The organism is Corynebacterium yonathiae, assembly GCF_027570195.1.
Taxonomy (GTDB): domain Bacteria; phylum Actinomycetota; class Actinomycetes; order Mycobacteriales; family Mycobacteriaceae; genus Corynebacterium; species Corynebacterium yonathiae.
The window spans coordinates 1-47,193 of the sequence record NZ_JAKMUZ010000020.1; the positions used below are offsets into that span (position 1 = coordinate 1).

General features: G+C 61.0%; 42 protein-coding genes, 2 tRNA genes and 1 other RNA gene. 15 read left to right on the forward strand and 30 right to left on the reverse strand.

Annotated elements, in window-relative coordinates; genetic code table 11:
• Nucleotides 1–264: 264 nt before the first annotated feature.
• Entirely contained in the window at nt 265–1,713 is a 1,449-nt protein-coding gene (locus tag L8V22_RS09890) for a hypothetical protein (RefSeq protein WP_269966489.1), read from the reverse strand.
• An 85-nt stretch (nt 1,714–1,798) separates the two neighbouring features.
• Here L8V22_RS09890 and L8V22_RS09895 point away from each other — a divergent pair, with 85 nt between their 5' ends.
• On the forward strand, nt 1,799–2,386 hold the full coding sequence (locus L8V22_RS09895) for a hypothetical protein (RefSeq protein WP_238800636.1): 588 nt from the start codon (nt 1,799–1,801) through the stop codon (nt 2,384–2,386).
• A 90-nt stretch (nt 2,387–2,476) separates the two neighbouring features.
• Here L8V22_RS09895 and L8V22_RS09900 read toward each other — a convergent pair whose 3' ends face one another.
• The gene (locus tag L8V22_RS09900) at nt 2,477–4,027 is read right to left on the reverse strand and encodes a catalase (protein WP_238800637.1); all 1,551 of its coding nucleotides are present in this window, start codon (nt 4,025–4,027) and stop codon (nt 2,477–2,479) included.
• 105 nt (nt 4,028–4,132) lie between these two features.
• Between L8V22_RS09900 and L8V22_RS09905 the strand changes: the two genes are divergently transcribed.
• Nucleotides 4,133–4,675, forward strand: a complete 543-nt coding sequence (locus L8V22_RS09905; RefSeq protein WP_269966490.1) for an RNA polymerase sigma factor — start codon at nt 4,133–4,135, stop codon at nt 4,673–4,675.
• A gap of 284 nt (nt 4,676–4,959) precedes the next feature.
• Complete coding sequence (locus tag L8V22_RS09910) at nt 4,960–6,366, forward strand: YkvI family membrane protein (protein ID WP_238800639.1); 1,407 nt, start codon at nt 4,960–4,962, stop codon at nt 6,364–6,366.
• Between the two features lie 108 nt (nt 6,367–6,474).
• Here L8V22_RS09910 and L8V22_RS09915 read toward each other — a convergent pair whose 3' ends face one another.
• Both L8V22_RS09915 and L8V22_RS09920 read right to left on the reverse strand, forming a co-directional pair.
• Nucleotides 6,475–7,506 carry an aspartate-semialdehyde dehydrogenase gene (locus tag L8V22_RS09915; protein ID WP_238800640.1) on the reverse strand — a complete coding sequence of 344 codons (1,032 nt, stop codon included), beginning with the start codon at nt 7,504–7,506 and terminating at the stop codon, nt 6,475–6,477.
• Nucleotides 7,507–7,539: 33 nt separating this feature from the next.
• On the reverse strand, nt 7,540–8,805 hold the full coding sequence (locus L8V22_RS09920; protein WP_238800641.1) for an aspartate kinase: 1,266 nt from the start codon (nt 8,803–8,805) through the stop codon (nt 7,540–7,542).
• 262 nt (nt 8,806–9,067) lie between these two features.
• Here L8V22_RS09920 and L8V22_RS09925 point away from each other — a divergent pair, with 262 nt between their 5' ends.
• Nucleotides 9,068–9,910 carry a DMT family transporter gene (locus tag L8V22_RS09925; RefSeq protein WP_238800642.1) on the forward strand — a complete coding sequence of 281 codons (843 nt, stop codon included), beginning with the start codon at nt 9,068–9,070 and terminating at the stop codon, nt 9,908–9,910.
• Here L8V22_RS09925 and L8V22_RS09930 read toward each other — a convergent pair.
• On the reverse strand, nt 9,907–11,034 hold the full coding sequence (locus L8V22_RS09930) for a mannosyltransferase family protein (protein ID WP_238800644.1): 1,128 nt from the start codon (nt 11,032–11,034) through the stop codon (nt 9,907–9,909). The two genes, L8V22_RS09925 and L8V22_RS09930, sit on opposite strands and share 4 nt — an antisense overlap.
• Nucleotides 11,035–11,252: 218 nt before the next feature.
• Here L8V22_RS09930 and leuA point away from each other — a divergent pair, with 218 nt between their 5' ends.
• The 7 genes from leuA to L8V22_RS09965 all read left to right on the forward strand — a co-directional run bounded on the left by leuA (nt 11,253) and on the right by L8V22_RS09965 (nt 20,698).
• The gene (gene leuA / locus L8V22_RS09935; protein ID WP_269966491.1) at nt 11,253–13,070 is read left to right on the forward strand and encodes a 2-isopropylmalate synthase; all 1,818 of its coding nucleotides are present in this window, start codon (nt 11,253–11,255) and stop codon (nt 13,068–13,070) included.
• A gap of 54 nt (nt 13,071–13,124) precedes the next feature.
• A complete protein-coding gene (locus L8V22_RS09940; protein ID WP_238800647.1) occupies nt 13,125–13,901 on the forward strand; it encodes a hypothetical protein in 777 nt (258 codons plus the stop codon).
• Nucleotides 13,902–14,010: 109 nt separating this feature from the next.
• Nucleotides 14,011–15,987: a hypothetical protein gene (locus L8V22_RS09945; protein ID WP_238800648.1), complete on the forward strand. Its 1,977-nt coding sequence runs from the start codon at nt 14,011–14,013 to the stop codon at nt 15,985–15,987.
• Nucleotides 15,988–16,038: 51 nt separating this feature from the next.
• Nucleotides 16,039–17,445, forward strand: a complete 1,407-nt coding sequence (locus L8V22_RS09950; RefSeq protein WP_238800650.1) for a DNA polymerase III subunit epsilon — start codon at nt 16,039–16,041, stop codon at nt 17,443–17,445.
• Between the two features lie 27 nt (nt 17,446–17,472).
• The gene (locus L8V22_RS09955) at nt 17,473–18,750 is read left to right on the forward strand and encodes a Mur ligase family protein (protein ID WP_238800652.1); all 1,278 of its coding nucleotides are present in this window, start codon (nt 17,473–17,475) and stop codon (nt 18,748–18,750) included.
• Nucleotides 18,743–19,516: a type 1 glutamine amidotransferase gene (locus tag L8V22_RS09960; protein WP_238800654.1), complete on the forward strand. Its 774-nt coding sequence runs from the start codon at nt 18,743–18,745 to the stop codon at nt 19,514–19,516. The genes L8V22_RS09955 and L8V22_RS09960 overlap by 8 nt, the downstream gene beginning before the upstream one ends.
• 108 nt (nt 19,517–19,624) lie before the next feature.
• On the forward strand, nt 19,625–20,698 hold the full coding sequence (locus L8V22_RS09965; RefSeq protein WP_238800656.1) for an HNH endonuclease signature motif containing protein: 1,074 nt from the start codon (nt 19,625–19,627) through the stop codon (nt 20,696–20,698).
• A gap of 39 nt (nt 20,699–20,737) precedes the next feature.
• On the opposite strand, the gene recR is transcribed toward L8V22_RS09965, so the two are convergent.
• The 6 genes from recR to ffs form a co-directional block, all read right to left on the reverse strand.
• The gene (gene recR / locus L8V22_RS09970) at nt 20,738–21,394 is read right to left on the reverse strand and encodes a recombination mediator RecR (RefSeq protein WP_005323161.1); all 657 of its coding nucleotides are present in this window, start codon (nt 21,392–21,394) and stop codon (nt 20,738–20,740) included.
• Between the two features lie 72 nt (nt 21,395–21,466).
• Complete coding sequence (locus tag L8V22_RS09975) at nt 21,467–21,835, reverse strand: YbaB/EbfC family nucleoid-associated protein (protein WP_005327377.1); 369 nt, start codon at nt 21,833–21,835, stop codon at nt 21,467–21,469.
• A gap of 62 nt (nt 21,836–21,897) precedes the next feature.
• Complete coding sequence (locus tag L8V22_RS09980; protein ID WP_238800659.1) at nt 21,898–24,234, reverse strand: DNA polymerase III subunit gamma and tau; 2,337 nt, start codon at nt 24,232–24,234, stop codon at nt 21,898–21,900.
• An 18-nt stretch (nt 24,235–24,252) separates the two neighbouring features.
• Nucleotides 24,253–24,834: a hypothetical protein gene (locus L8V22_RS09985; RefSeq protein ID WP_238800661.1), complete on the reverse strand. Its 582-nt coding sequence runs from the start codon at nt 24,832–24,834 to the stop codon at nt 24,253–24,255.
• Nucleotides 24,797–26,068, reverse strand: a complete 1,272-nt coding sequence (locus L8V22_RS09990; protein ID WP_238800665.1) for an aspartate aminotransferase type Ic — start codon at nt 26,066–26,068, stop codon at nt 24,797–24,799. Before L8V22_RS09990 ends, L8V22_RS09985 begins: the two co-directional genes overlap by 38 nt.
• A gap of 60 nt (nt 26,069–26,128) precedes the next feature.
• An RNA gene (gene ffs / locus L8V22_RS09995) (signal recognition particle sRNA small type) lies at nt 26,129–26,227 on the reverse strand.
• A 178-nt stretch (nt 26,228–26,405) separates the two neighbouring features.
• On the opposite strand from ffs, the gene L8V22_RS10000 reads away from it, so the two are divergent.
• Nucleotides 26,406–26,494 (forward strand) — tRNA-Ser (locus L8V22_RS10000).
• Between the two features lie 105 nt (nt 26,495–26,599).
• On the opposite strand, the gene L8V22_RS10005 is transcribed toward L8V22_RS10000, so the two are convergent.
• From L8V22_RS10005 to gluQRS, 3 genes are read right to left on the reverse strand one after another with little or no spacing between them, the layout of a single operon-like run.
• Complete coding sequence (locus tag L8V22_RS10005; RefSeq protein WP_238800666.1) at nt 26,600–26,935, reverse strand: hypothetical protein; 336 nt, start codon at nt 26,933–26,935, stop codon at nt 26,600–26,602.
• Nucleotides 26,936–26,945: 10 nt separating this feature from the next.
• Entirely contained in the window at nt 26,946–28,526 is a 1,581-nt protein-coding gene (locus tag L8V22_RS10010; RefSeq protein ID WP_238800667.1) for a cation:proton antiporter, read from the reverse strand.
• A gap of 11 nt (nt 28,527–28,537) precedes the next feature.
• Nucleotides 28,538–29,431, reverse strand: a complete 894-nt coding sequence (gluQRS, locus tag L8V22_RS10015; protein WP_238800669.1) for a tRNA glutamyl-Q(34) synthetase GluQRS — start codon at nt 29,429–29,431, stop codon at nt 28,538–28,540.
• Between the two features lie 33 nt (nt 29,432–29,464).
• On the opposite strand from gluQRS, the gene L8V22_RS10020 reads away from it, so the two are divergent.
• Nucleotides 29,465–30,139, forward strand: coding sequence for a queuosine precursor transporter (locus tag L8V22_RS10020; RefSeq protein WP_420839996.1), 675 nt, complete (start codon nt 29,465–29,467; stop codon nt 30,137–30,139).
• On the opposite strand, the gene tgt is transcribed toward L8V22_RS10020, so the two are convergent.
• The 9 genes from tgt to L8V22_RS10065 all read right to left on the reverse strand — a co-directional run bounded on the left by tgt (nt 30,124) and on the right by L8V22_RS10065 (nt 41,752).
• Nucleotides 30,124–31,368 (reverse strand): tRNA guanosine(34) transglycosylase Tgt, encoded by a 1,245-nt coding sequence (gene tgt, locus L8V22_RS10025; protein WP_238800673.1) that lies wholly within the window; start codon nt 31,366–31,368, stop codon nt 30,124–30,126. The genes L8V22_RS10020 and tgt overlap by 16 nt on opposite strands.
• Nucleotides 31,369–31,370: 2 nt before the next feature.
• The gene (locus tag L8V22_RS10030) at nt 31,371–33,950 is read right to left on the reverse strand and encodes an MMPL family transporter (RefSeq protein ID WP_269966492.1); all 2,580 of its coding nucleotides are present in this window, start codon (nt 33,948–33,950) and stop codon (nt 31,371–31,373) included.
• Between the two features lie 229 nt (nt 33,951–34,179).
• Nucleotides 34,180–35,040 (reverse strand): HtaA domain-containing protein, encoded by an 861-nt coding sequence (locus tag L8V22_RS10035; RefSeq protein ID WP_238800675.1) that lies wholly within the window; start codon nt 35,038–35,040, stop codon nt 34,180–34,182.
• Between the two features lie 86 nt (nt 35,041–35,126).
• The gene (locus L8V22_RS10040; protein WP_238800677.1) at nt 35,127–35,768 is read right to left on the reverse strand and encodes a biliverdin-producing heme oxygenase; all 642 of its coding nucleotides are present in this window, start codon (nt 35,766–35,768) and stop codon (nt 35,127–35,129) included.
• Nucleotides 35,769–35,945: 177 nt separating this feature from the next.
• Nucleotides 35,946–36,995 (reverse strand): HtaA domain-containing protein, encoded by a 1,050-nt coding sequence (locus L8V22_RS10045; protein WP_238800679.1) that lies wholly within the window; start codon nt 36,993–36,995, stop codon nt 35,946–35,948.
• Nucleotides 36,996–37,005: 10 nt separating this feature from the next.
• Nucleotides 37,006–37,782: a heme ABC transporter ATP-binding protein gene (locus tag L8V22_RS10050; protein WP_238800686.1), complete on the reverse strand. Its 777-nt coding sequence runs from the start codon at nt 37,780–37,782 to the stop codon at nt 37,006–37,008.
• Nucleotides 37,782–38,831 (reverse strand): FecCD family ABC transporter permease, encoded by a 1,050-nt coding sequence (locus L8V22_RS10055; protein WP_420839997.1) that lies wholly within the window; start codon nt 38,829–38,831, stop codon nt 37,782–37,784. The genes L8V22_RS10050 and L8V22_RS10055 overlap by 1 nt, the downstream gene beginning before the upstream one ends.
• Nucleotides 38,812–39,858 carry a heme/hemin ABC transporter substrate-binding protein gene (locus tag L8V22_RS10060; RefSeq protein ID WP_238800689.1) on the reverse strand — a complete coding sequence of 349 codons (1,047 nt, stop codon included), beginning with the start codon at nt 39,856–39,858 and terminating at the stop codon, nt 38,812–38,814. The genes L8V22_RS10055 and L8V22_RS10060 overlap by 20 nt, the downstream gene beginning before the upstream one ends.
• 10 nt (nt 39,859–39,868) lie before the next feature.
• Nucleotides 39,869–41,752 carry an HtaA domain-containing protein gene (locus L8V22_RS10065; RefSeq protein ID WP_238800691.1) on the reverse strand — a complete coding sequence of 628 codons (1,884 nt, stop codon included), beginning with the start codon at nt 41,750–41,752 and terminating at the stop codon, nt 39,869–39,871.
• 120 nt (nt 41,753–41,872) lie between these two features.
• Here L8V22_RS10065 and L8V22_RS10070 point away from each other — a divergent pair, with 120 nt between their 5' ends.
• A complete protein-coding gene (locus L8V22_RS10070) occupies nt 41,873–42,376 on the forward strand; it encodes a hypothetical protein (RefSeq protein WP_238800693.1) in 504 nt (167 codons plus the stop codon).
• A 39-nt stretch (nt 42,377–42,415) separates the two neighbouring features.
• Here the strand turns inward: L8V22_RS10070 and L8V22_RS10075 are convergent.
• The 4 genes from L8V22_RS10075 to L8V22_RS10090 all read right to left on the reverse strand — a co-directional run bounded on the left by L8V22_RS10075 (nt 42,416) and on the right by L8V22_RS10090 (nt 43,781).
• Nucleotides 42,416–42,503 (reverse strand) — tRNA-Ser (locus L8V22_RS10075).
• Between the two features lie 89 nt (nt 42,504–42,592).
• Nucleotides 42,593–42,793: a CsbD family protein gene (locus L8V22_RS10080; protein WP_238800695.1), complete on the reverse strand. Its 201-nt coding sequence runs from the start codon at nt 42,791–42,793 to the stop codon at nt 42,593–42,595.
• A gap of 51 nt (nt 42,794–42,844) precedes the next feature.
• Nucleotides 42,845–43,276, reverse strand: coding sequence for a nucleoside deaminase (locus L8V22_RS10085; protein WP_238800752.1), 432 nt, complete (start codon nt 43,274–43,276; stop codon nt 42,845–42,847).
• A gap of 25 nt (nt 43,277–43,301) precedes the next feature.
• Nucleotides 43,302–43,781: a tRNA adenosine deaminase-associated protein gene (locus L8V22_RS10090; protein WP_238800696.1), complete on the reverse strand. Its 480-nt coding sequence runs from the start codon at nt 43,779–43,781 to the stop codon at nt 43,302–43,304.
• A 39-nt stretch (nt 43,782–43,820) separates the two neighbouring features.
• On the opposite strand from L8V22_RS10090, the gene L8V22_RS10095 reads away from it, so the two are divergent.
• Entirely contained in the window at nt 43,821–44,849 is a 1,029-nt protein-coding gene (locus tag L8V22_RS10095) for a prephenate dehydrogenase (RefSeq protein WP_238800698.1), read from the forward strand.
• Here the strand turns inward: L8V22_RS10095 and L8V22_RS10100 are convergent.
• The 3 genes from L8V22_RS10100 to L8V22_RS10110 form a co-directional block, all read right to left on the reverse strand.
• On the reverse strand, nt 44,846–45,883 hold the full coding sequence (locus tag L8V22_RS10100) for a trypsin-like serine protease (protein ID WP_238800700.1): 1,038 nt from the start codon (nt 45,881–45,883) through the stop codon (nt 44,846–44,848). The two genes, L8V22_RS10095 and L8V22_RS10100, sit on opposite strands and share 4 nt — an antisense overlap.
• Nucleotides 45,884–45,885: 2 nt before the next feature.
• The gene (locus L8V22_RS10105; protein WP_238800702.1) at nt 45,886–46,809 is read right to left on the reverse strand and encodes a DUF418 domain-containing protein; all 924 of its coding nucleotides are present in this window, start codon (nt 46,807–46,809) and stop codon (nt 45,886–45,888) included.
• Between the two features lie 181 nt (nt 46,810–46,990).
• Nucleotides 46,991–47,193: hypothetical protein (locus L8V22_RS10110; protein WP_269966493.1), on the reverse strand; the 203-nt coding region annotated here is incomplete at its 5' end.

Genomic DNA, 47,193 nt, shown 5'->3' on the forward strand with positions numbered 1-47,193 from the left:
AAAACGGCAGCCGTAGTGCACGGATTCTTGCACAGAAAATGCAGCTAAACACCCCACATATGGGAAACGACGCGGTGCCCCTACAGCGCCGCGTCGTCCCTATTCCCTATCACTCACAACGGATTGGAGAAACCGTTCGCCTACCCCCTAAGTAGGCTTTGTGAGCAAAGACAACTGTAGCATTCGCACAATACAAACGGTAGCGGACGCTAAAATTCCCAGTTTCCACCAATGTTTTTTATTCTTAGGTCTGCTTTTTCAGACCTAATTAAACGAATTTTTAGTTTTTGCTGTGGACAAGGCCCACCATTTTGCACTTAACCCAATGAGAGTGACGGCGAGCAAAACCGCAATCCCGGTCCACAGGACGGCCTGTTCGCCTTCGTTTCCCGCCGCCGTTACTGCCGCGGTAGTCCAATTCAAGGGCAAAAGATTAGAAATAACCTGCCAGACCTTAGAAACGCCGGCAATCGCCGCGGATTTCCATAGCCATCCCACCAGCGCAGTCTGACCGATACCAAAGAGTGCCGCAAGAATGCTGCCGGCAGTAATCCCGCACAGGCCTAGCAGGCCACGCGTGATGGCCGCCATAGACAGCGCACCCAGAAGCAATGCCGCCCCAGCCCACGCTGCCGCCACGGGAGTAAACCCGGTGGCAAACACAAAGAGGAGGATTTCCCCGATAGCTACAGCGGCCAGCGTACCGCCCACAACCGTCAGCCAAGGGCGGAATCCCACCTGCCAGGCCACGCCCGCCACGGCACCTGCGAGCAGCACCAAGGCGGAGACCAACATCGCCACGATGGGGCTCAGCAGATGTGCCGAGCCGTTGGAAGCGGTATGCGCCGGCGGCAGGGCACGCTGAATATCGCCCACGTTGGTCTGATTTTGAGCTGCCATGGAGGAGAGCCTGCCAGCGCCGTCGTCAAGCTTGTCTACGCCTTCTTGCGCCTCCCCAACGCGCTTATTGAGCTCCGCAATGCCCTCATTGAGCTCTTGTGCACCAGACACTGCCTGATTCACACCATCGTGATAGGCATAGCCGCTAACCGCCAGCTGATTGGACAGATCGCGCGAGCCATCCTTGAGCTTTTTGAGCTGGTCAGTTACCGAATTATCCAGGCGGAAATTATTTACCTGCGCACGAAGATCACCTAGCTGCGCGCGAATGTCCTTGGCTTCTTTGGACTTATTGCCTTCCAGATCGTGCATCGTGCCATCGATGGCCTGCAAAATCTGCCCCTGAACAGCACCGAGGCCGACCACCTGGTCCACGGCGCCGCCTACGCCATTGGCCAGCTCCATTGCTCCGCCACCGAGCGTATTGGTTCCAGACTGCAGCTGATTGAGGCCGGCTAACAGTTCTTGAGAGCCCGTCGCCAGCTTGTCGACGCCCCCTCCCAACTCATCGGCTCCTTTGTTTAGCTCCCCCGTGCCGTCGTCAAGCTGCTTGGCGCCCGATTTAAGCATGCTTGCCTGTGCCTGGGCGCGGCTGGCTGCCTCGGCGGCTTCCTTTACCTCTGGAGTGGCAGAGTTTTCTCGCGGCGCGCCAAACGGCTGCGCGGCGTTAGACCAGGCATGGGCGGGTTCCCACTGCGCAAGGCCCGCCACCGCAGCGCCGATAATCAACGGCAGGGCAAGCAACAAGATTAAGAGGACGCTGCGCCACCTAGAGGGAGACGTAGCGTTCGGGGAAGCAAGGCGTGAGGTCATGGTAATGAACCTATCCTTGCAGGTCACTCCCCTGCTGCAGGCGCGCCGAGCACGCCACATAGCCAATTACCCTAAGATATATGGCATGTCCCACATCTATTCCCTAACCCCTTCCCGCCACCTTGCCACTGCGGCCCTCGTACCGCTGTGCTTTGGCCTTGTTGCCTGCTCCAACGACGCCGATACGTCCGCAGAACCAGAATTCTCCGACGCCACCGCTCTCAGCTCTTCTGCCGAGGAAACCTCGTCCGAAGAAACCACGAGTGAGGCCACCACGTCGGAAGCTGAAGATACCTCCGCCGCGGCTGAACCCACTTCCGTAGAAGCAGCTCCCTCCACAGCCCCCACGGAATCCGACAACGGGGGAAGCGAAGACCAAGCCGCCATGCCTGCCGATACCGGTCGTGGCGATTGTTCCCCAGAAGCGCTACAGCCCGCGACCCCAAGCATGGCAAATATCCGGGTCAGTGACTGCGATGGTCAATGGGCGCACTTTGGCAAGGACAGCACGGACTGGACGGCTTGGGCGCGCTACGACAATGGTCAGTGGGTCGCCATTGAGCCCATCGGCGAAGCCACCTCCGGACTAGCCGCCCCGTGCTACGACGTAGACAAGTGGGCCGCCGAGGGAGCTCCCGCTTTCCTTACCGAAAATATGCGCCGCTGCGACTAGCTGCACAGCATGACTTCGCCCCCGTACCGCGCTTTATAGCTGCGCGAGACGGGGGCGGCGTTTTAGTGCGGAGGAACTGCCGCAAAAGGTTTACTTCTTTTCGGCGTAGACCTCACGCACGCGCTGGCCAAGGGCTGGGTGCACCTTAGTCCAGTAGTCGTAAACTCGCTCCTCGGTTTCCTCAGATACACCTGCCATAGCATTGGTGATATTGGTAACCAGGCGCTCCTTGGCGGCATCATCGTAGACGTTTTCGTACAGGTCGCGCGCCTGGACAAAGTCATCGTCCTCGGAATGACGAACGTACGGTGCACGCACCAGATCGCTGCCGTAGGACTCCGGATTAATGTAGAGCTCGGCCGCAGTGGTGGTCTCGAGCTGGGAGCGGTCGTTCACAGCGGCATCGTCAAGCACGCCCGTGCCCTTTTCATAGCGATTCGGTGAGTAAACCGGATCCGCAGGGGCATTGAAGTGGAATTGCATGCTGCCCTCGTGCTGATAAGTATTAACCTCATCCACATTCTGCGGCTGGTTGACCGGCAACTGCTGGTAGTTGGGGCCAATGCGGTAGCGCTGCTGGTCAGCGTAGGCGAAGACACGAGCCTGCAGCATCTTATCTGGGGACAGGCCAACGCCGGGCACGATATTAGACGGATCGAGCGCCACCTGCTCAATCTGCGCAAAGAAGTTACGTGGGTTGCGGTTAAGCACGAAATAGCCCACATCATGCAGCGGGTAGTCCTTCTTAGACCAGACCTTGGTTAGGTCGAAAGGATTGAACCGGTAGTTTTCCGCCTCATCCAGCGGCATGATCTGTACCTTGACGTCCCAGACCGGGTAATTGCCCTCCTCAATGGCGGTATAAAGATCCTCGCGGTGGCAATCCGGGTTCTGACCGGCGGTGGTGGTGGCCTCTTCATCGGTGAAGTTCTCCACGCCCTGGCGGGTCTTAAAGTGGTACTTCACCCAGAAGGCCTCACCCTCTTCATTGACCCACTGGAAGGTGTGAGAGCCGTAACCGTTCTGGTGGCGAGTCGACTTCGGCGTGCCACGGTCACCCATCAGGTAGGTGACTTGGTGGGCAGATTCTGGATTACGGGTCCAAAAATCCCACTGCATATCCGCATCGCGCAAACCATTGGTGCCCAGACGCTTCTGGGAGTGGATGAAGTCAGGGAACTTCTGACCATCGCGAATGAAGAAGACTGGGGTGTTATTGCCCACGATGTCCAAGTTGCCTTCCTCGGTATAAAAACGCAGCGCAAAGCCGTGTACATCGCGCCAGGTATCCGGGGATCCCTGCTCACCAGCGACGGTGGAGAAACGCCCCATCATCGGGGTGACCGTGCCCTTCTGGAAGACCTTGGCCTTGGTATAAGCAGAAACATCTTCCGTAATGTGCAGCTCACCGAAGGCGCCGTGCCCCTTAGCGTGCGGGGTGCGCTCTGGCACGCGCTCGCGGTTGAAGTGGGCAAGCTTTTCAATGAGGTGAATGTCATTGAGCACCACCGGGCCCTGCTGACCGGCAGTCACCGAGGTGTTCTCGGAAGGAACTGGCTGGCCAGACTGGCGGGTGGTATTGCCCTTGCCGGCGGGGCGCTGGCCTCGATCCAAAATGTCATCAGCAGTGAAATCAGTCATTTTGCCTCCTGGCAATCAGTAGATATGTACTACCAGTGTGGCAAAAGAATCACCGGTTGTCAGGGGTCTAAAAGGAGTGTAGGGGCTACTGGTAAATTCATTCAGGTGACTCACCACTCCGCAGCAGATGACGCCCGCGTCACCGACCTTGCCCTTCGGGCCGGCCGCGGCGACCGTGCGGCGCTGACGGAGTTTATCAAGGCCACCCAGGATGATGTGTGGCGTTTGCTAGCGCATTTGGGTGGGCCCGAAATCGCCGACGACCTCACCCAAGAAACCTACCTGCGCGTCATCAGCGCCCTGCCGCGCTTTGCTGCGCGGTCCTCTGCACGCACGTGGCTACTCTCCCTGGCGCGGCGCGTATGGGTGGATAATATTCGCCACGATATGGCCCGGCCACGCAAATCTGTCACTGAATATGAAGATGCAATGGGAGCATCGCCGGAAAATTCCGCAGCGTGGAGCGAGTGGATAGACGCCCGCGCTCTTATCGACGCCCTGCCGGAAGACCGCCGCGAAGCTCTCATCCTCACCCAGGTGCTGGGCTACACGTACGAGGAGGCGGCCAAGATTGCTGGCGTGCGGGTAGGTACTATCCGCTCCCGCGTCGCGCGCGCCCGCAAGGATCTGATCGCAGGGACAGGTTAATACCCCCATACCGGCCCCTTGAGGCGGCGAGATAATTTCACCTGCAAATTGTTACGTTCTGGTTACCTTGCACCCCAAGAGCCCCAGTTTTTGGCATTTAGCTGCAGATTGAGCACCAGACGCTGGGTGAAGGAGGCCACAATTAGGGCGATTCTTGCCCGAAGTATTTGTCCAATGTGTGGTTTATTAGATCTGTACACACGTGATAAATCGACCGTCGATCCGGGCCCGCGCGATCCCAATGCCGGGCCCGGCGCGTGTGAGTAAGAGAGTTTCTCCCTTTCATGTTAAAACGCGCAATCGGAATTTCCATGGCGTTTATCGGCGTCGTCGTGGGCGCGGGTTTCGCTTCTGGCCAAGAAGCTATGCAGTTCTTCGTGGCCTTTGGCAAGTGGGGCTTGTGGGGCATCGCCCTAGCCGCTGGCTTGATGATGATCACCGGCGTGTCCATCCTGCAGCTCGGCTCGTATTTCCAGGCCGAGGAACATACCGCTGTCTACGACAAGGTCGCATCGCCGTTTACCGCCAAGATTTTGGACTGGTCCACCCTGGTGACCCTGTTCGCCATCGGCTTCGTCATGTTCGCCGGCGGTGGTTCTAATATCAATCAGCAGTTCCCGTCCATACCTGTATGGGTAGGCGCCACCGCGATGCTGATTCTGGTGCTGCTCGTCGGCCTGATGGATGTTGACCGCGTGACCGCGGTCATTGGTACCATCACCCCGTTCATCATCATCTTCGTGGTGCTTGCCACCGGCTATACCATTGTGAACGCGGACGTAGACTTCTCCGCCATGAATGACTGGGCGGTTAATAATGTAGATACCTCGCTGCCCAACTGGTGGCTATCCGCGCTGAACTACACCGGCCTAAACGTGATGACTGCAGTATCCATGTCCATCGTCATTGGCGGTAACTTCCTGGATAACCGTGCAGTGGGCATTGGTGGCCTCATCGGTGGCCTGCTCTACCTCATCCTATTGGCCCTGCTGGTCTTCGCCCTGTTCTTCGAAGCTAAGGACGTCAACGGTCAAGATCTGCCGGTGCTGGCATTAATCACGGGCATCCACCCGGTACTGGGTGTGCTCATGACCTTTGTTATTTACGGCATGGTCTTTAATACCGCTATCGGCATGTTCTACGCGCTGGGCAAGCGCTTGACCCGCAATAACCCTAAGCGCTTCTACCCTGTCTACGCTGTTTGCTGCATCGTCGGCTTCGTCCTGTCCTTCGTGGGCTTCCAGACGCTGGTCAGCAATGTCTACCCGATCTTGGGTTACTTGGGCCTGCTGATGATCGCGGTGATGGTCTTCAACCGCATCAAGAACGGCAGCAAGCTGGCCGATGAGTCCGACCGCCGCATGCGCGCACACGAGCTGGTTTCCCGCCGCCTGGATCCGCGCAAGCGCTTTACCAAGAAGAATGAGCGCGAGCTGCGCAAGCTGGCTGCGGCATCCAATATGGAAACCACCGAGTTCGTCACCAATATCGCAGAAGAGATCCACGAAGAGCTCGAAAACGATGACGATCTTGATTACGACCGTGAAGATCCGGAGCCATCCGTGACCTACGTGCAGCACACGAAGCCGGAGGTTCCGTCCTCCGATAGCGACCTTGACTTTGGCAAGAAGGGTTCTGCCGCTGATAGCGGCAAGGCTACTGGCACCGCGAAGCCGGTCTCTGAGGACTAGCCTCCTCGCCTAAGGCACACAACCCAAAAGCTCGGCGCCCTCCTTATCCCGTAACGAGGAAGGAGGGCGCCGAGCTTTTAGTGCAACCTGCGGCGACGCGGCGCCTGCTTAGACGAGCAGCTCTGCAATCTGGATGGTGTTAAGCGCGGCACCCTTGCGCAGGTTATCGCCGGCGACAACGAGGACAAGGCCCTTGTTATCGTCCACCGTCTGGTCTTGGCGGATGCGGCCCACCAAGGATTCGTCGATGCCGGTGGCGGCGAGCGGAGTGGGGACGTCGGCAAGCTTAACGCCTGGGGCGCCGCTCAAAAGCTCGGTGGCCTGCTCCGGGGTGATTGCCTTATCGAATTCGGCGTGGATGGTCAGGGTATGGCCAGTGAATACCGGAATACGCACGCAGGTACCTGCAACCTTCAGCTCCGGAATATCTAGGATCTTGCGGGACTCGTTGCGCAGCTTTTGCTCCTCATCGGTCTCTAAGGAACCGTCATCAACGAGATTGCCTGCCAGCGGCAGGGCGTTATAGGCGATGGGAGCGACGTATGGGCCAAAGTCCTCGTCATTGAGTGCGGAGCCATCGTGGACCAGGTCCACACTGTGCTCGCCGATGGAATAGACCTGCGCTGCCAGCGCCTGCACGCCGGCCAGGCCGGAGCCGGAGACCGCCTGGTAAGAGGAGACATGCAGCTTATTGAGGCCCGCGGCCTCATGGAGGACCTTGAGCACCGGCATGGCAGCCATGGTGGTGCAGTTTGGATTCGCAATGATTCCCTTGGGGGTGTTTTTGGCTTCCTGCGGATTAACCTCGGACACGATGAGGGGAACCTCTGGGTCCTTGCGGTATGCCGAGGAGTTATCCACCACGGTCGCACCAGCCGCGGCGAATACTGGGGCCCATTGCTTGGAGGTGGAACCACCGGCGGAGAATAAGGCGATATCAACATCGGCAACTGATTGCTCAGTGACCTCGGCAAGGTCCTCTACGGTAATCTGCTCGCCGCGGAATTCCAGCTCGGTTCCAGCGGAGCGGGAAGAGGCGAAAAAACGCACCTTATCCGCCGGGAAATTGCGTTCTTCCAAGATGGAGCGCATAACGCGGCCAACCTGGCCTGTAGCGCCTACGACTGCAACAGTGGTCATGACAATAAATCCTCTGTAGTTGCTTTTGGGTGTTTAACGTCCGGTTCCAGCATAAACCGTGGCCTCATCTTCGCCACCGAGCTGGAATTTCTCGTGCAGCGCACGGGCGGCCTTATCCAGGTCAGCCTCGCGCGTGAGCACGGAGATGCGGATTTCGGAGGTGGAAATAAGCTCCATATTGACATCCACGTCGCGCAGGGCCTCGGTGAACTCAGCGGTCACGCCCGGGTGGGATTTCATGCCAGCGCCGACGAGGGAAACCTTGCCCACCTGGTCGTCGTAAAGCACATTGGCCCAGCCACCCTCAGACTTCAATTTGCTCAAAAGCTCCATGGCTCGCGGGCCGTCCGCACGCGGGCAGGTGAAAGTGATATCGGTGGTGCCGTCCTCCAGGGAGGAGACATTTTGCAAGACCATGTCGATATTGATCTCTGCATCGGCAATGACGCGAAAGACCTTCGCAGCCTCCCCCGGGCGGTCTGGGATGCCTAGGACGGTGACCTTTGCTTCGGACTTATCGGTAGCTACACCAGTTAGTACTGCTTCTTCCACGGGGATATCCTCCATCGATCCGGTAACTAGGGTGCCGGGGTCATTTGAATAAGACGAGCGAACTCGCAAGGGTACATTGAATGCGCGGGCGTACTCCACGCTGCGCAGGACCAAAATCTTGGAACCTACCGCGGCCATCTCCAACATCTCCTCGAAAGAGAGCTTGTCTAGCTTCTGTGCGTCTGGGACGATGCGCGGATCTGCGGTGTAGACGCCGTCGACGTCAGAATAAATCTCACACACATCCGCATTCAGCGCCGCAGCAAGGGCTACCGCGGTGGTATCGGAGCCACCGCGACCCAAGGTAGTGACATCGCGCGATTCCTTATTAACGCCTTGGAAACCGGCCACAATACAAATCTTGCCTTCGTCCAAAGCCTCGGTCAGGCGCCCTGGAGTAACGTCCACGATGCGGGCATTACCGTGGCGCTCGGTAGTGAGCACGCCGGCCTGGGAACCGGTAAAGGACTGGGCCTGGGCGCCTAAGGATTCCACGGCCATAGCCACCAACGCATTGGAGATGCGCTCGCCCGCTGTAAGCAGCATGTCCATTTCTCGCCGTGGCGGCACGGGGTTGACCTGGGCGGCGAGGTCGAGCAGCTCATCAGTGGTATCGCCCATGGCGGAGCACACCACAACTACGTCGTTGCCCTGCTTTTTGGTGGCCACGATGCGCTCCGCAACGGCGCGGATGCGGTCTGCGGATTCGAGGGATGAGCCGCCATATTTTTGCACGATCAGGGCCACGGTAAAGATGCCGCCTTTCGTCTTTTAAGGCATCCCCGGCGCCCGCATGTGCGCGCCCTGAAATACCTGTCGATCATTAGTCAAATACCCATGCTACCCCGCAGGGGCCTAGTCCTCATCATAATTCCTAGACAATGCCTGCTTTTTATTCACACGCCTCTAGCATGAAGCGGACCATACGCTAGCCACCCCCACGGATAGAAACACACGCCATGCAGCGGAGAATATGCATATAACAGGAATCTTTACTACCGTTGAGCGGGTGTTAAGCAACCTTCTCGCCATCTTTTTCGCGCTCGCATCCGCGCTGACGGTTGCTTGGGGGACGGTCATCCGCCACCGCATTGCCCTCGACGCCGATGATTCGGTCATGCGCGCCGCCATGTCCAACCCCTTATGGTGGGTAGGCACCGCTGCCGCCATTGGTGCCTACGGCCTGCAGGTTATTGCGCTCGGCTTTGGCACCTTGCTGGTAGTCCAGCCCATCTTGGTGCTGTCCTTGATGTTTACCCTGCCGCTTTCGGCCTGGTATTCCGGCCGCAAAATGCCCTTTCACGAAGTTTTCTGGTCTATTGCGCTGACCATCGCGGTGGGCATCATGGTCGTTTACGGTCGGCCGGTTGCCGGCAACCCTCGCCCAGAGTGGAGTGATTGGTGGCCAGCACTCCTCGTGGGGTTGGTCACCCTCGCAATCTTGGGCGCAGCAGCCACGAAGCTACCGGAGCAGCGGCCTTTAGCCTTGGGCACGGCCTGCGGCGTTATCTACGGCTTCGTCGCTCTGCTTTCGAAGGCCGTGGTGGATATTTTCACCCACGAAGGCCTCACCACGTTGCTGGCAAGCTGGCAGTTCTATGGCCTCATCGGCCTCGCGCTCACCGGCACGGTGGTGCAGCAATATTCCTTCAACGCCGGCCCCCTGGCCCACTCCTTGCCGGCCATGACCATCTTTGAGCCCATTGTGGCCTTTGGTTTGGGCTATATGGTGCTGGGAGAGAAATTCCTCATCGACACGGCCGTCGGTTGGACCATCATGCTCATCGCCCTTACCGTCATGATACTTTCCACCATCGTGCTCTCCCGCAGCCCCATAAGCCAGCGCACCTAAATGGCCCACTCGAATACGCCGAGCATATAGGCGGAAAACCACGCACCGAACAGGGCCCAGGCAATAACCGCCACGCTTGCCGACGCCCCCTTTTTCACCCACGGCAACAACACAATCACCGCCGGCAGGAGCAGCCGAGGCCGCGAGTGCATGATGCCATCAGAAAGCAGCACATTCGCCATCAGCACCGCAGAGAATAACCAGGCCGCTAGCGGCAGGCGGCGCCACGCTAGCACCAAGCATATGGGAGCGGCAATCATTACTCCAGCGCTGAGCAGGTAGCCACCGTTGGTGGCCCCGGTAAGCGTCTCCCATAGCCAGATAACCGTCGCTTTGCCGCCATCGAAGCCGGAATTCCAATGCTCCTTTTGGATACCAAAGTAGCCACCGACCTCTGTCAGGTGACTGCTTGACCACCACAAGTACCCCACCAGCGGAACAACAGAAAACGCCACCGCGGCCCAGACCCGCCAGTCCTTTCGCGCCCGCAACAGCACCATAAGAGCAAAGACCGCAACGAGGTCTACCGCGGTAAGGCGCACCAGCCCGGCCACAAAAATATACGCTGCAGCGGCCCACCAACGCTCGCCCACCAGCGCCACCACTACCCAGATGGCAAGCGCTCCAAAAAGCGCCTCGGTATACGGCATGGAAAATACTATGGACATCGGCGCGCTGGTCACTACCACTGCGCTGAGCACTTGGGCCCACTTACCCATGCCCATGTGCGCAGCCAAGGCCATCACACCGGCAGCCAGCGCGATGCTAAAGAGCACATTGAGTGCAATGGCCGTACCGGCCTCGCCGGTCCCTAGGATGCTGCTTACCCCACGCACCAGGAAAGGAAACCCCGGAAAAAAGGCCATGGTCGTCTCATGGACCGGCCCGTCCGTAGAGATATCCGCGCCGAAGTACCCACCGCGGGCGATTTCTACATAGTGCTTGGCGTCCCACTTATTGAGCAGCCCCCAGAGCTTATCGTCCTGCGCAGCGGCCACGGCCGCGAGCACGCCTACGCGCAGTGCAGCGCCGATGAGCGCGACGAGTGCGGCAGGAGCCCACAAGGAGCGCAGCAGGGATGGTGAGTTAAGTGCAGCATGGCGGGATTTCGACACGACAGGCATAGTACCCCACCGCCACCATTTCTCATTGAATGAAATTTCTTGCCACACAGTGAGAGAGCCTGTAGTGTGACCGGTATGACACAGCGGATTGACCTACTCCTTATCTGCCGCGGCGGGATTTCGGCCTAAGCACTGGCCAGCGGCCCGTCGCGGAGTCCGGCTCCCAAGCCCAGCTGGCCGTCTCCCACAGACACCACAGACAAGGAAACCGCACCACCATGTCCCCCACTGACTCTTTCATCAGCGCCCCGCGCGATATCACCACCCCCACCGGCCCACGCCGCGAAGGCCAGCCCGCATGGAATAAGCAACGCGGATCCGCCATGCCCTACGAGCGCTACCAGCCCTTCGCCGTGGAGGTAGAAGACATCGACCTGCCGGACCGCACCTGGCCCAGCAAGAAAATCACCCACGCCCCCCAGTGGTGCGCGGTGGATCTGCGCGATGGCAACCAAGCGCTGATTGATCCCATGAGCCCAGAGCGCAAGCACCGCATGTTTGACCTGCTGGTCAAGATGGGTTACAAGGAAATCGAGGTTGGCTTCCCGTCCGCTTCTCAAACCGATTTCAACTTCGTCCGCGAAATCATCGAGGGCAATAAGATTCCCGATGATGTCACCATCCAGGTGCTAGTCCAAGCCCGCGAGCACCTCATCCGCCGCACTTTTGAGGCCTGCGAAGGCGCCAAGAAGGTCATCGTGCACTTTTATAATTCCACTTCGAAACTGCAGCGTCGCGTGGTCTTCCGCAAGGATAAGCCTGCCATTAAAAAGCTGGCTACCGATGCCGCCGCACTCATCAAGTCCATCGCGGCCGACTATCCGGATACCGCGTGGCGCTGGGAATACTCCCCCGAGTCCTTCACCGGCACCGAGCTGGATTTCGCCCGCGAGGTCTGCGATGAGGTAGTAGAGATCATGGACCCCTCGCCGGATAACCCGATGATCATCAACCTGCCGTCCACCGTGGAAATGATCTCGCCCAATATCTACGCCGACTCCATCGAGTGGATGCACCGCAACTTGTCCCGCCGCGAGGATATCTTGCTCTCGCTGCACCCACACAATGACCGCGGCGAGGGAATCGCCGCCGCCGAGCTGGGCTTTATGGCCGGCGCGGATCGTATCGAGGGCTGTCTCTTTGGCAACGGCGAGCGCACCGGCAACGTCGATCTCATCACCCTGGGTCTGAACATGCTTACCCAAGGAGTGGACCCACAGATCGACTTTTCTGATCTGCCACAGATCCGCGAGACCGTCGAATATTGCAACCAGCTGCGCGTGCCGGAGCGCCATCCCTATGGCGGCGAATTGGTCTTTACTGCCTTTTCGGGTTCCCACCAGGACGCCATCAACAAGGGACTGGATGCGCTGGCGGCCACCATTCGCCCGGGCGCGAATAATACCGAGGTCTCTTGGGAAGAACTGCGCGAGGCCATCTGGGAGGTTCCCTACCTGCCCATCGATCCGAAGGACGTGGGCCGCGATTACCAGGCGGTCATCCGCGTCAACTCCCAGTCCGGCAAGGGTGGCGTTGCCTACATCATGAAGACCGATCACGGCATCAATATGCCTCGCGCCATGCAAGCGGAATTTTCCACCGTGGTCCAGGAAATCACCGACTCCGAAGGCGGCGAGGTCAATTCCAAAAATATGTGGGATATCTTCGCCACCGAGTTTTTGGACCGCGAGACTCCGCTGGCCCTGGAGTCTTTCCATATGGACAATGCCCCCACAGAAGACGGAGACGCATCCGTGACCGCCACCGTGTCTTTCCATGGGGAAAAATCCACCGTCTCGGGCACCGGTAACGGCCCCATTGCTGCGTATGCCAACGCACTGGAATCCCTGGGTATCGACTTCGAGGTCATGGAATACTCCCAGCAATCCCGCTCCGCCGGTGACGACGCCGAGGCCGCCTGCTATATCGCCGCCGACGTCAACCAGAACAAGGTCTGGGGTGCCGGCATCGCTGGGTCCACCACGCGGGCATCCATCAACGCGATTAATTCCGCCGTCAACCGCGCCTTGGCCTAAGCCTGCCCGAGCCTGCCCGCCGGCCCGGCTCCCCGGCGTGGTAGAAGGGTGGGTATGCCTTCTTCTACCTACCTCATTCCACACCGCGGTTTGGGCGCCGTGCAGGCCCTGCCCATCTATGGTGCGCAGACGAAGGAAAACCGAGAGTTCACCGTCACCCTGTCACCCCGCCCGGACGGCGGCTTGGAGGTGCGCGCTGACTCCGTCCTCGGGCACATCACCAGCGCCGACCGCGCCGAGTATCCCGAATTAGATCTGCTCTTTCGCGCCGGGCTCACCCCTGCAGCCACCGCCGCACCACAGCCCGATGACTCCCTGGCACTACTCCTGCCTCGGCCGGGCCTGTGCCTTCCCGCCAATAACCCGCCAGCTGGTCCGTGGACAATGCTGGGCTATGCCCCGCCCATAGACATCACCGATCTGCCCGCGGATCTGGATATTCCCGCCCAGGCCCGCATGCACCTTTTGGTTACGCTCTCGCCCAGCACCACCGGTTCCGGCGCCGATGCCTATTTAGGCCCACGGTGGGTGGGGCGGCTGGAAGGGGTGGACGTCGCCAAGCAGGGCACAACCCTGGCCCACGCCTACCATGCGCCGCGCAGCACCGGCCGCGTACTCAGCATCTACGCGGGGGAGCCGCTGCCAGATTCGGAGGAAGCCTCGCTTGCCGACGCCACCCCTACCTCCCCCTCCTCCACAGAAACCTTCGAAACCACAAGCTTTCGCGCCGTGAGCAACGATGCACCCGCGCCCCCCGGGCGATGGGCACCTGCCCTCATTGCCCTATTGGTGATTGCAGCACTTATCGCCGTACTCATTTTTCTTCTGTAGAAACTTTTGGGCAGGATATCAACCCTTGTTCACCGGTCGGGGAAATTGGAAAAGCCCAAGGCAGGGCCTAAAATACGGTGTTACCATTCCCTCGTATCGAAAGGCTCTCATGACTTCGCTGGATTCCGCCACCTACGTGGTCCCTGACCACGGCTTCGGCGCGATCCATAATCTGCCCATCGGGGATGTTCCGCCAGAAGTTTTCAGCGAATTGCTTGAGTCCACCGCCGCGGAAGACGGCTACCTTTCCGCGGAGCTCGGCCCCCGCACCGCCCAGAAAGGCTTCGCGGTCCGGATTGGCGACACCCTCGTCGGCCACCTCAGCGCCGCCGATTCCCAGGCCTACGCACTCTTTGACTGGGTTCTTAGCGCCGGCCTACGCCCACGCGCCACCGCTCATGTGAGCATGACGGATGCCTCCGGCGAAGAATGGCCCACGCTCAACCTGCTCCTGCCGGCACCGCACCTGTGCATCCCCGCTAATAACCCACCGGCACAGCGCTGGGCCATGCTGCCGGGCGAGGCTGCGGCCACGATGACGGAGTTTTCCAAGGACGTCACTGCCTTTCCGCAAACCGACGAGCACTACCTCGTTACTTTGCGCACCCGCGGTTTCCTGCGCCGCAATACCGTTGATGTCTATATAAATAGCACCTATTTAGGCTCCCTTCCCAGGGAAGCCGCCCGCGAGATTGCCCCCGCCGTGCTCGACTGCACCAAGACCGGCCGCCTCGCCATTGCTCACGGCTACTTCCGCTACAACGCCGATGACCGCCCCGCACTCACCATTTATGCGCACAACGCCGCCAATCGGCACCACACCGGCTTGGTTTTGGGAGTGGTCGCCGGTGGCACCGCCGTCATATCCGCTGCTACCGCAGCCCGCGCACAGGCAGCATCCGCTGCGCCCCGTGGCCTCGCTGGTGTCTCCGCACCGAGTGGCTTTAGCGTCACCTCCGCCGCCGGTGCTGCCGGAGCTTCCGGCGCTGTGACCTCGAACCTGTTGGCTGCAGCCGGCGTCGCCGTGCTTGTGGGTGGCGGCGCCACCGTGGCTACCAACCTGCTAAGCGAGGATGAAGCTCTTTCCGACACCCACACCCATTCCACCGCGCCCGCCCCGGAAGACAACCACTCCGGTCTCGATTCTTCCCATTTCGATGGCACTGGCCCCAAGCGCCCCGCGCACCCCGCTACGCCCCGCCTCCACGATGCCGACCCCACCAGCGGTACCGCCGCGCCATCCCGCGCGACGTCCTCGGCCCAGCGCCCGCTTGCCGACGCCTCCGCGCCGCAGCCGTCTAAGCCGTCGCAGCCGATGCACGCACCTCATGCCGACCGTGCCAAGGCCCCTGCCGCAGGCCACCACGGCAAGCACCGCGGCGAACACCGTGGCGAGCACCAGGGCATTGATTCCCAGGCAATTTCCCGTGCCGCCTCCGCCGCAGCCACTGCCGCTGCTGCCGCTGCGTCTAATAACGTCGAATCGACCCCGGCCTCGGCGCCATCCTCCAGCTCTGAGCCGGCGCCGCAGCTAGCGGCGAAGGAACCTGCCGAACCGTCCGACCTACCTACTTCCAGTACGCCTGGCTCGGAAAAGACGACGTCTGAGACGACAGCACCTGAAACCACCGCCGCCACCTCGACGGATAAGCAGACGGCACTGCCCGAACCAGAGTCCTCGGAACCAACGCCTTCGGAGCCGACTGCGCCTACAACGACGTCTTCGTTGCTAACCTCGGAGCCCCAGGCTGAGCCGACGCCGGATGCCACCGTGCCAAGCACCACTATCCCGGGTTCCGAACTCGAGCCAACGCCAGAGCCAGAGCCGGAAACTACTGCCCCAACGACGACGATCCCTGGCTCAGAACTCGCGCCTACCCCGGAACCAGAACCGGAGGCCGAACCGGCACTGCCCACGACAGACCGCAGCGCGCCGGATGGCCCGGAACGATCACTCGAACCAGAAAAGCCGGCAGAGCCGGAGGAGCCGGCAGAACCGCAGCAGCCAGAGACGCCGGGGCGCCCTGAAGAGCCTGAGGAACAGACAACCCCGCCGGACGTCATTGTCATCGTTGTGGAAGATTAAGCGGCGCGCCCTGTCCCCCTGCACGAAATGCGGGATACTAGACTGAGTTTAATGAACAACAAACCTGGCCCCTCTCCGCAGCACCCGTCGGCGTCGGCCCCAGCGCCGTCACCCGCGACGGTAGCTTCGCGCCATGCGGCCAGGTTTTCAGCACCCAAACCAGGCACGGAACAGCGCCATTCTAAGCAGCGCCGCGCGGTCCGTCCTTCCGGAGAGCCAGACGTCCCGAAGCCCAAGCCGACACCGAAGCCGAAACCGCACCCACGGGCCCAGCAACAGCCACAGCAGTCCGACTCGCCCCACGCGGCAGCGGACTTTCCCTATGTGGCCCTGACCATCCAGACCACCGGCATTCACCCCAGCACCGGACGCATCGTTACTATCGACGCCATTGCTTTCAACGACGCCGGCGATCAAGGCCAGCAATTCCACGCCGTCCTCAAGCCCGATATCGATGCCGGTCCGCGCCACCTACACGGGCTGAGCATCACCGATATTGAACAGGCGCCAGCTTTTGGCAAGATCCTTAAATCGCTGGATAAGCTTCTCGACGGCCGCACGCTCATCGTCCACGATCTCCCCTACACCTGGGGTTTTCTTGTCGCTGAGGCCCGCCGCGCCATGATGGCCGCCGCCCGCCAAAATCGCGCGCGCAACCGCGGCCGCAATAAAAACCGCCGGCGCCGCCAGAAGGTCGGACATGTCCCCACCCCCGTTCGCATCATCGATACCTTGGCCACCTCCTATGCGCAGCAGGTGCGGTCGAATGATGTGCGCTTGGGGGGCGTCGCCAAGCAGAGCGGCTTGGACGCTTCGCCCAAGGCCTCGGTGGAGCGCGCCGGCCGGCCCGAACCCGAGACCTCGCGCGCGGAAACCGAACTACTCATCGCGCTCTACCGCAAGCAGCAAGGCGGCACGGTGCGCAGCTATGCGCCGGAGGACGTGCGCGCCGACCGCTTCGGCCTACAGCGCTCCCACGTGCGCGTCGACGCCGCCGAGGCCCCCGTCCAGCACCACAACCCCGGCAAATACGAGCCCGGCAAGGAGCTGCGCCGCGGCATGGAAATCGTAGTCGCCCCGGAAATCCTCGAGGATCCGGACACCATCATCGCCGCACTAATGCGCGAAGAGCTCAATTATTCCGAGAAACTCACCCGCGAATCCTCGCTGGTCGTGTGCAATGTGACCACTGACCTGGTGGGAAAACCCATGCATGCCCACCGCAAAGGCATCCCGCTGATGTCGGATGCCGCATTTCTTGATGCCCTCACGCGCATCGAAGACGCCGAGTCCGAACCCGAATCCTCCAAGCCGGCGCCGCGGTCCCAACCCTCGCCCCAGAACAACAGAAAAGGCGGCGGCAAGAACCACAAGCGTCGCCGACGCCGCGGCGGCCGTGGTGGCCGCGGCAGAGGACGACGAAATTCTGGCGGCTCGGCGGGGAAAAAGAACGACTAAGCCGCCCGCACGACTACCCTAGGGGACATGAGTTTTAGAGTCCCGGGTGCGCTGAGGAAGTTGCGCACCACCACCGCCACTACCGCCGCGAAGCTGGCTACCACCGCTTCCCGCGCCACCGGCCGTGGCGCCGGCGGAATGATCGGTGGTCTAATCGCCAATGCCATTGATCCTTCCATCATGACCAACCTGGGCGGTGGGCGCCCGGCCGTACTGGTTACCGGCACCAACGGCAAGTCCACCACCACCCGCATGCTGGCCGCCGCAGTCCGCGCCGAGCACACCGTAGCCACCAACGACGGCGGTGACAACATGGATGCCGGCATCATCTCCGCACTCATGGCCGGTAAGGACGCCTCCCACCTCGTACTCGAGGTAGACGAGCTCCACGTGCCCCACGTAGCCGATAATCTGAACCCGCAGGCGCTGGTTCTGCTCAACCTCACCCGCGACCAGCTCGACCGCGTGGGCGAGATCAACAAGATCGAACGCGCTCTGCGTGGCGCTGTCGAGGCCCACCCAGACATGCTCGTCATTGCCAACTGTGACGACGTGCTCATGACCTCCGTGGCTTATGACGCCAAGAATGTCATTTGGGTCTCGGCCGGTGCCGGCTGGCTCGGCGACTCCGTTACCTGCCCGCGCACCGGCGGGCACGTCGTGCGCACCGAAGATGACTGGTACGCCGTCAAGCCGCTTGCCGATGGCCGCGAATTCCGCCGGCCACAGCCTACCTGGGGCGTCGATAAGCATGGCATCATCACCCCCACTGCCAAGCGTCCACTGAACCTGGCACTGCCTGGCCGTGCCAACCGGGGCAACGCTGCCCAAGCCATCGCTGCCGCCGTCGCAGGCTTTGGCGTGGACCTCGACAAAGCCATTGCAGCCGCCGAGAGCATCGATGATGTCGCCGGCCGCTACTCCACCATCCACTGGCGCGGCCGCGAGATTCGACTCCTGCTGGCCAAGAACCCGGCCGGCTGGCAAGAAGCGCTGTCCATGGTGGATCGCAGCGCCGATGGCCTAGTCATCGCCACCAACGGCCAGGTAGCCGATGGCATCGACATGTCCTGGCTGTGGGACGTGAAATTCGAAGGCTTCAATGGCCTAAGCGTCAAGGCCGCCGGCGAGCGCGGCACCGACCTGGCAGTGCGCCTAGTCTATGCCGATATCTCCCACGAGCTCATCCCGGATCCGCTAGATGCGCTCGCCGCCTGCCCGGAGGGTCGCATCGAGGTCCTCGCCAACTACACCGCCTTCCGCGATTTGAAGAAGGCGCTTTCCAAGGAGGCCACCAATGCTTAATATCGGCCTAGTGCTTCCCGACGTCCTCGGTACCTACGGCGACGACGGCAACGCCCTCGTCCTGCGGCAGCGCGCCCGCATGCGCGGCTTCGAAGCGGAGATTCACCCGATCCGCTTGGGCGAACCCGTGCCTGAGACACTGGATATCTACACCCTCGGCGGCGGCGAAGATACCGCGCAAATCCTAGCCGCGGACCACCTCATCGCTGACGGCGGCCTCAGCCGCGCCGCTAACGCCGGCCGCCCCATCTTCGCCATTTGTGCTGGCTTGCAGGTCTTGGGCGAGTCCTTCCGCGCCTCCGGTCGCATCATCGACGGCGTCGGGCTACTCGATGCCACCACGGCCGGCATGCAGGACCGCGCCATCGGCGAGGTTGCCTCCGAGCCCACCCGCGCCGGTGTTACCGCGGACCTCACCGAGCCGCTCACGGGCTTTGAAAACCACCTGGGTGCCACCATCCTTGGCCCCTCCGCGCAGCCTCTCGGTACGCTCACCCGCGGCAATGGCAATGCCGACCAGGCCGCCACCGCTGACCTCAGCGACGGCTCCACCCAGCGCACCTTCGAAGGCGCAGTCCAAGGAAGCGTCATCGCCACCTATATGCACGGACCGGCGCTGGCCCGTAACCCGCAGTTGGCCGATCTCCTCCTCGCCCAGGCGATGGGCGTGGCCTTCGCGGACCTCGAACCACTCGATATTCCGGCCGTCGACCGTCTGCGCGTCGAACGTTTCAACGCCTCCGAGCCCCCGCGCTCCCAGAGATAGGTCCAAACCTGTGGATAACTTCACCGGACAGCCCTAACCCCCCGAGTTATCCACAGGCCCGGCCGCCGCCCCTTGTAGCTACCTGCTCCCGCACTTAGGCTGCGGGGCATGACGTTATTGGAGCAGCTGGGCGACATCGCTAAGCGCGGCGTGGACCTTCTCGAAGAGGCCCACGCCGCCTCCAGCCTACCTCTGCCCGCGGACCAAGCGCGCATGGTGCGCCGCACCGCCGCGGCCTTCCTCTCGCCCACCAGCCACTCGCGCTACCAATCCCGCGCACTGGCCGCCGCACGCCGCAATCAACACAGCCTAGAGACCCTCGCGCTTATCGCCCGCCGCTCGCGCGGCATTAGCGAGCCCACCAAACGCTGGCAATTCCGCGAGAAGCTCTGCGCTACTGCAGGCACCACCGCGCAGATTTCGCGCGCGGCTACCCGGCTACTGCGCGAACTCAACCCACCGCCCGAGCGCGAAGACGGCGGCCGCCGGATTATGCACGGCGAGAAAACCACCCTGAGTTTCACCGGCCCCGCCGCAGAAATGGCCGATATCTGGGCCGCCGCCAAATCCGACCCGCTGGCCTGGCTCACCGGTTCCCGCGCCGCCGCGCCCGCTACCGTGACCACCAATGTCATCATCGAACTGCCGGATTACCTGAAAATCCTGACCGGCGACGGCGATGACATCCGCCTCGCTATGACCAACGGTGCCACTATCAGCGGTGCCGAGTTGGTCCGCCGCACGCTAGCTGGTGCCGGCCTTTTTACGCTCATCCACCCCGAGCGCGGCCCGGTCAACCTCTACCGCACCCGGCAGGCCTCCCCAAAGCAGCGCCGCATGCTCGAGGCCGAAGGCGCCCGGTGCGCCTGGCCCGCTTGCCGACGCCCCGCCTCCGAATGCCAAGCCCACCACCTCCTGGAATACTCCCGCGGTGGCCTGACCCACCCCGAAAATATGGCGCTGCTGTGCCCTTATCACAACTCCATCAATGGACTTCCGGGTCGCGGCCGGATGGCGCGCATTCGTGGCCGAATCGCCTGGCTACCGCCTGTTAGACACCATGCTGACAAGGATAGCAATGACAAAAATAGAAATTTTGCGACGGGCACCAAAGCACGGGCTCCTGGGCCGCCGGTGTTCACCGGCCGCGCGCGAACCGGGCCCACGGCCGCGGTGCCGTAGTTTTGCGCTCGCCCGCTACTAGCCGAGGCGCTCAGGGTGCTAAATGGTTAGGCGGCCAGAGAGCGCACGAGACAAGGTGAGCTCGTCTACGAACTCCAGATCGCCTCCGAGCGGCATGCCGGAGGCCAATCTGGTGATCTTCAAATCAGGGAAGTCGCGTAAAAGCCGCACAAGGTATGCGGCGGTCGCCTCGCCCTCCGTATTGGGGTCGGTGGCGAGGATTACTTCGTGGATGGTGGGGGTGGCGTCGTAAAGCGGGGCTTCGGGGGTGGAATCTGCCAACTCGCGGTCCGGCAACACGCCGCCCAAGCGCTGCAACAGCGTGGAGATATTTAGATCGCGCGGGCCCACATTCGCCAGCGGGTCCAACGCCCCACCCAAAACGTGATAGCGGCCCTCATATTCGCCGGTGCGCTCGATGACCTGGATATCCTTCGGCTCCTCCACCACGCAGATGGTAGAGGCGTCGCGCTGCGAGTTAATGCAGATGCGACAGACATCCTCACGGGAAATATTGCAGCAGATCCGGCAGAAAGTCACGCCATCGCGCACCGCGCCCAGCGCGTTCTGCAGCCGCTCAATGTCTTCGGGCTCCATGTGCAAAACGTGAAACGCGATGCGCTGCGCCGACTTCGGGCCGATTCCCGGCAGGCGCGAAAACTCGTCGATGAGGTCTTGCAGAGGTCCTTCAAACATCAATTACTCCCAAAATCAGCAAAAGGCCGCGGCCCCAACGCGGGGCAACGGCCTTATATCGTATCGCGCGGACTACTGGTTGCCGCCGAAGACATCCTCAAAAGACGGGCCACCCTGGCCGCCCATGCCTTGGGACAGCGGGCCAATCTTTTCCTGCGCCAGGCGGCCGGCCGCAGCGTGGGCCTCCTTGAACGCGCCCATGACGAGGTCCTGCAGGGTGTCAACGTCCTCCGGATCCACGACGGACTTATCGATCTGTAGGTCCACGAGCTCCGCACCGCCGGTCATGGTCACCTTAACCAGGCCGTTGCCTGCCTGGCCCTCAACGTTGGTGGCGAGGATTTCTTCCTGCGCCTTCTGCAGATCCGCCTGCACCTGCGCGGCCTGTGCGATGAGGTCGTTCATGTCATTTGCCTGCTGCATTGGGTCTTGGTCAGCCATGGTGTTTCCTTTCTAAATCAACTTTAAATTTCGCTACCGCCCGAGTGTACCGTGGTTGTCGCTTAGGCACGCCGTGCGCCTAGCTCGCGTTCCAATAGCTCCATCGCTACCTCGGTAGCGCTGCGATGATCCATTTCACCGGTGGACTGCGCGGCCTCCATCATGTCGCGTTCTTCGTCATCGCGGGTATAGGCCGGCGGTTCCTCGGGCGGTACCTCATCGGGCTCCGGCTCGGGTTCGGGCGGCAGCGGCACGCCGTTGCTGAACTGCGATTCATCGCGCTGCTTGGCGGCCTGCGTCGCCCGTGCGATGCGCGAGCGCCACCCAGGCGTGCGTTCTTGCTTACTCTCCGCCTCCTGGTCGTCGGCAGGCTCGCGCGCTGGCTGGTTCGGCGTCCACGCTTCCTTGCGCTGCGGCGGCCGCGGGGCATCGAAGCCGGCAGTTTTCGGGTCGGTACCCACCACGCAGGTCACGGCCACATCGCGCTGGAACTCCTCTTTGAGCACCTCCACGATGACGGAGTTATTAGCGGGTGCGTTGATGCGCTCGGCCAGTGCGCCGGTGGTGTGCCCCAGTGTCAGGGTGCCATCGCGGAAGCCAAGCACGCGGGCTTCGGCCAGCATGATTTCGGCCACCTTATTCCGCTTTCCGACGCTCTCCCTCAACGCCACCCACTTCTCCCTCACGGCCGCTGCGAAGTCGCCTGCCGGCTCCTCCGCCGCTTGTGCGGTCTCGGCCGTGGGCTGCGCCACGGTTTCTGGCGTATTTTCCGGCGCGGTTTCCTTTGCGGATTCCGCTGCGCGGGCCGGCACAGGCTTTTCTAATGGCTCGCGACGCCCCTCCGGCGCTTGTTGCGGCTCTGGCTGCTGTGCCTGGCGCTCGGGCGCTTCTGCCTGCGGAATTTGCCGCTCGCGCTGCCACGGGCCATCGGACTCCTGTTGCGTCGGCTGCGCTAGTTGCGTCTGCTGCTCTTCCGCCGCAGGCTCAACCTGCTGCGACTGCGCCTGCGGCTTGTGCGGCTCAGGCTCGGCGGCTGGTTGCTCGGTTGGGGACGGAGCTTGCGGCTGGGCGGCGGACGCAGGCGCGGATGCGGATGCGGACGAGGATGCAGATGTGGAGCTAGAAGTCTGCTGCTCCTGGGACTTGGCGCGGCGGCGCGCAATGATGGCGGCGGCAGCGGACTGGGGGTCTTGGGCACCGGCGACGGCAGGGGTCGCGGGATCAGCCGGGGCAGACGGGGCCGCGGCAGCGTTGGCGGCTGCGCCGGGAGCGGGGGCGGGGGCGGGCGCAGCCGCGGAAGGGCCGGTGGAGCCGATTAGCAGATGCGCGCACATGATTTCCAACAGCAGGCGCGGCGAGGTCGCGCCGGTGAGTTCGCTGATGCGATCGTTGACCGTAGAAGCAAGATAGGTCAGCTGAGGTCCGGAAAAACGCTGCGCTTGGGCGGTAAGCACAGAAGCGCGGTCCGTAGGAGCAGAGACGAGGCCGGCTTCGATGGCGCCCGGCACGGCCTGCAGGATCATCAGATCGCGCAGGCGGTCGAGCAGATCGATGGCGAAGCGTCGCGGGTCGTGGCCGGCCTCGATGACGTGGTCGACCATGGCGAAGAGGCCGGGTTTGTCTTGGTTGGCGAGGGTTTCGATGGCGTCGTCAAGCAGCGAGACATCAGTGACGCCCAAAAGCGGCCGCGCGAGGTCATAGGTCAGGCCATCGGGTCCAGCGCCGGCTAGCAGCTGGTCCAGCAAGGACAAGGTATCGCGCGGGGAACCACCGCCCGCCTCAATGACCATGGGGTACACGGCGTCCTCGACATGCACGCCCTCGGACTCCACGGTGCGCTGCAGCAAGCCTTTCATGGCCGGCGGGGTGAGCAGGCGGAAAGGATAGTGGTGGGTACGCGAGCGAATGGTGCCGATGATTTTTTCCGGCTCCGTGGTCGCGAAGATGAAAATGACGTGCTCCGGCGGCTCTTCTACCACTTTCAACAAAGCGTTGGCACCGGAGGGCGAAATCATATGCGCCTCGTCAATGATGAAAATGCGGTAGCGCGATTCGGCCGGCGCATAGTAGGCGCGGTCGCGCAGCTCGCGCATATCCTCCACACCGTTGTGCGAGGCGGCGTCAAGCTCCGTCACGTCCAAGTTTCCGGGGCCGCCCGGGGCCAGGGAGACGCAGGAATCGCATTTGCCACACGGCGTCGAGGTCGGCCCGTGCTCGCAATTGAGCGAACGGGCCATAATTCGCGCCGAGGAGGTCTTGCCGCAGCCGCGCGGGCCGGAAAAGAGGTAGGCGTGGTTGATGCGCCCTGCATCAAGGGCGGCGGATAGCGGTGCGGTGACCTGCTCTTGGCCCACGACCTCCGCGAACGTTGCTGGACGATATTTCCGGTATAAAGCCACGGTTAGCCAGTCTACCGGCTAACCCTCGCGCGACCAGTCCAGCAGGTCAATGCCCTGCTCGGCCACTGCCCCTTGCAGCTTGCCGACGCCCTCTTCTACCCCAAACGCATATTCCGAATCGGTCAGCATGACCAACTGCAGGATGAGGGTCAGGCGGCCCTCTTCGCGAAATTGCGGGGTCTGCCCTCCCCACAGGTACGGCGCAATGAAGAGGCCGTGGTGCACGGTGATGTCTGGGACGTCGAGGATGGACGGCAGCATTACACCCGGCTGCGCCGGTAGCAGGCCGTCGGCCTTTTCGAAAGTATCGGCCGCAGCGTTAATGGCGGCAGCCACCTCAGGCTGCCCGGTGCGTGCCACCGTCAACAGCTCGCAGCGCACATCGGTACCGTCCTCCTGGCTCTGCAGGCCGGTGTCGGTGTTGTTGAAGGTGGTGGTGAGGGCGAGCGATTGGGCGTCGGCAAGCGCGGCAAGACCAAGCCGACGTTCATCGACGTAGCGGAACTCCAGCGGCGCCGGGATAATCTCGCTCAGCCACAGGGCAGACTCGTCGGCGTTGATTTTAGGCTCCCAGCTTCTCCACGGCGGCAAGCAGCACACAGGTAGCGACGCCGTCCATCGCGGCCTCGACCTCCTCCTGCGGCGGCAGGGTTGGGGCGAGGCGGATATTGCGGTCATTATCGTCCTGACCATAAGGGAAGGCCGAGCCAGCCTGGGTGAGCAGGATACCGGCATCGCGCGCAAGCTCCCAGACGCGGTTGGCGGTGCCATCGACGACGTCGAGCGAGATGAAGTAGCCGCCCTTCGGGTTGGTCCACTGCGCCACCTCGTACTCGCCAAGGCGCTTTTCCAGGATGCGCAGCACCGCATCAAACTTCGGCTTAATCAGCGCGGCGTGGCGACGCATCACCGCGCGCACCCCTTCTGCGGAGCCGAAGAACTCGTGGTGTGCCAGCTGGTTGATCTTATTGGGGCCGATGCCACGAATGCCGGCGTGCTCTAGGTACCACTCGAGGTTATCCTCCGAGGTGCCGAAGAAACCCACGCCCGCGCCCGCGAAGGTAATTTTCGAGGTGGAAGACATGGCCCAGAAGCGGTTCGGGTTGCCTTCTTCCGCGGCGATGTCCAGGATTGGCAGGATTTCCGGGAAGTCCTCGGTCAGAGTATGCACGGCATAGGCGTTATCCCACACGATGCGGAAATCCGGTGCGCCGGCCTGCATGCGGGCGAGCCGGCGGGCCTTGTCCTCAGAAATCACGGCGCCGGTGGGGTTAGCGAACATCGGCACGACCCACATGCCCTTGACTGTCGGGTCCGCCACCAGCTTTTCGACGGCCTCTACATCCGGCCCGTCTTCCTCCATCGGCACCGTGACCAGTTCGAATCCGAACTGCTCCGTGATGGCAAAGTGGCGGTCATAGCCCGGCACTGGGCAGATCCACTTGAGCTTTTCTTCCTTGCTCCACGGCTGCGCGGAGTCATTGGTGCCGAAGAGAAATGCCCACGAAATCAGGTCGAACATGATGTTCAGCGAGGAAGAGTCTGCGGCTACAAGCAGCTCCGGGTCCATGTTGGTCAGCTTGCCCCAGATGTCGCGCAGTTCCTTGATGCCCTTTTGGTTGCCGTAGTTACGCAGGTCGTTTCCGGCCGCATCGGTGTAATGGCCCAGTCCGGGCAGGGCGAGGAGATCATTGGAGAGGTCCAGCTGCGCCTTGGCTGGCTTGCCGCGGGTCAGGTCCAATTTCAGGCCCTTAGCCTTAAGATCCTCGTAGTCTTTACGGACCTGGGCAGCGAGCTCAGTTAGTTCGGACGATTCCAAAGTAAGAAGCGACATGCGTATGTCTACCTTCCATGTATAGGGCGACTTTTAGCCCCCAATAGTAACGCACGCCATACAAAAAGGGGACCCCGCGCACCCGCCAGAGCCTCCTGACCCTTGCTGCATTCCTGCCCTGGGGGAGTTCAGAGGATGGACGCCACGCGGAATCCTCCCCTTACTTTAACGCCCGAGCGCCGGTTTAGCCAAATGGACCTCCGCGCACACGACCAGACGCCGGCTTCCGGAGCACGAACCAACACCCAACCGCCACAAAGCCTCTATAGTTCCCTAAAAATTAGCTCTGACCTGGCGATTGGTAAAATAATTGCCACGGCTGCTAATGTTTCTTCTCGGAGGATTCGACTAGCGGCCTATGTCACACGCCTGGAACGCGTGCGGGGTTCACGCCCCTCGTGGGTTCAAATCCCACATCCTCCGCCAGAGGAAATCCCGGTTCCTGCTTTTATAGCAAGGAGCCGGGATTTTTGTTATATCTGCTCGGCGCGGGCGGGCGCTCGGCCGCACTAGCCGACGCCGCGTTAACCGCTAATCGATGACCGGCGGTTCGTAGCCATCCGCCTTAAGCCAAGCAACGTGCGGCGGCGTATTCATCCCCCACTCGGTACGCGCCCAAAGGAAGGCCTGGGAAACCTCGGCCTCAGAATAGCCCCCATCGCGCAGGTATTGCCGGAAACCATTGGGGCCAGGGTCTTTGATCCAGAGCCAGACGTAGTCGTCGAGGGAGTCGTCGGCAAGCAAGCCCTCCATCCCTTCTGGAACGTATTCACGCTCGGCGCGCACGCGGTCCACTAGGTCTTGGTCGAGGAAATCATAGAGATAATCCAGCGCATCCTCGAGCTGGGCATAATCGAAGGCGTCCATGCCGCCTAGCCTAGTGGCGCTTGGTGCCCAAGACCATGCGGTCAATTTCCTCGAGCACCTCGTCTACGATGGCCGGATTATAGGCGCGGTAGCCGCGCATGCGCAGCAGTTCCTCCTGTGCGGCCGTCAGAGCCGTCCGGCGGGCCTCCAAAGCCACGTGGCGGAACTGCCAGGCGCGTTGCTTGCGGGAGTCTTCGGAAACATCCTCGCCATCGCCTAGGCGGTCTTCGAACCACTGCATCACGTTGGCAGAAATCTCGGGGTCGACCTTTTCGGCGTCGGGCGCTATATGCCCATCAGGCCGGAAGTGCGACAGTGCCTCGATGCTGGCAGCACGCGCACGGGCAACAACGGCAGCGCGCATCTTATCGCTGGCAATCTGGGAGGCCTCCGTGAGGTCCAGGCGCTCCATCAGCCATGGCAGCAGCAAACCGGGAACCACCATCGTGACCAGCAAGACGGTGAGTGCGATGACCGCGAGCTCGTGGTGGAAACTGAACACACCGGCCGGGATGGACAAAACCAGCGCTAAGGTGACGAGGCCGCGCATGCCGGACCACGTCATCAGCAGCACCTCCTGGAGACGCAGCGGCGCAACCCGCGGGCGGCCGCGAGAGACATTGATGCGGTAGTAGATGTACATCCACACCAAACGGACGATAAAGGCCACAAGGGACAAGATGACGCCCACAACCACCGAGTGCCACAGGTCCGAGCCCACTTCCCCGATGGCGGTATTGACCGTCAGGCCAATGAGCCCGAAGGCCACGCCGGTAAAGAGCAGCTCGATGGTCTCCCAGAAAGACTGACCGGAAAGACGGTCCTCGGCCTGGATATCGGCGCGAGAATTTAGCTCCACGGCTGCAATGACCACGGCGATAACGCCGGAGGCACCGAGTTCCTCCGCGATGAGGTAGACGGCGAACGGCGTCACCCAGGTCAGTGCGTTGCGCGCGGTGACGTCGTGGACATGAGTGATAAACAGCGCCACCAGCCGGCCGACGACCCAGCCCAGGCCGCCCGCGACGAATGCGGAGTAGAAGAAGTTCAGCACGCCGCCACCGAAGGAGAGCTCATCGCCTTGGGTTACCGCCGTCAAGGCAAGGTTGAAGGCGACGATAGAGGCGGCATCGTTAAACAGGCCTTCGGTCTGCAAGGTAGTGATAATACGCCGCGGGATGCCGGCGGGTTCGGCCACAGCATCAACTGCGACGGGGTCCGGTGGCGCGATGGCCGCACCGATAAGGATGGCCGCTGCCAGACTAATGCCCGGCAGGAAAGCATAGGCCGTGGCACCAACGGCCAGCGTGGTGGCGACAACCAACAGCACGGATAGGCTCAGGATGGTCACCCATTGCTCGCGGATAACGCCCCACGAGGTACGCCGGGCCAGCGCCCACAGCAGCGGCGGCAGAAAAATCGGCAGGATGAGTTCGGTGGGCGGCTCAAATCTGGGTAGCCCCGGCACGAAGACGGCGCAGGCGGTGATGATAGTCAGCAACGCCGGCCACGGCAGCCCAATCTTGTCGCCGATGGCGACGACGAATACGGTCAGCAGCATGAGCCCAATGAGCACCAGAAGAACGTCCATGGGCCTAGATTTTACCCCCGCCAGGTATAGGGCTTTGGGCTTAAGCGGTCGGGCTCGAATTGCGCTAGCAGCTCTGCGGCACTGACGGCTTCGTATCCCAGCGAGACTGCCAATTGCTTTACGACGTCCCCCACCTCCCCCATCTCCCGCATGGTCACCGCCCCATCGCGCTTGGCCAGACGCTCGCCGGATTCATTGAGCACGAGCGGGACGTGGATATACTCCGGCGCTTCGATGCCGAGCAATGAGGCGAGGTAGGCCTGGCGCGGCGCGGAGGAGAGCAAGTCATCGCCGCGGACCACCTGGTCAATGCCCTGGAAGGCATCGTCGACGACGACGGCCAAGTTATACGCCCAACCGGTGTCCTGGCCGCCGCGGCGCAGGATGAAGTCATCGACGTCGCCGGTATAGGTGCCGTGGAGGGCGTCGTGGATGGTGAAAGTGGGGACGTCGGCAAGCAGGCGCAGGGCGGGCTGGCGATTCTGGGCAGCAAGCTCGGCACGCTTGACCGCCCGCTGGTCCTCGGTGAGGTTGCGGCAGGTGCCCGGGTACTGGCCAGGGATGGCGTGTGGGGCGCGGGAGGCCTCGCGGATGTCCTTACGCGAGCAGTAGCACTCGTAGGTGGGCAGCTGGGCCAAGGCCTGCTCATAAGCGGCGTCACGATCCTGCTGGTAGATGACTTCGCCGTCCCAATCCAGCCCGAGCGCGCGCAGGTCCGCGAGCTGGCGCTCGGCCGCCTCCGGGGAAGAGCGCTGCTTATCGATGTCCTCCACGCGCACCACAAAGCGCCGACCCGTCGACCGAGCGAAAAGCCACGCTAGAAGCGCCGTGCGGAGGTTGCCAAAGTGCAGATCGCCCGAGGGACTCGGCGCGTAGCGGCCGGCGCCGGTAGTCGCAGAATTCATGCCCACAGTCTACGGGCTGGCACAATGGCGGGCATGGAAAAACCAACCAGCGCTGAGGTGCGCTTCATTCCCGTCCGCTCCACCCTCTACCCCTGGCTGGTCACCGTGTTTGTGGTGACCTTCCTGATTTCCAATATCAATGCCACCAAGGGTGTACAGCTCGGCCCGCTGGTAACCGACGGCGCCTTCTTCCTGTTCCCGCTGGCCTATATCGTCGGCGACGTGCTCTCCGAGTGCTATGGCTTTAAATCCACCCGGCGCGCGGTCTATATCGGCTTCGCGATGGCCATCTTGGCGGCCGTGTGCTTCTATATCGCCATCTGGCTGCCGGCGGCCGATTTCTACGAGGGCCAAGAAGCATTCGCAGCCACGCTCGGCCTGATGCCGCAGATTCTGGCCGCCTCGCTAGCCGGCTATCTCGTGGGCCAGCTGCTCAACGCTTGGACGCTGACCGCAATGAAGAAGCGCTCGGGCGAAAAGGGCCTCTTTTCGCGCCTTATCGCTTCTACCGTGGTGGGCGAATTTGGCGATACATTGCTGTTTTGCGCCATCGCCGCGCCGGTAATCGGCGTGGATACCGTGGGTGGTTTCATCAACTACGTCATCGTGGGATTCGTCTGGAAGACCCTGATGGAGGCCGTCATGCTGCCGGTGACGGCCGCGGTCATCAAGTGGGTGAAGAAGCGCGAGGATTACTTGCCGGCGTAGTAGCGGCCGAGGAATTCATCGCGGTAGGCCTCGTAGTAGCCACCGTCGATCGCGGCGCGGATATTGTCCACTAGCCGAATCATGAATTCCACGTTGTGGATGGTGCACAGCGTGCCCGCGAGGAATTCCTTCGCCTTGAGCAGGTGGTGCAGGTAGGCGCGGGAGTAATTCTCAGATACGTAGCCGCCGAATTCCTCGTCGACGCCAGCGAAATCGCGCTTAAAGCGCGCATTGGTGAGGTTCATGCGGCCGTCGAGGGTGTAGACGCCGCCGCGGCGCGCTAGGCGGGTCGGCGCCACGCAGTCGAAGGTATCGGCGCCGGCCTCGACGGCAGTGAAGATATCGTCCGGCTCGGAGATGCCGAGCAGGTGGCGCGGCTTGTCCTCGGGTAGCTCATCGCAGACCCAGCCGACAATGGTGCCCAGGTTTTCCTTCTCCAGCGCGCCGCCGATGCCAAAACCGCCAAAGCCGCGCTTGCCTTCCTCCCGGGCGGCGCGGTCGAGGTCGAGCAGGCCACGGGTGGCCTGGCGGCGCAGATCCTCATATTGCGCGCCCTGAACGACGCCCCACAAGGACTGCTTCGGGCGATGGGCACGCTCCCGGGTGAGGCGGTCGTGCTCGTCTAGGCAGCGCTTCGCCCAGCGGTGCGTGCGGGCGACGGATTCTTCTTGGTAGGTGCGCGTATCAACGAGCGTGGTCAGCTCATCGAAGGCGAACATAATATCCGCGCCCAGCCCGTGCTGAATCTGCATGGACTTCTCAGGCGTGAAGCGGTGCTTGGAGCCGTCGATAACGGATTTGAAATCCACGCCGTCCTCGTCCACCTGCGCCATACGTTCTTTCTTGGCGGCGCGGATGTCCTTATCGCTAAGTTCCGCGATATCCATCGCAAGGACCTTCTTGAAACCTACGCCCAGCGACATCACCTGAAATCCGCCGGAGTCGGTGTAGGTCGGTCCGTGCCAGTTTTCGAACTCCGCCACGCCGCCGGCCTCGTCCACGATGTCGTGGCCTGGCTGCAGATAAAGGTGGTACGCATTCGACAGGATGGCTTGCGCGCCGGTGGAGCGAATCTGCTCCGGAGTCAGGGTCTTTACCGTGGCTTTAGTGGCCACCGGGATGAAGGCTGGGGTCTGAATATCGCCGTGTGGGGTGTGGATGACACCGCTGCGGCCGTGCTTGCCGGGACCTTCGGGCAGGCGCTTGCCGACGTCGAAGCTCAAGTCCATATCTATTCTTCTTCCTTGTGTGCAGGGCTAGGGGTTGGGGTGGCGTGTTTAGCTTCCCATTCTTCTTCCAGGGCGGTGCCTTCGATGTCCAGGGTGGGCAGAATCTTGGCCAGCCACTTCGGCATCCACCACGTCGCGCGGCCCATAAGGAACATGGTGGCGGGGACGAGGGTCATGCGGATAAAGAAGGCGTCGAAAAGCACGCCAGCGGCCAAGGCAAAGCCGAAAATCTGAATGAAAGGCAGCGGCTGGTTAATAAACGCCACGAAGACCGAAATCATAATGATGGCTGCGGCCGTTACCACGCGGGCGCCTTGGGTAAAGCCGGTGATGGTGGCCTCATCGACGGCGCTATACCGCCCGCCGGTGCCCTCCGGGTGGCGAGAGATGTGCTCTCGCATGCGAGTGACTAGGAAGACCTGGTAGTCCATCGCGAGGCCAAAGGTCACGCCGATGAGGAAGATCGGCATGAAGGAAATCAGCGGGCCCGGCGCGGGAACCAGGTTCCACAGGCCTTCCTGCCAGACCAGAACGGTCAGACCGAAGGCGGCGCCAACGGACAGCAAGAAACCCAGGCCCGCAACCAAAGGCACGAGGATGGAGCGGAAGACCAAGAGCAGCAGCACGATGGCCAGACCCACGACGATGGCCAGGTACGGTGCCATAGCTTCCTCGAGGCGCTCGGTGATATCGAGCTGCACAGCGGTCAGGCCGGTCAGGCCGATGTCGGTACCGGTAGCGTCCTCGATCTCGCCGGTGGCCGAGCGCAGTGCGTGCGCTACGTTGACCGTCGCGGTATCCGTAGGCGCGGTTTCCGGGGTGACCATGATCTGTGCGGCGCGCTGATCCTCGCTCAGTCCGACGATCTGCGCGTGCTTCACCCCGCCCAAGCCCTTGAGTTGGTCCGCGGCATAGAGGAAGGACGCGAGCGCGGCCTTATCCTCCGGAGAGGCATCGTCTGCAGCGTCTGCAGAGGTATCTACCACCTCAGCAGCCGGGGCAATCTCCGGCTCTGCCGCGGGTTGGTCCTGCTGCGGCTGCTCAGGCATCTCTTCTTCGGGGGCAGCATTCTCGGCCGCGTCCTGCTCCGGCGCGGGAGCAGGTGCGGGAGCGGGGGCTGGTTCGGGTTGAGACTGGGCGTCGACAAGCGGGGCCAAGGCGCCGGACTCCGCGTTGACCGTGTGGGCATCGACCACGGCGAGGAAAGGACCGTTGACGCCGGGGCCAAAGCCCTCGGACATGAGGTCAGCGGCCTTGCGCTGGGTGGTATCGGGATTCGACGTAGTATCGGCCGGAAGGGCAAGCTCCATCTGGAGTACCGGCGCGGTCATTGCACCTAAGGAGAGCACGACCAGCGCCATAGCCAAGCCGGGGACCTTTTGGACTAGGCGCACCCAGCGGTTGCCCATAGTGGGCCCGCGGCGGCGCTTTCCCTTGCGGGTCGGGTTGCCGGCCACGCCGGGGATTCGGCCATTGAAGGCCTTATCGCCCAGCACACCCAGCATCGCGGGGATGAGCGTAAGCGACACCAATACGGCGATGGCGACGGTGCCGGCGGCGGCCAAGCCCATGGCCGTCAAGAAGCCGATGCGTGCAATGAGAAGCGCAAAAAGCGCAGTAAAGACGGTCGCGCCGGCAAAGACCACGGAGGAGCCGGCGGTTCCCACCGCCATGCCTGCGGCATCGGGCCCGTCCATGCGGCGGCGCTCGGCGCGGTAGCGCGAAAGGATAAACAGCGCATAGTCAATGCCCACGGCTAAGCCAATCATGATGGCCAGGACCGGGGTCATATTATTGAGCTCAATCCAGTGGGTGGCAATGAACATGCCCAGCGCGCCTAGTCCCACGCCGATGACGGCGGACACCAAAGGCATACCCGAGGCCACCAGGGAGCCGAAGGTAAAGATGAGCACGATAAAGGCAACGCCGAGGCCGATGATCTCAGAGGTGGAATTGACCGCGATTTCATCGCCGAAGCCGGCACCATTGCCTTCTACCGTGAGGCCGCGGTCGCGGGCAATATTCATTGCCTCGGTAACGGTGTCTTTATCGGCCTGCTCCACGCTATAGGGCGACTCGGCGTCGAAATTAAAGGTGGTATAGGCAATGGTCTCGTCATCATTGACCATGGCGAGGTTGTCCGCGTCCGCGCGGGCGGATGCTTCCGGCAATCCCATGTCCGTGAACTGGTGGATCACCTGGTCCTGCAATCGAGGCGAGACCTCAAGCGGGTTGCCAAAGCGCGTGGTATCGCCCATCTCTAGGTTGTCCTCGAGGTAGGAGATGGTGGCGTCGATGGCCTCGCGGTTTGCGGGATCAGAAAGCTTCTGGCCGTCTGGGGCCTTGAAGACCACGTTGACCGAGGGCGAGTTGGCAGGATTGCCGCCCTCTGGGAAGAGGTCCATGGTCTTGTAGGTGGCGTCGATGGACGGGGTTCCCTTGATGGAGAACTCACTCGTCATCGGTTTCATCAGCAAGGCGGCGGCACCGCCGACGGCGGCGAGCAGCAGTAGCCATGCCACGATGACCTTCCATTTATGGAGGAAAGACCAACGCCCAAGACGATAAAGCAGTTTAGCCACGGGTAGATGTACCTTCGCATTCGCGTGGGGGACGGGTTGAACTTTGTCCTAGTGTAGTGGCCATACCCTCTAATCCCCTATAATTTAGCCGCCGGGCAGCCCGTATTCACAGACGATGCCAAGGCAGCGGGCCAAAAAGAAACGTGGCCACCCGATGCAGTCAAGGACTCGATCGGGTGGCCACGGCGGAGCGGCGTAGATAATTCTGCCGCGAGAGAACGCTCGCTGTTTAAACGTACTTCGACAAACTCAGGCCGGGAAGAACGAGGTCAGAGAAGAAGGCGCTAATTTTCTTTACCCGCTCGACAACAGCAGCGATGGTCTCGCCTAGTTTGCCGAACGAAGAACCGTGGAAAGAAGAGCCATCGGCTGCAGCGTTGTCGCCCGAAGGCTTCTTTTCTGGGGCCCCATGGTCAGATGGTTCAGCGTTTTCGGAGGCACCGTCGAATGCCACGGTGAGATCAGAGTTGGCATCGTCAAGCGGCTGCCCCACCGGGTACTTGCCCAAGAAAATGTCGGAGCCCGTCTGGGTCAGCGAGGTGGGGGCATCAGTTGTGGCGTAGGACTTGCCGGTTTCCGGCACCAAGGGCTCAGTAAGCGTGAAGGTAGAGATTGCGGCGTCATCGCCAGACAATTCAACCGGCTTGTTCTTAAGCGGGCCCGAGGCGCCCGTAAGTTTATAATCCGCGGTGATGGTGGCGTTTTGGCCTGCTACTTCTACCTTGATATCCGAGAATGTGAGATCGACGCCGTAGGAACCATTAGGGCCGAAGCCTGGATAGCCTTGAATCTGCACGGATCCCTGAGTGCCAATAGTGCCGTTTCCCTCAGCATCCAGCGTGGTGTAGGCCGCATCGACTGGGAAGGTGAAGTCCTTTCCTACCTTCTCCGCGCCGTCGGTGGTATTGATTATGCCTTTGGCAAGCGGGTTGGTGTCCACGTGGTGAATGAAGGATTCCTTGATGGGCCAGTTCAATTGGCCGGATTCCACGGCGGGGACATCGGCCGGAGCCTCATCGGCAGAGGCTACCGGTGCGGTGACGGCGCCGAGTGCAACCGCTCCAACGGCGATGACGGATGTTGTTTTCATGAATTTCTCCTCTTGAGAGCAGTGGTGAAGCTTCGCCTAAAATATTAGGCTAGCCTTACCTAAATTGGAAAATTAGAAAAAGTAAATCAGTGTCGCTTATCAAGCTCGGCGAAGATTCCCGAGTTGAAAGCGAATGCGCGCTGCGCCTCCGAGAGCAATGCCTCGCACTGCTCCGCAGTCAGCATGAGACTGTCTAGGCGTTCGCGATAGCCCTTGCGGTACGGCGGAATCTTGCCGATGGCACTGAAGTCATAAAAGTTCAGTGCATCCGGCTCGATGTCATAAAGCGTGCCGAGGCGCGCGGCAATCACCTGGCCGCCGGAGATATCACCGAGATACCGAACATAGTGGTGGGCTACCACTTCTGCCGCACTGCCGGATACCTCTTCTAGGCGGGCAACGTAAGATGCCGTGGCCGGCAGGATTCGGATCTTTTCGCGCCAGTCGCTACCGACGAGTGTCGCCAAATCCGCCTCCAGAGCGAAGCGCCGCTCAAGGCGTGGATCAGCCACCGCACCGGCGATTGGAGTATGCGCCACACTGCGGACTGCATGCTCCAGAGACTCATAAACAAACCACAGCTGGCCGCTCAAATCGGCTGCGGCCTCAGCGCTCAGCTGGCCCGACATGAGCCGCTGCATAAACGCAGAACCCTCCGCGTTCTCGTGAGCGTGGGCGGTCCCCTCGCGCAATGCGACGGATAATGGTTTCTTGAGTGTCACAGTCACTGACTTCCTCCAAAGTAATGCTTACCTAATCTCTAGATATAAAAGTAAGGTTAGGCAATCCTTATTTACAAGGCTTGTGGGGAGAAATCAACCAAAAGAACTAACTCCCCACCCCCGCCAGCAGTGCTCACGGTATTAGGATGTGGCTGCCGGCACGGCACACTTAGCTAACCCCTATTACCGGTGGAGAAGAGCACGAACGCTCTCAAGGGCGCCTGACTTTATAAAGGCCTGCCCAAGAATGGCAAACATGCTGCCAATGGTTGCTACGCCCAAGATGTAGTTCCACACCTTGGCAAAGCTAGAACCGGAGGGAGTGTCCTTCTCTGGCTTATCAGTTCCCGGCTTCTTAGACTCCGAAGATTCAGGACTCTTTGGGGTCTCCGGCTTCTTCGGCGGTGCCGGGGTCTGCGAGGTCGCTGGTGGCTGACTCTGTGGCTTCTCTTCCTTTTCCGGCGAAGCTACCGGCGGCTCCGGAGCAGGCTCATTCTGCGGCTTTTCCTGATCCTGCGGCATTTCTTCCTTCTTCTGGCCACAACCAGAGGAAACCTTGAGGGTTAGGTGGGCGTCATCAAGCTCAGGCTTGTTCTCCGAGCTATACATGCCCATGAAAAGTTGGTCTACGCCCTCGACTTTTCCATCTCTTGTTCCTTGCTGCTCCTTGTACCGCACATCGCTGGCGGAAAGGGTGAGTGTATCGCCCTCCTTGGTCCATTGCGCCGTGCCGTGGCCAAAGATCCCATCCCCGGTGCGCTTATTGGCGTCGATGTGGTCGTCCTCGGTGTATTGAAGCATATTCTTACCCTCTACGTGATAGACCTCGTAGCCGGAACCGAGATGGGCTTTATTACCGGAGGTCTTGATGAAAGGTGCCACAACCGTGGAATGTAGAGCGCCGTGGTGACCGGTGAACGTAATCGAGGAGTCTTTGCTTTCGATATTGGACGACACCACATTGCCCTCCTCATCCACCGTTACCGTAGAGGTTTCAGGATCGACCTCGAAGCCGAAAGAGAAATCCTTCCCCTTAGGATCACCGGTTTGCGTCACTGGGCCACTAGTGGACCAATCACCAGCAGCGAAACCGGTTTTGAGGTAGGAACGCCACGAGTACTTAATTCCCCAGTTCAAAGAACCGGATTCGATGGTGCAGGTTTCTTCCGCAGAAGCGTGTGGCACGGTGAGTGCGGTCGCCGCGAGAGCGGTGACCACTACTTTCTTAAACATGGAAATCCTCCTATTTGTGTGAGAAGAGTGGGTTGATGGTGGGCGTTGCACGCTGCGGGTGTACCCGCAGCCCCTCGACGGATATCGGCCAGCCATACACTTGAGACAAGGTAGGACTGGTAAAGACCTCATCTACGCGCCCTTGGGCTGCTAATCCCCCGCACGCCAGGCATACGAGATGATCACAATATGCTGCTGCCGCATTGAGGTCATGCAGCACCACGAGGACGGCGACGCCTGCCTCACGGGCAAGGGCTTTTACTGAGCCCAACAGTTGTTCTTGGTGCCGGATATCCAGCGCGGCCGTTGGCTCATCGAGCAAGATAACCGGGGTATTTTGGGCAAGCACACGTGCGAAGGCCGCGCGGGCGCGCTCACCGCCAGACAGCGTGCTGATGTCTCGGCCTGCTAAGTGCGCGACGCCGGCGGTATCGAGGGCGGCGTCAATAAAGTCATCGTCAAGGTCTGCGTAGTCAGTTCCTTCCCACGGGCGGCGCCCCATCGCAACGACATCGCGGACGAGGAATTCGAAGGACACCGAGACGTCCTGGAGCATCACCGCACGCGTGCGCGCGAGCTCTCGCGCTGGCGCCTTGGGCGATAGCCCACCCACGGTGATCTCGCCGGAATAGTCGAAGTCTCCGGCGACGGCGGCAAGTACGGTGGATTTACCGGCGCCGTTCGGGCCGATAAGCCCGGTAACTTCGCCCGCTTGGGCGGTAAAGGACACTTGGTCCACCAGGGTGTGCTCCCCCACGCGAACAGTTAAGTCTTTGACGTTTATCATCAGTGCACTCCTTTGCGCATCATGCGCCGTAGCAGGATGAAGAACGTGGGACCGCCCACCAGCGCGGTGAAAATGCCGATGGGAAGATCCGCAAAAGGAATCATCGTGCGCGCTGCCACGTCAGCGAAACCAATGAGCACAGCACCGCCAAGGGCGGAAGCCGGCAGCAGGATGCGGTTTTCTGGTCCGACGATGCTGCGCAGCAGGTGGGGAACGATAAGTCCCACAAAGCCAATGAGGCCGGCGAAGGAAACGGCCGCTGCAGTCAACACTGCCGATGCCACGATCGCCACGATGCGCAGCCGCGGCACGTTCACACCGGTATGCGCGGCGGCGCGCTCGCCGAGCGCGAGGACGTCTAACTGCTTACCCAGGCGCAAGGCCACTGCGAGACCAACCATCACGATGGGCAGTACCGCCCACAGGTGTTTCCACTGTGAGCCGTTGAGGGAGCCCATCTGCCAGAAGATGATCGCTTCACGGTTGGCGGTCGGCGCTAGGTACACCATGAAAGAGATAATGGCGTTGCATACCGCATTGATGGCGACGCCGGTGAGAATCAGGTGCACCACGGCCACCCGTCCGTTGTGGCGCGCAAGCTGATAGATAATGAAGGTAACCAGCAGCGCGGTCAGGAAGGCCGCAGCGGGAACGGTAAAGGTACCGAAGAACTCGATATTAAAGACGATGATCACGGCCGAACCAACGCCCGCACCGGAGGTAACGCCAATAATGGAGGGTTCTGCCAAGGGGTTGGCAAATACCGCCTGCATCAGCGTGCCGGCAACGCCCAAGGCCGCTCCCACCACGAGCCCCAAGACCAAACGCGGTAGGCGGATGTCCCACACCACGCTTGCGGTCAAGGAATCCTCCCCGTGGCCAGCTGCCAAAATGGGAAAGAGATCAGACAGCGGTACATAGTATTGCCCCAGCACGACGGAGATGATCGCCGCGACAACGATGAGGATCCCCAGCAGTACGAATACCCAAGTGCGCTGCGTGCGTCGGCGCGCGAAGGTGTCCGGGTCCTTACTCATTGTCCGGGTCATACACAGCCTTTGCTAGCTTCACCAGCGTTTGCCCAGTCATGGGACCAAATGCCAACGACTGGCCGTCCGGAATGGTCACGATGCGCTTCTTTTGGCCGGCGGTGGTTTGAGCAACGCCGGGCCGCTCCAGCAAGCCGTCAATTCCGCCGGTGGATTCCAGGCCATTGGTCATCATGATGATCACCTCTGGATTGATGCGCGCCAGCGCCTCAGCATTAGCGGGTTCCGCATAGGAAAGGTTGTTTTCTGCAGCCAGATCCACACCGCCAATGCCTTCAATCAGATCTTGCGCACCGGTACCATCACCCATGATGAAGAAGACGCCACCGTTTCCGCGTGCGTAAAGGAACGCCATGCGCATTGGATCATCGGGAACCAACTTCTTGATGGCTTCCTTTGCCTCGTCGATTTCCTTGGTGGAACGATCCGCCAGCTCGCGTGCTTCATCGGGCAGGCCGAGGGCATCGCCAAGCGTGGTGATGTCCTCACCCACCGAATCGATCGTGCGCTCAGGTTCCATCACCACGGTGGTGACACCCGCCGCGCGGATTTGATCGATGGCATCGCGCGGGCCAATGGAATGGTCTGCAATGACGAGCGTCGGCTGCAGCTCCAGCACCGCCTCCACGTTGATGTTGTGGCCACCTTCGGTCACCACCGGGAGATCCGCCAGGTTGGGCTCGGTAGAAGAAACTGTGCGACCGACGATATTATCCGCAAGCCCCAAGCCGCTAAGGGTATTGGTGTAGGTGCCATAGATATCCAAAGCCAGGATGCGGGAGGCATCGGTGACGGTAACGTCGTTACCATCGGCATCGGTAAGCTCCACCGGAAGCGCCGGCTCTGCCTTATCAGTAACCGGTTCGATTTCGTCAAAACCTTTGACGTCACTGACACCTTCAAAAGACCTGGGATCCGAGAGATCAGCGGGATCCGGTAGCTGATCGGTATAGCTTCCCTGCACACCGCACGCGGTAAGACTGAAGATGCACAGGAATGGTACGAGGAAACGAAGAACGAGTTTCACGGCAATCTTTCTAAGAGTTGTTCATGACAAGCCGGCTGGTGGAGCCACCGGCGATGATCAATCCGACGATGAAGAGCAGTAGATAGGCGGTCGGATTATCTAGGCTCCCGCCGGGAGACGTCGCGGACTTGACCTTGAATTTGTTCGATCCGTCCTCGTATCCCTGCCCCGAGTCACCGGCTAGCACTGGATCCCCGGCCCCGGCATGAGCGCCGCCTTTGGAACTAGGGGTTCCCTTTCCGTTTCCGCCTGCGCCAGATCCACCGGATCCGCCGGATCCAGAACCGGAGCTAGAGCCTCCACCACCTGATACGGCGCCGCAATCAGCGCTTCCACCCAAGGTGGCGTGGAAGCTCAACGGGTCCAGCTGGGTGCCTGGTTCATAGAACTCAGCGAGTGCCTGGGAACCGGCTTCAGAAAGCGATACCGCAGCTTCACCGGACACGGTGTCCGTGCCGATGTCGAGGGATTTAAAGTTCAAGGTGCCAATAACAGTGCGTCCAAAGTCTTTCTTCTTCCCTTCCATATTGGAAGAGCGCACGTCAGCGATAAGCTCGCCAGAATTGCCGTTAAAGGTGATTTCCAGGTTGGCGATGTTGAGGTCCAGCTTGCCGTGGTGCCCGGTGAACTGCATGCTTCCGCCATATTGCACGGAGCCCGCGCCATCTTTTACGGCACCGGAGTTACTCGTGAATTGGAAACGCCCATTGTCATAGCCAACACCAGAGAGATCCCATCGGCCCTGGGCAATGGATCCGGTGATATAGGACTGGAAGGATTTCTTTAAACCCCACTGAGCGGTGGCTTGAGTAACACCAGTAGCCTCACAGACGGCACCGTCCCCGCCAGATCCTCCCTCGCCCGAATTACCTGAGCTCGGGGCGCCAGAGCTCGCAGATCCAGAGTGCGCAGGACCAGAAGCCGCTGTTTTGCCAGCGCCTGAGGCACCGCCGCCTCCACGCGAACCAGAGTTGCTCGGTGATGAATTTCCCGATGCAGAGTTAGTAGAAGCCGAGTTTCCTCCAGTGGAGTTCGACGTACCCGAAGTAGAACCACCCGAATTCGAGTTCGATCCACCCCGGTTATTGAAAGACTCCAACTCATCCAGGAACGCCTGGGTATTGCCCATAAACGTAGTAATCCCGTTCATCGTGTCATTGGTTTCAGACAGGATGTCCATAGCTTCCTTGTTAAAGCCCGTGAAGGAACCCGTAATGGAGGTCAATGGGCGCTCCCCACCGGAACCGGAGCCAGAACCGGATCCAACGCACGAGCCGTCGAGCGCAATGCTGCCGGAGGACGGATCTAAGGCTTCGCCCGGCTGGTAGAAGCCGGTAAATAGCTTGGCCCCGCCGGAGGTCAGAGCGGTAGATCCAGACAAATCAACCTTCCCGGCACCATCTTCGACGGGGTTGGCCAGATTAATGGTGGCGATTACCTCATCATTGCCTTGGATCTTTTTACCGCGGCTGAGGTCTTGGCGGTTCATCTCATAGGAGACGTAGTCCACGGAAATCTGTGCTTGCTTTCCAGAGGCCTTGACCTTGAAGTCCGACATCGTCATGTCCAAGACCCCATCGTGGCCGGTAAAGCTCAGCGTTCCATTGAACGGAATCGTGACGTTTCCACCAGACGCATCGGGCTTTCCTGGGGCAAAGACGAACGCACCATCGCCCTGCTCGTCGCCTGTAAAGCCAATGCCATTGGCACCCCATCCACCGTGGGCGATATTGCCCTTGACGTAGCTACGGAATGATTGCTTGATGCCCCACTTCCATGTGCAGGATTCATCTGCGTGGGCCACTGGAGCAGATGACAAAAGTGGGGCGAATGCCGCGACGAGAAAAGCGGCGACGATGCTGCCGAACGCCGGCTTCCACAGTTTTCCAATCATATTGAGAACCTTGTTTTCGTGTCTAGAAATGAAATAGACTACGCTTGCCTTAGTTAGGTAAGTGTATCCTTACCTAACTCCTTCTGATTGTCAATAAACCACCCCTATAAGAAGCAAAGAATGCAAAACGACCCCCGCAAAGACATCTTCACCAGCATCTATCCAGATGTGGATCCCACACAGAACTTCCCACTCACGTTCGGTGAACGCTTGTCCTTAACTCTTTCCGTCGGCGTATTTATGTTCGGCGGCGTAAGCGGCAACCTGCTCATCGCCGGTATCGGCTTGGCCTTCGTGGTCGCCTGTTCCTTGGTACTTGCCCGTAAAACGCCACGCCGCATCCGCGCAGAGGCCCGTAGCCGATTCCCACGGGAACCGTGGGCCGAACAACCCAGCTTCCTCGTGCCCGTCGTATGGATCCTCATCGCAGTAGTCGCGGCCCTGGCGTGGTGGTTTACCCCCGTGAAATACCTCGCGTGGAGCGCGGGCATTATTGCTGTCATCGCGGCCATCGCAACGTGGTTCCTCCCCACCCTGCAGCGCCGCCGCGCGCGGTCTACACGCGCAAAGCAAGACGCGTTAGCTACCCCAGCACCCCAAAGCTCCCTAGCGGAGAAAAACTAAAATAGACCCCGACCTGTATTAACAGGTCGGGGCCTTGCGCGGTGGCGGCGGGATTTGAACCCGCGGTTGGGGGTTACCCAACAATCGCTTTCGAGGCGATCACCTTCGGCCGCTCGGACACGCCACCGCGTTCCAGACTACGGGAGTGGGCCCGAGCGACAAAATCGCTGCGCCGGCGGGGTGCTAGCGCAGCGATATGAGAAACGGGGACGAGGATTAGTCGTCCTTCAGGCCGCCGATAACCTCGTTAGCCTTGTCCTTGATGCCGTCGGCGGCGTCGGACAGCTTGTCCTTAGCCTCGGAGGTGACCTGGTCGGCCTTGCCCTCGTTAGCTACTTCCTTGTTGTCGGTAGCTTCGCCGTAGGCTTCCTTTGCCTTGCCTACGAGGCCATCCTTCTTGTTTTCCAAATCGCCCATAATCACTCCTTTGATTAGACGGATAATGTATGGGCACCAGTGTACGCACTTTCAACGCAGGTCGTCGAAGAAATTCCTGAGCAACGCGGCGCACTCTTCTTCGAGGACGCCGCCGCGGACCTGCGGAGTAAAGGGCGCAGTGGGGGCACGCAGGACGTCGATAAGCGAGCCACACGCGCCGGTCTTAGGCTCAAAAGCGCCGAAAACCACGGAGGAAACGCGCGCAGCTTGCAAGGCGCCGGAGCACATGGCGCAGGGCTCTAGGGTGACAACAAGTTCGCAGCCGCTCAGGCGCCAACCGTCGCCATGGACGCGCACTGCGTGGCGGATGGCCTCAACCTCGGCGTGGGCGGTTGGGTCAGCCAGCTGTTCGCGGCGGTTGACGCCGGTGGCGAGTTCGGTTCCGGTGGCGTCATACAGCACAGCGCCCACCGGGACATCGCCAGCCGGGGTGCACTTGGCGACGTCCAAGGCGCGCCGCATGCGGGCTTCTGCGCGCAGGAGGGGCTCAGGCGTTATCAATGACGTCTTCCAGCTCATCGCCAAAGCCGAGCTCGCCGGCGATACGCAGCAACATATCGGATGGCCAATCTTCGTCATTGTCAATGATGTAGCCCACCTGGTCCTCGGACAGGCCAAGGTCGGCGAAGATATCGAAATCGCCCTCGCCATAGGGATCGGCCTCATCGGGGTCCACGTCCGGGATTTCATGGTCGTTGATATCCATGAAATCGGCCGCAAAGTCATCATCCACGCCATAGGTGGCATCCGAGATGAGCATCTTCACCCCGCCCGGCACTGGGCGTACGACGATGAAATAGGCATCCTCCACGCACAGCAAAGCGAACGCAGCGCCCTCGGAACGCAGGCTGCGCACCGCGTTTATGGAGGTCTGCGGATCCTCAAAGTCATCGTTGAAGCTGCGCACCAGCCACTGGCCCGCGTTACGGGCGACGGTCACCGCGAAGGAGTAATTTTCGTTGCTCATACCTCGTGAGATTAGTCGTGTTGTGCCACAATTGTCATCGTGAGTTCTCAAGATGTTCAACGCCCTATCTGCATTATTGGCCTCGGCCTCATCGGCGGCTCGTTGCTGCGCGATCTAGCTGGATATAAGCACCCCGTTTTTGGATACAACCACTCCACTTCTGGCGCCCGCACTGCAGTAAAGCAGGGCTTTGACGTCACCGATGATCTTCCCGCTATTTTGACCCGCGCGGAAACGGAGAATGCGCTCATCGTTATTGCCGTTCCCATGACTGCGGTGGGTGGGGTTCTCGATGCCATTCAGGAGCACGCACCTAGCTGTGGCATTACGGATGTCGTATCCGTGAAGACCGCGGTGCGCCAGCAGGTACTGGAGCGCGGCATGGAATCGCGCTATGTGGGCGGCCACCCGATGGCGGGCACCTCCAAGTCCGGTTGGGATAACTCCCAGAAGGACCTTTTCCGCCGGGCGGCGTGGGGAATTACCTATGACTATGCTGCCGAGTGCGAGGCGCGCGGGGAAAAGATTCCGAAGCAGTGGATTGAGACCTTCACCGAGGTCGTGCGCATGACCCAGATGGTGCACGCGGAGGCGGTGCCTATTCGCGTGGCTAATCACGATGCTGCGGTCGCGCGCATTTCCCACCTGCCGCACGTCTTTGCTGAGATCCTCGCTGTGGTGGGCGATAATGGCGGAATCCTGGCGCAGTCCCTGTCTGCCGGTTCCTTCAAGGACGCCACCCGCGTGGCCGGCACGCACCCGGAGCTGGTACAGCAGATGTGCGAGACTAATGCCCCAGCTTTGGTGGAGGCTTTGGACGAGGCCTTGGATTTGCTGCGCGACGCCCGTGAGAAGCTCGACTCTCCCGATCCCTCCATTGCGGAGCTTACCGACGCCGGCTATCGCGCCCGCACCCGCATCGATGCCCGTTCCGGCGCGCGTAAAGAATCGGTTTCCCCGGTCAAGATTTCTTCCCGCCCAGTGCTGCGCCTGCACCCAGGCGGCCCGAAGTGGGTGGCGCAGCTGCGCCAATCCGAATCCCTGGGCGGGCGCATCGAGATTTTCTAACGCTTGCGACCCCGTAGGCCGGGAATCCGGGATACTACCGCGGCGGCAACAAGACCTAGCACCGCTATTCCGGCATAAAGCCAAGCGTGGTCGGCGCTGGTTTGCGGGGTTTTCGGCGGCTCAGGAGTAGTTTCCGCGGTGAGAATCGCTTCCTCATCGCGTCCGCTGACTACTCCCTCAATCCAGTCCTTGGTGCCAGCCAGCGTGGTAATAGCTGCACTAGGTGAAGGCAGGTCTGGGTCCCCGTTCGCGGTGCCCGCCGTGGCGAGTCCGGCGAGTTTACCGTCGACAAAGAAGGGGCCGCCGGAGTCACCACCCTGCATTCCCGCTCGGCCGGTGGAATGTACATCAAGAATGGCACTTTCGATCAATGGCATCGGGCCATCTGGCGCCCCACCCGGCATGGCCTCGCTGGCTGGCACGCTTTCTGTATCCTCCGGCGCACTAATTTCTGGCATGGCCTCGGCCGCGGGAACGCTTTCTCCACCATCGGCCTCCTCACCAGCGCTCGCGGCAGCGTCCGCAGTGGCGTCCGCGCCAGCAGGGCCGGCGGGACCACCGCCGAGGAGCTCGGCCACTTCCATTTCTGCTTGGGGCAGCTGACCGCGGCGCGCCATAGAGGAACTACTGCTCCAGCCGTAGAGTGTGCCGCGTTTGCCCGGTTCAGGAACTTGGGTGGAAATCTCTGCGGGTTTTGTATCGGTGACAGGGGTGGTGAGGTGGAGAAGGGCGGCGTCGGAAAGCGGCGACAGCGCCCAGGAATCAGCGTTGTAGGTGGTGCCATTGATGCGGGCCTGGGTGCCCTTGTTATTCACGGACTCGAGGCAGTGACGAGCGGTGAGCACCCATTGGGCGGCCACGAGAGTACCGGTGCAATCACCGAAGCTACCCACGCGTCCTATCTTGAGTTGAGCGACGGTACGAGCCTCCGGGGAGTCCGTGGCTGGATCGCCGTGTTCGAGTGCAGTAGCCGGGGCGGCTGTCAATGCCACGATGCTGGCGGCGAGCAGAGCAGGGAAGATTTTGTGCTGCATGATTAGTCCTTCTTTCCGGCAGGAACGGCGATGGCAATAGCTTTGGCGACGACCCATTCGGCCGGCCCCTTCCCTATCAGGCGGCGCCACAGGGTTGCGATAACGAGGAAGAGCGCGATGAAGGCACAGGCCCAGGCGGTGTTGTGCAGGGCGATGTGGCTTTGCCAATAGTAGGCGGTGAGCACGTGCAGTATGTAGATACTCAGTGACATCGCACCCAGCGCGGCGAACGGATAGACCAGCTTGGGCGCAGCTCGGCCGGCAAGCAAGCATAGGTGTAGGACGACTGCAGCGACGGCAATGGACAGCATGATCTCACCCACTACGCCAGTGTGGCCGGTAAAACGTAGCCAGCCAGGAATGTCCGTAGTAAAGCGGAAGTAGAAACCGATAGCGGCAACGATGCTGGCTATAGCGGTAGAAGCCCACTGCGCAGCGGTGCGTTGCTTGCGAATATAGATTTCATAGAGCAGCATGCCGGCGAGGAAATAGGCGATATAGGCCAGCAGTGGGTATACCTGCGGTAGGGTCAGCGGAGCATATTTCACGGTCGCGGCTACGGTGGCCGCAGCGAATAGGATTAGCTTCCAAGCCCAGTGCAACGGGGGGACCCAGCACAGCAACATCATAGTGATGCCAATTACTACTAGGACGACCTGAATCTCTCCCCCTAGGGGCAGTAGCGCGAGGCCGATGAGTGTAATTATGCAGCCGCGGGCAAGGATACGCAGAAGCGTGGTCACCGTGAAATCACGGGCAATAATCATCAGCGTGACGCCAGCCAAGATGGCGAAAAACGCGGCAGGCAGGCCGTTTAAAATGACCTTGGTGTGCCACACAAGGGAGGCCATATGCAGAACTATCATGCCGATAATCGCAAGTGAACGGGCTATATCGAGCCCTACAATGCGCGAGGGTGCTAACACCTAGCATTCTCCTTCAAGACGTAGGGGAACGCGTTGCCACACTCCCCTTGTTAATAAAGACTTTCTTTTTCTACTAGACCCGTCTGAAAGGTTGCTGTGAACGTTTTATACGTGTTCTGCATTTTATAAGGGGATTGTCTAAGAGTCTTTGCGACTCAGGGAGGCGCGCTGAGGCGCGAGCCTAGTCGCGGAAAGAACTATCGCGGCGCCTGCGCGAACGCGAAGGATTCGCAGCCAGCTTCACCAGCGGGGATGCGGCGAGACCAATGCCTAAGCCGGCCAGGAAGAGCCAGAAAACGCCAGAGTCTAGCCACAGCATCAAGCCGAGGAGGGCTCCGGCGATAAGGCCAGAGAGGAGCGCGGAAGACTTCACGGAGAGACCTA

Coding starts and splice junctions, on each gene's coding strand:
- leuA (WP_269966491.1), top strand. CDS start 11,253: ATGTCCCCCACTGACTCTTTCATCAGCGCCCCGCGCGATATCACCACC.
- recR (WP_005323161.1), bottom strand. CDS start 21,394: ATGTTTGAAGGACCTCTGCAAGACCTCATCGACGAGTTTTCGCGCCTG.
- L8V22_RS10050 (WP_238800686.1), bottom strand. CDS start 37,782: ATGATAAACGTCAAAGACTTAACTGTTCGCGTGGGGGAGCACACCCTG.
- L8V22_RS09990 (WP_238800665.1), bottom strand. CDS start 26,068: ATGTCGCTTCTTACTTTGGAATCGTCCGAACTAACTGAGCTCGCTGCC.
- L8V22_RS09955 (WP_238800652.1), top strand. CDS start 17,473: ATGAGTTTTAGAGTCCCGGGTGCGCTGAGGAAGTTGCGCACCACCACC.
- L8V22_RS09960 (WP_238800654.1), top strand. CDS start 18,743: ATGCTTAATATCGGCCTAGTGCTTCCCGACGTCCTCGGTACCTACGGC.
- L8V22_RS10035 (WP_238800675.1), bottom strand. CDS start 35,040: ATGAAAACAACATCCGTCATCGCCGTTGGAGCGGTTGCACTCGGCGCC.
- L8V22_RS10020 (WP_420839996.1), top strand. CDS start 29,465: ATGGAAAAACCAACCAGCGCTGAGGTGCGCTTCATTCCCGTCCGCTCC.
- L8V22_RS09930 (WP_238800644.1), bottom strand. CDS start 11,034: ATGCCTGTCGTGTCGAAATCCCGCCATGCTGCACTTAACTCACCATCC.
- L8V22_RS09890 (WP_269966489.1), bottom strand. CDS start 1,713: ATGACCTCACGCCTTGCTTCCCCGAACGCTACGTCTCCCTCTAGGTGG.
- L8V22_RS10090 (WP_238800696.1), bottom strand. CDS start 43,781: ATGAGCAACGAAAATTACTCCTTCGCGGTGACCGTCGCCCGTAACGCG.
- L8V22_RS09895 (WP_238800636.1), top strand. CDS start 1,799: ATGTCCCACATCTATTCCCTAACCCCTTCCCGCCACCTTGCCACTGCG.
- L8V22_RS09965 (WP_238800656.1), top strand. CDS start 19,625: ATGACGTTATTGGAGCAGCTGGGCGACATCGCTAAGCGCGGCGTGGAC.
- L8V22_RS09975 (WP_005327377.1), bottom strand. CDS start 21,835: ATGGCTGACCAAGACCCAATGCAGCAGGCAAATGACATGAACGACCTC.
- L8V22_RS09900 (WP_238800637.1), bottom strand. CDS start 4,027: ATGACTGATTTCACTGCTGATGACATTTTGGATCGAGGCCAGCGCCCC.
- L8V22_RS09945 (WP_238800648.1), top strand. CDS start 14,011: ATGACTTCGCTGGATTCCGCCACCTACGTGGTCCCTGACCACGGCTTC.
- L8V22_RS09950 (WP_238800650.1), top strand. CDS start 16,039: ATGAACAACAAACCTGGCCCCTCTCCGCAGCACCCGTCGGCGTCGGCC.
- L8V22_RS10070 (WP_238800693.1), top strand. CDS start 41,873: ATGCAAAACGACCCCCGCAAAGACATCTTCACCAGCATCTATCCAGAT.
- L8V22_RS10080 (WP_238800695.1), bottom strand. CDS start 42,793: ATGGGCGATTTGGAAAACAAGAAGGATGGCCTCGTAGGCAAGGCAAAG.
- L8V22_RS10010 (WP_238800667.1), bottom strand. CDS start 28,526: ATGGACGTTCTTCTGGTGCTCATTGGGCTCATGCTGCTGACCGTATTC.
- L8V22_RS09940 (WP_238800647.1), top strand. CDS start 13,125: ATGCCTTCTTCTACCTACCTCATTCCACACCGCGGTTTGGGCGCCGTG.
- L8V22_RS10055 (WP_420839997.1), bottom strand. CDS start 38,831: ATGACCCGGACAATGAGTAAGGACCCGGACACCTTCGCGCGCCGACGC.
- L8V22_RS10085 (WP_238800752.1), bottom strand. CDS start 43,276: ATGCGGCGCGCCTTGGACGTCGCCAAGTGCACCCCGGCTGGCGATGTC.
- L8V22_RS10045 (WP_238800679.1), bottom strand. CDS start 36,995: ATGTTTAAGAAAGTAGTGGTCACCGCTCTCGCGGCGACCGCACTCACC.
- gluQRS (WP_238800669.1), bottom strand. CDS start 29,431: ATGAATTCTGCGACTACCGGCGCCGGCCGCTACGCGCCGAGTCCCTCG.
- L8V22_RS10065 (WP_238800691.1), bottom strand. CDS start 41,752: ATGATTGGAAAACTGTGGAAGCCGGCGTTCGGCAGCATCGTCGCCGCT.
- L8V22_RS09910 (WP_238800639.1), top strand. CDS start 4,960: ATGTTAAAACGCGCAATCGGAATTTCCATGGCGTTTATCGGCGTCGTC.
- L8V22_RS10100 (WP_238800700.1), bottom strand. CDS start 45,883: ATGCAGCACAAAATCTTCCCTGCTCTGCTCGCCGCCAGCATCGTGGCA.
- L8V22_RS10005 (WP_238800666.1), bottom strand. CDS start 26,935: ATGGACGCCTTCGATTATGCCCAGCTCGAGGATGCGCTGGATTATCTC.
- tgt (WP_238800673.1), bottom strand. CDS start 31,368: ATGGACTTGAGCTTCGACGTCGGCAAGCGCCTGCCCGAAGGTCCCGGC.
- L8V22_RS09915 (WP_238800640.1), bottom strand. CDS start 7,506: ATGACCACTGTTGCAGTCGTAGGCGCTACAGGCCAGGTTGGCCGCGTT.